This window comes from Micromonospora sp. IBSANI012, assembly GCF_052814045.1.
The window spans coordinates 6,457,101-6,512,481 of sequence record NZ_CP199933.1; the positions used below are offsets into that span (position 1 = coordinate 6,457,101).

56 protein-coding genes and 3 tRNA genes (2 of these 59 only partly in view) are annotated in these 55,381 nt (G+C 71.8%); 27 read left to right on the forward strand and 32 right to left on the reverse strand.

Annotated elements, in window-relative coordinates; all coding sequences use genetic code 11:
• The 5 genes in view from ACTWM8_RS29880 to ACTWM8_RS29900 are tightly spaced (at most 60 nt apart) and all read right to left on the reverse strand, a layout consistent with a single transcriptional unit that may run on beyond the window.
• Positions 1 to 585, reverse strand: the 5' portion of a protein-coding gene (locus tag ACTWM8_RS29880) for a prephenate dehydratase (protein WP_446211840.1). The gene continues 63 nt to the left of window position 1, outside the view; 585 of the gene's 648 nt are visible here — the first part of the coding sequence; the start codon lies at positions 583 to 585; its stop codon lies off the left edge, out of view.
• Positions 569 to 1,990 (reverse strand): phenylacetate--CoA ligase family protein, encoded by a 1,422-nt coding sequence (locus ACTWM8_RS29885; protein WP_446211841.1) that lies wholly within the window; start codon positions 1,988 to 1,990, stop codon positions 569 to 571. Before ACTWM8_RS29885 ends, ACTWM8_RS29880 begins: the two co-directional genes overlap by 17 nt.
• Positions 1,991 to 2,050: 60 nt before the next feature.
• Positions 2,051 to 2,761 (reverse strand): SDR family NAD(P)-dependent oxidoreductase, encoded by a 711-nt coding sequence (locus ACTWM8_RS29890; RefSeq protein WP_446211842.1) that lies wholly within the window; start codon positions 2,759 to 2,761, stop codon positions 2,051 to 2,053.
• 20 nt (positions 2,762 to 2,781) lie between these two features.
• The gene (locus ACTWM8_RS29895; RefSeq protein WP_446211843.1) at positions 2,782 to 3,372 is read right to left on the reverse strand and encodes an anthranilate synthase component II; all 591 of its coding nucleotides are present in this window, start codon (positions 3,370 to 3,372) and stop codon (positions 2,782 to 2,784) included.
• Positions 3,369 to 4,832 carry an anthranilate synthase component I family protein gene (locus ACTWM8_RS29900; protein ID WP_446211844.1) on the reverse strand — a complete coding sequence of 488 codons (1,464 nt, stop codon included), beginning with the start codon at positions 4,830 to 4,832 and terminating at the stop codon, positions 3,369 to 3,371. The genes ACTWM8_RS29895 and ACTWM8_RS29900 overlap by 4 nt, the downstream gene beginning before the upstream one ends.
• A gap of 422 nt (positions 4,833 to 5,254) precedes the next feature.
• On the opposite strand from ACTWM8_RS29900, the gene pdxR reads away from it, so the two are divergent.
• A complete protein-coding gene (gene pdxR, locus ACTWM8_RS29905) occupies positions 5,255 to 6,595 on the forward strand; it encodes a MocR-like pyridoxine biosynthesis transcription factor PdxR (protein WP_446214715.1) in 1,341 nt (446 codons plus the stop codon).
• Between the two features lie 337 nt (positions 6,596 to 6,932).
• Entirely contained in the window at positions 6,933 to 7,367 is a 435-nt protein-coding gene (locus ACTWM8_RS29910; RefSeq protein ID WP_446211845.1) for a protealysin inhibitor emfourin, read from the forward strand.
• Between the two features lie 57 nt (positions 7,368 to 7,424).
• Here ACTWM8_RS29910 and ACTWM8_RS29915 read toward each other — a convergent pair whose 3' ends face one another.
• Positions 7,425 to 8,270: an alpha/beta fold hydrolase gene (locus tag ACTWM8_RS29915; protein ID WP_446211846.1), complete on the reverse strand. Its 846-nt coding sequence runs from the start codon at positions 8,268 to 8,270 to the stop codon at positions 7,425 to 7,427.
• A 186-nt stretch (positions 8,271 to 8,456) separates the two neighbouring features.
• Positions 8,457 to 8,981, reverse strand: a complete 525-nt coding sequence (locus ACTWM8_RS29920; protein WP_446211847.1) for a hypothetical protein — start codon at positions 8,979 to 8,981, stop codon at positions 8,457 to 8,459.
• A gap of 223 nt (positions 8,982 to 9,204) precedes the next feature.
• On the opposite strand from ACTWM8_RS29920, the gene ACTWM8_RS29925 reads away from it, so the two are divergent.
• Both ACTWM8_RS29925 and ACTWM8_RS29930 read left to right on the forward strand, forming a co-directional pair.
• The gene (locus ACTWM8_RS29925) at positions 9,205 to 10,704 is read left to right on the forward strand and encodes a diguanylate cyclase domain-containing protein (RefSeq protein ID WP_446211848.1); all 1,500 of its coding nucleotides are present in this window, start codon (positions 9,205 to 9,207) and stop codon (positions 10,702 to 10,704) included.
• Positions 10,705 to 10,916: 212 nt separating this feature from the next.
• Positions 10,917 to 12,326 (forward strand): hypothetical protein, encoded by a 1,410-nt coding sequence (locus ACTWM8_RS29930; protein ID WP_446211849.1) that lies wholly within the window; start codon positions 10,917 to 10,919, stop codon positions 12,324 to 12,326.
• Here ACTWM8_RS29930 and ACTWM8_RS29935 read toward each other — a convergent pair.
• Positions 12,323 to 12,694, reverse strand: a complete 372-nt coding sequence (locus ACTWM8_RS29935; RefSeq protein ID WP_446211850.1) for a DUF6817 domain-containing protein — start codon at positions 12,692 to 12,694, stop codon at positions 12,323 to 12,325. The two genes, ACTWM8_RS29930 and ACTWM8_RS29935, sit on opposite strands and share 4 nt — an antisense overlap.
• A 68-nt stretch (positions 12,695 to 12,762) precedes the next feature.
• Positions 12,763 to 13,179, reverse strand: a complete 417-nt coding sequence (locus ACTWM8_RS29940; protein WP_446211851.1) for a GNAT family N-acetyltransferase — start codon at positions 13,177 to 13,179, stop codon at positions 12,763 to 12,765.
• A gap of 367 nt (positions 13,180 to 13,546) precedes the next feature.
• Here ACTWM8_RS29940 and ACTWM8_RS29945 point away from each other — a divergent pair, with 367 nt between their 5' ends.
• The 6 genes from ACTWM8_RS29945 (at position 13,547) to ACTWM8_RS29970 (ending at position 18,494) form a co-directional block, all read left to right on the forward strand.
• A complete protein-coding gene (locus tag ACTWM8_RS29945) occupies positions 13,547 to 13,990 on the forward strand; it encodes a hypothetical protein (protein WP_446211852.1) in 444 nt (147 codons plus the stop codon).
• Between the two features lie 135 nt (positions 13,991 to 14,125).
• Positions 14,126 to 14,605, forward strand: a complete 480-nt coding sequence (locus tag ACTWM8_RS29950; RefSeq protein ID WP_446211853.1) for a hypothetical protein — start codon at positions 14,126 to 14,128, stop codon at positions 14,603 to 14,605.
• Between the two features lie 413 nt (positions 14,606 to 15,018).
• Positions 15,019 to 15,555 carry an alpha/beta hydrolase gene (locus ACTWM8_RS29955; protein ID WP_446211854.1) on the forward strand — a complete coding sequence of 179 codons (537 nt, stop codon included), beginning with the start codon at positions 15,019 to 15,021 and terminating at the stop codon, positions 15,553 to 15,555.
• Positions 15,556 to 16,059: 504 nt separating this feature from the next.
• Positions 16,060 to 16,494, forward strand: coding sequence for a hypothetical protein (locus ACTWM8_RS29960; RefSeq protein ID WP_446211855.1), 435 nt, complete (start codon positions 16,060 to 16,062; stop codon positions 16,492 to 16,494).
• A gap of 66 nt (positions 16,495 to 16,560) precedes the next feature.
• Complete coding sequence (locus ACTWM8_RS29965; RefSeq protein ID WP_446211856.1) at positions 16,561 to 17,313, forward strand: phosphotransferase; 753 nt, start codon at positions 16,561 to 16,563, stop codon at positions 17,311 to 17,313.
• Positions 17,314 to 17,762: 449 nt separating this feature from the next.
• Positions 17,763 to 18,494: an alpha/beta hydrolase gene (locus ACTWM8_RS29970; RefSeq protein ID WP_446211857.1), complete on the forward strand. Its 732-nt coding sequence runs from the start codon at positions 17,763 to 17,765 to the stop codon at positions 18,492 to 18,494.
• Between the two features lie 258 nt (positions 18,495 to 18,752).
• Here the strand turns inward: ACTWM8_RS29970 and ACTWM8_RS29975 are convergent, their stop codons facing one another.
• Entirely contained in the window at positions 18,753 to 19,490 is a 738-nt protein-coding gene (locus ACTWM8_RS29975; protein ID WP_446211858.1) for a VOC family protein, read from the reverse strand.
• Between the two features lie 198 nt (positions 19,491 to 19,688).
• On the opposite strand from ACTWM8_RS29975, the gene ACTWM8_RS29980 reads away from it, so the two are divergent.
• From ACTWM8_RS29980 to ACTWM8_RS30000, 5 genes are all read left to right on the forward strand, one after another.
• Complete coding sequence (locus ACTWM8_RS29980) at positions 19,689 to 20,351, forward strand: site-specific integrase (RefSeq protein ID WP_446211859.1); 663 nt, start codon at positions 19,689 to 19,691, stop codon at positions 20,349 to 20,351.
• A gap of 449 nt (positions 20,352 to 20,800) precedes the next feature.
• The gene (locus ACTWM8_RS29985; RefSeq protein ID WP_446211860.1) at positions 20,801 to 21,445 is read left to right on the forward strand and encodes a dihydrofolate reductase family protein; all 645 of its coding nucleotides are present in this window, start codon (positions 20,801 to 20,803) and stop codon (positions 21,443 to 21,445) included.
• Positions 21,446 to 22,537: 1,092 nt separating this feature from the next.
• Complete coding sequence (locus tag ACTWM8_RS29990) at positions 22,538 to 22,954, forward strand: hypothetical protein (protein ID WP_446211861.1); 417 nt, start codon at positions 22,538 to 22,540, stop codon at positions 22,952 to 22,954.
• Between the two features lie 151 nt (positions 22,955 to 23,105).
• Positions 23,106 to 23,240, forward strand: coding sequence for a hypothetical protein (locus ACTWM8_RS29995; RefSeq protein WP_446211862.1), 135 nt, complete (start codon positions 23,106 to 23,108; stop codon positions 23,238 to 23,240).
• 312 nt (positions 23,241 to 23,552) lie between these two features.
• Entirely contained in the window at positions 23,553 to 23,909 is a 357-nt protein-coding gene (locus tag ACTWM8_RS30000; RefSeq protein ID WP_446211863.1) for a tyrosine-type recombinase/integrase, read from the forward strand.
• 71 nt (positions 23,910 to 23,980) lie between these two features.
• Here the strand turns inward: ACTWM8_RS30000 and ACTWM8_RS30005 are convergent.
• The 3 genes from ACTWM8_RS30005 to ACTWM8_RS30015 all read right to left on the reverse strand — a co-directional run bounded on the left by ACTWM8_RS30005 (position 23,981) and on the right by ACTWM8_RS30015 (position 25,393).
• Positions 23,981 to 24,053: transfer RNA gene (locus ACTWM8_RS30005), tRNA-Arg, on the reverse strand.
• 36 nt (positions 24,054 to 24,089) lie between these two features.
• Positions 24,090 to 24,180: transfer RNA gene (locus ACTWM8_RS30010), tRNA-Ser, on the reverse strand.
• 331 nt (positions 24,181 to 24,511) lie between these two features.
• Entirely contained in the window at positions 24,512 to 25,393 is an 882-nt protein-coding gene (locus tag ACTWM8_RS30015; protein WP_446211864.1) for a hypothetical protein, read from the reverse strand.
• A 22-nt stretch (positions 25,394 to 25,415) separates the two neighbouring features.
• Between ACTWM8_RS30015 and ACTWM8_RS30020 the strand changes: the two genes are divergently transcribed.
• Positions 25,416 to 26,060 (forward strand): hypothetical protein, encoded by a 645-nt coding sequence (locus ACTWM8_RS30020; protein ID WP_446211865.1) that lies wholly within the window; start codon positions 25,416 to 25,418, stop codon positions 26,058 to 26,060.
• Here ACTWM8_RS30020 and ACTWM8_RS30025 read toward each other — a convergent pair.
• Positions 26,047 to 26,820 carry a CPBP family intramembrane glutamic endopeptidase gene (locus tag ACTWM8_RS30025; RefSeq protein WP_446211866.1) on the reverse strand — a complete coding sequence of 258 codons (774 nt, stop codon included), beginning with the start codon at positions 26,818 to 26,820 and terminating at the stop codon, positions 26,047 to 26,049. The two genes, ACTWM8_RS30020 and ACTWM8_RS30025, sit on opposite strands and share 14 nt — an antisense overlap.
• 123 nt (positions 26,821 to 26,943) lie before the next feature.
• Here ACTWM8_RS30025 and ACTWM8_RS30030 point away from each other — a divergent pair, with 123 nt between their 5' ends.
• The gene (locus tag ACTWM8_RS30030) at positions 26,944 to 28,062 is read left to right on the forward strand and encodes a globin domain-containing protein (protein ID WP_446211867.1); all 1,119 of its coding nucleotides are present in this window, start codon (positions 26,944 to 26,946) and stop codon (positions 28,060 to 28,062) included.
• A 108-nt stretch (positions 28,063 to 28,170) separates the two neighbouring features.
• Here the strand turns inward: ACTWM8_RS30030 and ACTWM8_RS30035 are convergent, their stop codons facing one another.
• Entirely contained in the window at positions 28,171 to 29,676 is a 1,506-nt protein-coding gene (locus tag ACTWM8_RS30035; protein WP_446211868.1) for a peptide deformylase, read from the reverse strand.
• A gap of 287 nt (positions 29,677 to 29,963) precedes the next feature.
• Here ACTWM8_RS30035 and ACTWM8_RS30040 point away from each other — a divergent pair, with 287 nt between their 5' ends.
• Positions 29,964 to 30,743, forward strand: coding sequence for an IucA/IucC family C-terminal-domain containing protein (locus ACTWM8_RS30040; RefSeq protein ID WP_446211869.1), 780 nt, complete (start codon positions 29,964 to 29,966; stop codon positions 30,741 to 30,743).
• 6 nt (positions 30,744 to 30,749) lie between these two features.
• On the opposite strand, the gene ACTWM8_RS30045 is transcribed toward ACTWM8_RS30040, so the two are convergent.
• Positions 30,750 to 32,576, reverse strand: a complete 1,827-nt coding sequence (locus tag ACTWM8_RS30045) for a hypothetical protein (protein WP_446211870.1) — start codon at positions 32,574 to 32,576, stop codon at positions 30,750 to 30,752.
• A 209-nt stretch (positions 32,577 to 32,785) separates the two neighbouring features.
• On the opposite strand from ACTWM8_RS30045, the gene ACTWM8_RS30050 reads away from it, so the two are divergent.
• A complete protein-coding gene (locus ACTWM8_RS30050) occupies positions 32,786 to 33,496 on the forward strand; it encodes a class I SAM-dependent methyltransferase (protein WP_446211871.1) in 711 nt (236 codons plus the stop codon).
• 102 nt (positions 33,497 to 33,598) lie between these two features.
• On the opposite strand, the gene ACTWM8_RS30055 is transcribed toward ACTWM8_RS30050, so the two are convergent.
• The 3 genes from ACTWM8_RS30055 to ACTWM8_RS30065 form a co-directional block, all read right to left on the reverse strand.
• Complete coding sequence (locus ACTWM8_RS30055; protein WP_446211872.1) at positions 33,599 to 34,132, reverse strand: YbhB/YbcL family Raf kinase inhibitor-like protein; 534 nt, start codon at positions 34,130 to 34,132, stop codon at positions 33,599 to 33,601.
• Between the two features lie 81 nt (positions 34,133 to 34,213).
• Complete coding sequence (locus tag ACTWM8_RS30060) at positions 34,214 to 35,125, reverse strand: 2-hydroxyacid dehydrogenase (RefSeq protein ID WP_446214716.1); 912 nt, start codon at positions 35,123 to 35,125, stop codon at positions 34,214 to 34,216.
• Positions 35,126 to 35,208: 83 nt separating this feature from the next.
• Positions 35,209 to 35,297, reverse strand: a tRNA-Ser gene (locus tag ACTWM8_RS30065).
• 95 nt (positions 35,298 to 35,392) lie between these two features.
• On the opposite strand from ACTWM8_RS30065, the gene ACTWM8_RS30070 reads away from it, so the two are divergent.
• Positions 35,393 to 35,932, forward strand: a complete 540-nt coding sequence (locus ACTWM8_RS30070; protein WP_446211873.1) for an AAA family ATPase — start codon at positions 35,393 to 35,395, stop codon at positions 35,930 to 35,932.
• Positions 35,933 to 35,941: 9 nt separating this feature from the next.
• The gene (locus ACTWM8_RS30075) at positions 35,942 to 36,919 is read left to right on the forward strand and encodes an NAD(P)H-quinone oxidoreductase (RefSeq protein WP_446211874.1); all 978 of its coding nucleotides are present in this window, start codon (positions 35,942 to 35,944) and stop codon (positions 36,917 to 36,919) included.
• Here ACTWM8_RS30075 and soxR read toward each other — a convergent pair.
• Positions 36,906 to 37,370 (reverse strand): redox-sensitive transcriptional activator SoxR, encoded by a 465-nt coding sequence (soxR, locus tag ACTWM8_RS30080; RefSeq protein ID WP_446211875.1) that lies wholly within the window; start codon positions 37,368 to 37,370, stop codon positions 36,906 to 36,908. The genes ACTWM8_RS30075 and soxR overlap by 14 nt on opposite strands.
• Positions 37,371 to 37,415: 45 nt before the next feature.
• Here soxR and ACTWM8_RS30085 point away from each other — a divergent pair, with 45 nt between their 5' ends.
• Complete coding sequence (locus tag ACTWM8_RS30085; RefSeq protein ID WP_446211876.1) at positions 37,416 to 38,117, forward strand: transketolase; 702 nt, start codon at positions 37,416 to 37,418, stop codon at positions 38,115 to 38,117.
• A gap of 4 nt (positions 38,118 to 38,121) precedes the next feature.
• Positions 38,122 to 39,015: a transketolase family protein gene (locus tag ACTWM8_RS30090; RefSeq protein ID WP_446211877.1), complete on the forward strand. Its 894-nt coding sequence runs from the start codon at positions 38,122 to 38,124 to the stop codon at positions 39,013 to 39,015.
• Here ACTWM8_RS30090 and ACTWM8_RS30095 read toward each other — a convergent pair.
• A complete protein-coding gene (locus tag ACTWM8_RS30095) occupies positions 39,001 to 39,708 on the reverse strand; it encodes a glycosyltransferase family 2 protein (protein WP_377609422.1) in 708 nt (235 codons plus the stop codon). The two genes, ACTWM8_RS30090 and ACTWM8_RS30095, sit on opposite strands and share 15 nt — an antisense overlap.
• Before the next feature lie 123 nt (positions 39,709 to 39,831).
• Between ACTWM8_RS30095 and ACTWM8_RS30100 the strand changes: the two genes are divergently transcribed.
• The gene (locus tag ACTWM8_RS30100) at positions 39,832 to 42,189 is read left to right on the forward strand and encodes a hypothetical protein (protein ID WP_446211878.1); all 2,358 of its coding nucleotides are present in this window, start codon (positions 39,832 to 39,834) and stop codon (positions 42,187 to 42,189) included.
• 201 nt (positions 42,190 to 42,390) lie between these two features.
• Positions 42,391 to 43,989 (forward strand): ricin-type beta-trefoil lectin domain protein, encoded by a 1,599-nt coding sequence (locus ACTWM8_RS30105; RefSeq protein ID WP_446211879.1) that lies wholly within the window; start codon positions 42,391 to 42,393, stop codon positions 43,987 to 43,989.
• 54 nt (positions 43,990 to 44,043) lie between these two features.
• On the opposite strand, the gene ACTWM8_RS30110 is transcribed toward ACTWM8_RS30105, so the two are convergent.
• The 8 genes from ACTWM8_RS30110 to ACTWM8_RS30145 form a co-directional block, all read right to left on the reverse strand.
• Positions 44,044 to 44,646, reverse strand: coding sequence for a hypothetical protein (locus ACTWM8_RS30110; protein WP_446211880.1), 603 nt, complete (start codon positions 44,644 to 44,646; stop codon positions 44,044 to 44,046).
• A 56-nt stretch (positions 44,647 to 44,702) separates the two neighbouring features.
• Positions 44,703 to 46,181, reverse strand: a complete 1,479-nt coding sequence (locus ACTWM8_RS30115) for a sensor histidine kinase (protein WP_446211881.1) — start codon at positions 46,179 to 46,181, stop codon at positions 44,703 to 44,705.
• Entirely contained in the window at positions 46,174 to 46,866 is a 693-nt protein-coding gene (locus tag ACTWM8_RS30120; protein ID WP_179802334.1) for a response regulator transcription factor, read from the reverse strand. Before ACTWM8_RS30120 ends, ACTWM8_RS30115 begins: the two co-directional genes overlap by 8 nt.
• 68 nt (positions 46,867 to 46,934) lie before the next feature.
• Complete coding sequence (locus ACTWM8_RS30125; protein WP_357607838.1) at positions 46,935 to 47,447, reverse strand: hypothetical protein; 513 nt, start codon at positions 47,445 to 47,447, stop codon at positions 46,935 to 46,937.
• A 121-nt stretch (positions 47,448 to 47,568) separates the two neighbouring features.
• Positions 47,569 to 48,501 carry a DUF1906 domain-containing protein gene (locus tag ACTWM8_RS30130; RefSeq protein ID WP_446211882.1) on the reverse strand — a complete coding sequence of 311 codons (933 nt, stop codon included), beginning with the start codon at positions 48,499 to 48,501 and terminating at the stop codon, positions 47,569 to 47,571.
• Positions 48,502 to 48,539: 38 nt separating this feature from the next.
• Entirely contained in the window at positions 48,540 to 49,463 is a 924-nt protein-coding gene (locus ACTWM8_RS30135) for a DUF1906 domain-containing protein (protein WP_446211883.1), read from the reverse strand.
• A gap of 181 nt (positions 49,464 to 49,644) precedes the next feature.
• Positions 49,645 to 50,643, reverse strand: a complete 999-nt coding sequence (locus ACTWM8_RS30140; RefSeq protein WP_446211884.1) for a phosphotransferase family protein — start codon at positions 50,641 to 50,643, stop codon at positions 49,645 to 49,647.
• Positions 50,644 to 50,725: 82 nt separating this feature from the next.
• On the reverse strand, positions 50,726 to 51,898 hold the full coding sequence (locus ACTWM8_RS30145) for a thiolase family protein (RefSeq protein WP_334569863.1): 1,173 nt from the start codon (positions 51,896 to 51,898) through the stop codon (positions 50,726 to 50,728).
• Positions 51,899 to 52,000: 102 nt separating this feature from the next.
• On the opposite strand from ACTWM8_RS30145, the gene ACTWM8_RS30150 reads away from it, so the two are divergent.
• Positions 52,001 to 52,438, forward strand: a complete 438-nt coding sequence (locus ACTWM8_RS30150; RefSeq protein WP_446211885.1) for a PH domain-containing protein — start codon at positions 52,001 to 52,003, stop codon at positions 52,436 to 52,438.
• Between the two features lie 34 nt (positions 52,439 to 52,472).
• Here ACTWM8_RS30150 and ACTWM8_RS30155 read toward each other — a convergent pair whose 3' ends face one another.
• The gene (locus ACTWM8_RS30155) at positions 52,473 to 53,414 is read right to left on the reverse strand and encodes a rhomboid family intramembrane serine protease (RefSeq protein ID WP_446211886.1); all 942 of its coding nucleotides are present in this window, start codon (positions 53,412 to 53,414) and stop codon (positions 52,473 to 52,475) included.
• Positions 53,415 to 53,441: 27 nt separating this feature from the next.
• Complete coding sequence (locus tag ACTWM8_RS30160; protein ID WP_179802341.1) at positions 53,442 to 53,972, reverse strand: peptidylprolyl isomerase; 531 nt, start codon at positions 53,970 to 53,972, stop codon at positions 53,442 to 53,444.
• Between the two features lie 84 nt (positions 53,973 to 54,056).
• Here ACTWM8_RS30160 and ACTWM8_RS30165 point away from each other — a divergent pair, with 84 nt between their 5' ends.
• Positions 54,057 to 54,893, forward strand: a complete 837-nt coding sequence (locus tag ACTWM8_RS30165; RefSeq protein ID WP_446211887.1) for a hypothetical protein — start codon at positions 54,057 to 54,059, stop codon at positions 54,891 to 54,893.
• A 111-nt stretch (positions 54,894 to 55,004) separates the two neighbouring features.
• Here ACTWM8_RS30165 and corA read toward each other — a convergent pair whose 3' ends face one another.
• Positions 55,005 to 55,381 carry the final stretch of a magnesium/cobalt transporter CorA gene (corA, locus tag ACTWM8_RS30170; RefSeq protein WP_446211888.1) on the reverse strand. The gene runs 772 nt beyond the window's last position, so 377 of the gene's 1,149 nt are visible here — the last part of the coding sequence; the start codon falls outside the window, past its right edge; it ends in the stop codon at positions 55,005 to 55,007.

Here is a 55,381-nt window from a genome sequence, read left to right on the forward strand (position 1 = left end):
CGCGTGCCGGCGTACCCCGGGGGCGTTGGTCACCGCCAGGTCGGCTCCGCCGGCGGCGAGGATCTCGGCGGCGTGCTGGGTGGAGTCGGCGTCGACCCAGCGGACCCGGCGGTCCCGCAACGGCGCGGGCGCGACGTCGGCGAAGATCCGCCGGACCTCCCAGAGGGCGGCCACGCTGACCTCGCCGACGGGCCCGTCCGGCTCGCGGTCCACCCGGGCCGCGATGCCGTACTCCGGGGTGGCCTGCGCGAAGTACGCCTCCAGCCGCAGGTCCCGGTGCCAGTGGAAGCGGGTGAGCCCCTGGTACGCGCTCGGCACCAGGGCCTGGTCCACCCGCCGCTCCACCAGCGCGGCGAGCACCGCGTCGAAGGTGTCGGACAGTTCGATCCGCAGTCCGTGCCGCTCGGCGAGGAACGTGGCGGCGAGGTGGCTGGACGTACCGGGCGGGCCGAGGGTGGCCAGCACCGTGCCGGGCCGTCTCGCCCACCGGTCCGCCAGCCGCCGCCACCGCTGCCCGTACGCCTCGGTGAGCGGTCCGGGCAGCGCGGCAGGGGGTTCGGCGGCGGTGTCAGGTCGTGTAACCACGGTTGCCCGCCATCCGCTGCGCGACCCGGGTCTCGTGGTCGGCGTCGACCCGCCGGTCCACGATCCGGGCGGCCTTCCAGCTCACGAAGGCGCCGGTGCTCACGATCGGATCCAGCCCGTCGCTCAGCTCCACCTCGACCGGTATGCCGAGCGTCGCGGCGGCCCGTCCGCGGACCCCGGCGGCCACCCCGGCCGGGTCGTCGACGAGGTCCTTCAGCAGCTCCAGGCGTACGGTCAACCGGTCGCCGCCGGACGGCTCGTGGTCGATCACCACCTGGTAGCCGGCGGAACCGGTGACCCCGTCGAGCACGGCGGTCTCGACCTGCCCGGCGGTGAAGCGCCGGCCGCCCAGCTCGATCCGGTCGAGGGTCCGGCCGACGAGCTGCACCAGGTCGCCGGCCATCTCGCAGTCGCACTCGGGCGCGTCCACGATCACCGCGTCGCCGGTCCGGTAGCGGATCAGCGGCTTCACCCCGTCGATCAGCATGGTGACGGTGAGCTCGCCGCTGCCGCGCGGGCCGTGCGACTCGCCCGTCTCCGGGTCGACCACCTCGATGAGGTAGTTGGTCTGGGAGAGGTGCATCCGCTTGTTACGGCAGGCGGTGGCGATGACGAACGCCTCCTGCGAGCCGTACAGGATGTTGTAGACGTCGGCGCCCCAGACGGTCTCCAGGTTGCGGGCCAGCGCCGGGGTGCACATCTCCCCGGTGACGAGGAGCAGCTTGACGGCGAAGTCCTCGCGCAGCCGGTAGCCGTGGTGCTCGGCCGCCTTGGCCAGCATCAGCGCGACACCGGGGGTGCAGCAGATGACCTCCAGTTCGAGGTCCTTCATGAGCTGCAACGCCTTGGCGAACCCGATCACCGGGGAGTACGGCCAGATCTTCGCGTTCATCGAGCCGACGTTGCGGGCGACGTCACCGAGGGTGTCCCCGAACGAGTGCACCTCGGTCGGCCCCATCAGCCCGATCCGTGGGGCGTGGTCGCCGAAGTGGTGCCGGAAGATCGACGCCCAGGACTCGGTGACGTGGGCGTTGCTGGCCACCACCTCGCGCCCGTCCCGGGGGCACGGGGTGGCGCGACCGGTGGTGCCGGTCGTCTCGTAGAAGAAGACCGCGTCGGCCAGCGGCCGGCTCAACACGTCGAGCATCTCCTCGCGCAGATGCGTCTTCGTGGTGAACGGCAACCGGTCCAGGGTCTGCGGGGTGACCGCGGACAGGTCGACGCCGGCCAGGTGCCGGGCATAGAACGGCGAGTTCGCGGACACCTGGTCGAGCACCACCCGCAACTGCCGTTCCCGCCAGGCGTCGAGGTCGGCGGCGGCGAGGGTGCGGGCGTAGAAGGCGCGGTGCAGGGTCAGATACTCGGCGGCGAAGTCGGCCGCCGGTCCGGTGGTCGGAAGCCACATGGTCAGGGTCCTCTCCAGGGGTGGCCGCCGCGGTGCGGGCGCGGTGGGCCGTGGCGCAGGTCAGTGCAGGCCGCCGTTGACGTCCAGCACGGTGGCGGTGACGTAGCTGCTGTCCCGGCCGGCCAGCCAGGCGACGGCCGCGGCGATCTCGGCCGGCTCGCCGAACCGGCCCAGCGGGATCCGGGCCCGGTAGTCGTCGCGCCGGCCGGCCGGGATCCGGGCGGCCATCGGGGTGTCGACCAGACCGGGTGCGACCGCGTTGACCCGGATGCCGTGCCCGGACAGCGCCCGGCCGAGGCTGCGGGTGAGCGCGATGACCGCGCCCTTCGAGGCGCCGTACGCGGCGTCCGGGCTGCCGGACTGCCCGCTGATCGAGGCGACGTTGACCACGCTGCCCGGCCGCCCGGCGGCGACCAGGGCGCGGGCGTACGCCTGGGTACAGAAGAACGCGGCGCCCAGATTGACGTCGAGCACCTGCGAGTACGTGGTCGGGTCGTAGTCGAGGAAGTCCCGGGCGTGGTAGACGCCGGCGTTGTTCACCAGCACGTCGGGCAGCCCGTACCGCTCGTGGATCCGCCCGAAGAGCTCCTCCACCTGGCCGGGCACGGCCACGTCGGCGACCAGCGCGACGTGGGCCGACGGGTCGGCGGACTGTTCGACGTCGACGCTGAGCACCCGGTGCCCGGCGCCGGCGAGGGCGGCCGTGACGGCACGGCCGATCCCGCCCGCGCCGCCGGTCACCACGGCGACCGGGGCTGAGTGGTCAGGCATGGCGATCCCCTGTCTGCCGCTCAACCTGCAACGGGCAGCGCCGTCGGGGCGCCGCGCAGGAAGTTGTCGAACAGGCGCAGCCCGTCCTCTGTCATCACGCTCTCCGGGTGGAACTGGACCCCCTCCACCGCGAGGGAGCGGTGGCGCACGCCCATCACGTACCCGTCGTCGGACGCCCGGGCGGTGACCTCCAGCGCGGGCGGCACCGGGTCGTCAACGATGAGCGAGTGGTAGCGGGTGACGGTCAGCGGGGCGACCGCCCCGGAGAAGACCCCTCGGCCGTCGTGATCGACCAGGCTGGTCTTGCCGTGCATCAGGTGCCGGGCGACCGCGATCGTCCCGCCGTAGGCCAGCCCGATCGCCTGGTGGCCGAGGCAGACGCCGAGCAGCGGAACCCGGCCGGCGAAGGCGCGCACCAGCTCGACGTGCCCGGACTCGGCGGGGTGCCCCGGGCCGGGGCCGAGCACCACCGCGTCCGGCCGCAGCGCAGCGAGTTCCTCGTCCGTCCCGGACCGGGAGCGGACCACCACGGTACGGGCGCCGAGGGTGCGTAGGTACTGGTCGATGATGTGGGTGAAGCTGTCGTACGCGTCGACGAGCAGGACCTTCACGGCAGCAGCTCCTCACCGGTCAGGGCCCAGTAGGTGGCGCTCATCTTGGCCAGCGTCTCCCGCCACTCGGCGGCGGGCGTGGAGTCGGCGACCACCCCGGCGGAGGCCTGGGTGCGGTAGCGGCGGCCGTCGTGGACGGCGGTGCGGATGCAGAGCGCGAGCACCGCGAAGCCGCGCACGTCGACCAGGCCGAGCGACCCCGCGTAGACGCCCCGGGGCTCGCCCTCCAGGCCGTCGATGATCTCCATTGCCCGCAGCTTCGGGGCCCCGGTCATGGTGCCGGCCGGAAAGGCGGCGCAGATGGCCGCCCACACGTCGGCGTCGTCGGCGAGTCGACCGGAGACGGTGGAGACCAGGTGGTGCACGTACGCGAACGGTTCGACGTCGAGCATCGCGTCGACCGAGAGCGTCCCCGGCTCGCAGACCCGGCCGATGTCGTTGCGGCACAGGTCGACGAGCATGACGTGCTCGGCCCGTTCCTTCTCGCTGGCCAGCAGCTCCGCCACCCGCCGGCGGTCGGTCTCCGGATCGGCCGCCCGGGCCGCGGTGCCGGCGATCGGACGCATCGACACCCGCCCGTGGTCGATCCGGAGGAACAGCTCCGGGCTCGCCCCGATGACGGTACGGCCCGCCCACGGCACCAGGTACATGTACGGCGAGGGGTTGCGGTGGCGCAGCCGCCGGTAGACCTGGAGCGGGGTGAGGTCGGTCTCGACGTCGATCCGATGGCCGATCTGGATCTGGTAGCTGTCACCGACCTCGATGTGTCGCAGGCACTGCTTCACCCGGGCCGCGAAGGTCTCCTCGTCGAGGTTGTCCCGCACGAGGGTCGGCGGCGGGGCGACCGGCACGTCCCGGTGGTCCTCGGCGAGCCCGGCCACCAGGTCGGCCACCGCGAGCGCGGGCTCGGTCGGCAGGTGCGGGCCGCCGGCGGAGAGCTGCTGGACGGTGCCGGAGCGCAGGTCCCACCAGGCGGTGTGCCGGAAGAGTGCGAGCGTGCAGCGGGGGACGTCGTCGACCGCCCGGTCGACGGAGAGCTCGTCCATGTCCCGCGCGGCCTCGTACGCCAGGGTGGTGAGGAAGCCGAAGGCGAAGCTGTCGGCGGACACCGCGGTCTCGACGGCGAACGACCGCTGCACCGCCCGCAGCGCGGCCCAGACCTGCGCGGGCCCCGACACCGCCCAGCCGCGGGTGTCGCCCCGGCGCCGGACGGGCTCGCCCAGGACGGCCGTGACCACGACGGCGAGGGCGTCGCCGAGCGGACCGGCGGCGGTCAGTTCGAACCGGTCGGCGATGATCCGCAACTCGGCGAGCCGTCCCCAGCCCACCGCCGCGGCGTGCCGGTCCCGGGCCGGGCCGTCCAGGCTCTCGAAGAGGTAGATGTCGTCCGCGGCGCGGTTTTCGGCGAGCGCCGTGTAGAGCGACAATGGATTGATCGATGACAGTGTGACAGATGTCACGCTAATCGGAATAGTGCCCGCCAGGGGCGGGTGCCGATCCGCCAGGGAATGGGAATACCCGGGACGTGCGGCCACCTCGGTTGACAATGAGGACACTGTGGAACCCCCTCTGAACAGCCCGACTCCCGTGCCGCCATCGGCACCGGTCCCGCCGCCCGAAGCAGCAGGTCGGACCTCCCCCGTCCGAAAGGACTCGCACACCCACCCGTACGCCGACGCGACAGGGCATCCGGAGGCGTCCGCATTGGACGACCTCGGAACATGCGCCCCGATTCGCCGGCCGTCGGGTTGTTGCGCGTCCGGGAAACACTTTCGCCAAGTGCAGGTCGCGTTGTCCATACCACTTCGAGGACTGCGGAGAGGACCACTTGGTGTTGCATCTAAGTCTGTCAATAGATGGCCATTCCCGTGTGACATTGGCGGTGCAGCTCCGGGACGCGTTACGCCGGCAGATCGAGGAGGGGGCGCTGCTCCCCGGCACCCGCGTCCCGTCGAGCCGGCAGCTCGCCGTCGACCTCGGCGTGTCCCGGAGTGTGGTGGTCGAGGCGTACGAGCAGCTCGGCGCCGAGGGCTACCTGGTCTCCCAGCGGGGCTCCGGCACCTCCGTCGCGGCGACGGCCCGCACCGAGGTCGGCTCGGCGCTCACCCCGGCGGACCCGGCCCCCGCGAGGGCCCTCCGGGACCTGCGCACCGGCGGCTCCGACGTGTCCGCCTTCCCGCGCCAGGAGTGGATCCGCTGCGTCAGCTCTGTGGTCAGCGCCGCCGGCCAGCGGGAGCTGGGCTACGCGCCGCCGTCCGGGCTGCCGGTGGCCCGGCACACGCTCGCCGGCTACCTGGGTCGGGTACGCGGAGTCCGGACCCGACCCGAACACCTCATGATCACCTCGGGGTTCGCCCAGGGGCTCGCGTTGCTCTGCCGGGTGCTGCGGGACCGGGGCCACGACACGCTGGGCGTGGAGGACCCGGGGCACTCGGGCGAGTGGAAGTTCATCGCGGACGCCGGCCTACGCCCGGTGGGTATCCCAGTCGACCGACGCGGCATCCGGGTCGACGAGCTGGCCCGCAGCGGCGTCCGGGCGGTGCTCACCACCCCGACCAGCCAGTTCCCGACCGGGGTCGCACTCGACCCGGAACGCCGGGCGGAACTGGTCGACTGGGCCCGCTCGGTGGACGGGTACATCGTCGAGGACGACTTCGACGCGGCGTTCGCCGGGCCGTCGCAGCGCATGCCGGCCCTCCAGAGCCTCGCCCCCGACCGGGTGATCTACGCGGGCAGCGCCAGCAAGGTGCTCGCCCCGGCATTGCGGCTCGGCTGGCTCGCCACGCCCACCGAGCTGACCGCGCCGATCGAGCGGCTCCGGGCCGGATGGGACCTCGGCTGCTCCGGTCTCGAACAGCTCGCGTTCGCCCGGCTGGTCGACACCGGCGCCTTCGACCGGCACCTGCGCCGGCTGCGCGCCGAGTTCCAGAAGCGCCGGCAGACGGTACGCCAGCACATCAGCCGCCATCTGCCCGGCGTCACGCTGCTCGGCGGGGACAGCGGACTGCAGGCGTACCTGGTGCTGCCCCGGCGGTGCGCCGAGGAAGAGCTGGTGCAGGCCGCCCGGCGGCGGTCGGTGCTGGTCCGGGGCGGCCGGTTCTACGCCCTGCGGGACGACGACCGTCCACCGGCACTGGTCGTCGGCTACGCCGGGGTACGCGGGGCCGAGCTCGGCCGGGGCCTGGCCGGGATCGCCGCGGCGTACCGCGACGTGATCGGGTGAATTCACCAACGAAGTTTCCGGGGCCGAGGCGGCACCGCCGTTCCCGGTCCGGGCGGTCGACCTGCGAAGCGGCGCGGGCACGCCCTGAACGGGTCGAACCGACGCCGAATGGATCGTTTAAATGCCCTGAAACAATCGCAAAAAATTGCACCGACCGAACCGTCCTCCAGGGGCCTACAGCCCTGGTTCGGTTGTCCCGAACGGTGCTAGAAATGGGGTCGACAAGGAACGGGCGACAGGCTCCACGACAACAGTCGGGGGGCCGGTCCCGGCGTCGGTGACCGCCGACAGGGATCCGCCGGGTTCCACCATTCCCACGAGGAAAGGGGTTCAGCCCATGTCTGCCATGCTGCGCGCCATCTGTCAGGTCATCACGGCATTCTCGCTGCTCACCGGGGTCGGAGTCGCGACGCTCGCCTCCGCCGCACCGGCCCAGGCCGCTTGGAGCGACGCCTACCAGGTGACCCTCACCCGCACCGGTGGAATCGCCGGGGTGAACGAGCAGTCCACCGTTTCCGCCGGCACGGTCCACATCTCCACCGCTGATCTGATGGCGACGGCCGGCTCTTGCGAATTCCGTCGCCTTTCGCCGTCGTATCCGGCGGGCACGGGTGCCGACCGGTTCCGCTACACCGTCAGCGTGACCTACCGCAACGGAATCACGAAGACGGTGTCCACCGAGGATGGCGCGGAGGCGCCCGAGGTGCTGTGGCAGGTGATCGACATGACCCTGCAGATCCGCCGGGACCTCGCGCCCGCGTCGGTGAGCTGATCCCATCGGTGCTTCGGCCGGCCCGTGGCACGCGGGCCGGCCGGGCACGTCATCTGATCACCGAGCGTCTCCCAGGAACCTCTCGGCCGCCGACGCGAAGGCGGCCGGGTCGTCGACCCAGGGAAAGTGCCCCGCCCTCGGCTGCACCAGGACGTCGGCGTGGGCGAACAGGCGGGCCAGCTCCCGCACCGCCGTGACCGTCGGCCAGATGTCGTACTCCCCGGCCACCAGCAGGGTCGGCGCCGGCAGGGCGGCCAGCCGGGCGGGCAGCGCCGGGTCCGGGGTGAAGCCGGCGTAGAAGCCGGCGGTGGCGGGCGCGGAGAACTGGGCCGGCTCGGCGGACGCCTGCGCCCGGGCCGCCGCGTCCCACCGGCCGTACAGCAGGGGGGCGGCGAGCCAGCGGTAGCGCTGCTGCTCCTCTTCGGTGGTGGCGTCGGCGTGCAACGCGGCCACCGCCTCGGCGTACCAGGGTTCGTGGGACCGCTTCGCCAGGACGTCGGCGACGGCGAGGTCCGACTGGAGGTCCACCACCCGCAGTGACGGCGCCACCAGGACGAGGTGGTCCAGCCGCTGTGGGTGCCGGTCCGCGTAGAGCAGGCAGATGCCGCCGCTGGCGGAGTGCCCGAGCAGGTCCATCCGGTCGAGTGCCAGGTGCCGGCGCAGCGCCTCGACGTCGTCCACCAGCCGGTCGACGCGGTAGCTCGCCGGATCGGCGGGGACCTCCGAAGCGCCCGTCCCCCGGTTGTCGAGCAGGACCAACGTCCTGGTCGCGCTCAAGCCGCCCAGCTCGGCCAGGTATTCGACCGCCTGGCCCGGCCCGCCAGGGACGCAGACCAGCGGTGGACCGGAACCCACGCGCCGGTAGGCCAGTTCCGTGCCGTCCGAGGATCGAAAGCGCTGCATGGCGCCCCATCCTGCCACCGACGGCTCGGCGGCTTTCCCGTGATGGGCATCGGCGCTCGACCTGCCGGACGCGGGGTCAGGGCACGCGCGCGGCCGTCATCGGACCGCAGGTCAGTCCGGGCTGGTCAGGCCCCGGCCGCCGCACCGTGGCAGGTCGATTTCCCGTGGGTTGATCCCGGGCCGGGCCTAACGGCTCGGAGTCGCCTTCACGCGCGGGCTTCCCCCGTCACCCGGGCCGGTCAGGACGGCGCCCACGATCCCGACCACCGTGGCGAGCAGGATCGCCCCGACGGCGATCGCCACGGCCGCGAGCATTCCCCGTGGTCCCCGTCCGGTGGGAGCGAGCGGTTGACGGGTGCGGACGACCGGTGCCCCTCGTCGCGCACGGCCTGGTCCGGCCGGGGTCGGCCCGACCTCCGGCGCCGGCTTCCAGGTCGGCGCCGAAGCGGGCGGGTGCACGACCGGCGTCGGCCCGTCGTACGGCTCGGGAGCGGGCGACGGCGCCGGTTCCTCGGAGTACCGGTCGGGAACGTCGACGAACCGGCGGACCAGCGAGGCACCCCGGAGGTCGTGCTCGGCGGCGCAGTGCAGGCAGACGTAGTCGGTCGTCGACCGGCCACAGCGCGGACACAGGCCGGCGGGGTTCAGGGGGTCGTCCCGGTCGGGCAGCGCGTCCCACCCGGGGCGGCTGTCATCGGTGGAACCCGTCACCTCGTCCTCACCGTACGGGCCGGGAGCGGCCGGCGCATCGACGGCGATCCGCTCGCACCGTCCGTCCCGCGCACCGTATCCCGCCGGGTGCGGGGCCGCCATCCGTCAATCCCGCTGGCCGGGACGGTCGAAGCAGACGGTTCAGTGTGGCGAAGGGTGGGCTCGCGTCGGTATAGCGGAACCAGTGGTTGGCGGCCGTCGATCTCCGCCTTACCGTGTTGCCGTGAGCGTGTTCGACGGGATCGACTGGGAAGCGCGCCCGATGGGCCGGTATCGCGGCCTGCACTCGGTGCCGGGCGGTCTCGGCCTGAGCCTCGCCTACCTGACGCTCTGCCTGACCGGCATCACGATCTATCCGTACCTGTCCGCGGCGCAGCGGATGGTCGACTACCTCGTCCTGTCGTTCGCGACGGTTCCCGCTGTGGTGGTCGGGCTGAACCGGACGCCCGCCGGTAGCCGCAAGCCCTTCTGGTTCCTGCTCGCCGCGCTGGTCAGCTTCAACGCCGGCAACGTGGCCTGGTACTGGTACGTCTTCGCGATGCAGTTGCCGAGCGGCGACGGCACGATCGCCGCGATCTTCGCGGCGCTGGCCCAGGTCTTCATGTTCTCCGGAGCGATCACGATCGTCGCGCGGCGCGGTCGTGACGACGTCGGCGGGTTGATCGACAGCACCATCGTGGCGATGGCGGTCGGCGGGGTGATCTGGAGTTTCCTGCTGCTGCCGCACCTGCGGGAGGTCGCCGCCGCGCAGGTGTCGCAGATCGCGACGTGCGTGACGGTCTTCATGCTGACCGGGATCTTCGGTTGCCTGACCCGGCTGCTGCTCACGGCCAGGGAGTTCATTTCGGCGCTGTGGTTCCTGGTCGCGGCGATGGGCTTCTCGCTGGCCGGCGTGATCACCGTAGCGCTGGTGGTCGTACCGGGATCCGGTTCTCGGCCCGCGTACACCGACATGATCTACCTCGCCGGCTACGCGGCGGTGGGGTTGTGCGGGCTCGCCCGGTCGGTGGTACGCCTGCTCCAGCCCGGTCCGGCACCGAAGGACGACCTGAGCAAGGGGCGGCTGGTCTTCCTCGGGCTCGCGCTGTGCGCCATGCCCGCCGTGGGCGCGGCCAGTGAGCTGTCCGGCCGGGACGTCGACACGGCCCTGCTGGCCGTCAGTACGGCCGCGGTGACTCCACTGGTCATGCTCCGGATCTGGGGCGTGTGGTCGGAGCGGGTGCGGGTCCTCCGGTACCAGGCGAGCTTCGACCCCGTCACCAACCTGCCGAACCGTCACGAGTTCGCCAACCGGTTGGACGCCGCGCTCGCGGGCGGTCGCCCGGTGGTCGTGCTCTTCTGTGATCTGGACGGGTTCAAGGCCGTGAACGACCGGTACGGCCACGCCGGCGGTGATCAACTACTAAACCAGGTGGCCGAGCGGCTGGGCCGTTGCCTGCGCCCGGGCGACACGGTGAGCCGCTTCGGCGGCGACGAGTTCGTCGTCCTCTGTGTCGACATGGAGCGCTACGACGCGACGGAGCTGTGCCTGCGCATCGAGACGGCCTTCCGCGAGCCGTTCGCGGTCGACGGAGAACCGGTCATGATCGGAGCGAGCATCGGCATGGTCTGCAACGACCGCGCCGAAAACGGTGAGCAGTTGATCCAGCGGGCGGACGCCGCGATGTACACGGCCAAGCAGGGGCGCCAACAGATCCCCGGCGTACGGACCAGCGTGGCCTGAGACGGGCCGACTCCGGGTGGGTGAAGCCGGTTTGTCGAATGCCATCGGCACTGGGCTTTCGGCGCTGTGCGACGGCAGGAATTGGTGGTGGTCGGCGAGCTCGAGGGGCCCGGTCTCCGCTCCGCAATGACGTGGGGCATCACTTCTCGGCAGCATCCTCTATGCTCCGACGGGTCGCACCGGCGGCGGCGGGGAATTGACCCGCGCGATTCATGGCCGGTCCGACCAATCACATCACCGGAAGTCACCGCGTAAACTCGGAACGTTCGGAGGCCTCAACGTTGGCCCGCCCAAGGACGCGACGATCCGTCGCAATCATCGCGCTCGCGCTCTCACTCGCCGGCGTCGTCTCGATACCGGCCCCCGCCTCGGCCGCGTTCAGCCAACCCCTTTCCATATCACCGGCGGGGTACGACTCCTACGATCAGCAACAGACCTACGACCGGGACGGAGACGCGCTCTTCGTCTGGGTGCGTGAATCCCACACCTATCCGCACCCGCGGTACGTCGAGTTCAAATCCCGCAGCTACAACGGCAGGTGGGGCGCCACGACCGCCCTGTCACCGTCCGGCCAAGCCCCGCACAGCCCGCAGGTCGCGGTCGATGACGACGGCGACGCGATCGTGGCGTGGCGCGCGTTCAACGGCGTCGACAACAGCATCTATGCCCGGAGAATTTCCAAGAGTGGCACGCTCGGACCGCTCATCACGGTGTCGGCGGGCGGAGTTCAGGCCCACGGCACCAACGTCGCCATCGACTCGGACGGCGACGCCGTGGTGACCTGGGCCGAGGGGCACGACGACGGCAGTGTCTTCCCGATGATGCGCCGGTACAGCATGAGCGGGTCCGTGTCGTCGCCGGTGGTGCTCGCGTCGACTCCGGCGTCCGCGGAAACCCCGGCGGTGGCGTACGACCGCGACGGTGACGCCGTTCTCGCCTGGGCCAACGACAACGTCGTGCAGGCCCGCACCCTCGGCGCTGATGGGACCATCAGTGAACTCAAGACCGTGTCCGCGCCCCTCTCGCCGATCGACCGCCACTTTGCTGCCAAGGTGACGGTGGACCGGGACGGCGACGCACTCGTGACCTGGCGCCACTGGAGCGACCAGGGCCAGAGCACGTCGGTCTGGGGTCGCTGGGTGGCCCGCGACGGGACCGTCGGCAACGTCCGTCAGCTGACCCCCGCACTGCACACGGACGTGGTGAACCACTCGGTCGCCGGCGACCTCGACGGCGACATCCTGCTGATCTGGGACCTGTTCTCCACCGGGCACCTGTACGCCGTCACCATCAGCCCCACGCAGACGGTGGGCCAGCCGGTGCTGCTGTCGACCTTCGGCCGTCTGCACTCGGTCCGCCTCGACGACGACGGTGACGGCATCGTGGTCTGGCAGGGGAAGGGCCTCAACAACTCGGTCGGCAGCGTGGAGGCACGTCGCGTGACCCAGTCGGGCACCTTCGGCACCACGGAGGTGATCGTGGGGATCGGTGTCGATCCGACAGTCGCGGTGACCCATGAGGGACGGGCGGCGGTCGCCTGGGAACGGCGGTTCCAAGTCGATCTGCAGATCCAGGTGAGCGTCGACCCCTACTTCGTCACCACTCAGGGAATCCGGTCCTAGACCGTCGTATGGCTGTTGATGGAAAGGGGTCCGGCCGGATGGCCGGGCCCCTTTCGCTGTCCGTAGTCGGCGATACGTGTGAGCCGTACTCCCGCTCTCGCCCGCGACCGGGTGTTACCGGTCCAGGACCCGCTGCGCGTCGCGGGCGATCTGCGGGGAGGTGACCGGTCGAGCAGGGCGAGGTCGAAGCCGTCCGTGCCGTAGACGGCGTGAGTGAGGCCGGCCAGTTGGGTGGCCACGTCAGACCCGAGTGCGGCGAGGCGCTCCTGGACTCGGCACAGGTGTCCGTAGAGCGTGCCGCCCGGGTGGTCGATCGCCTCGGCGCCGCGTCGGCGCAGCCAGCTCCGGGCACCGGCATCAATGCTCATGTGCTGACCGTAGGCAAGCCAGCCTCGGTCGACCGCCCGGAGTTCTGCCTGGTTCGTCACACCAGCGGCTATCTCGGGGTATCGCCCATGGGCTTGGAACACAGCACGTCGGGCATGGGCAGATATCCGAGTGTCTGCCAGAACCTGAGCGCCGCCGTGCTGTCCGGTAGGACCAGTAGGTTCACCCGTGGACATCCCAACGCGGTGAACCGTTCTTCGAGCTCACCGACCAACATGGTGGCGATGCCCCGCCGGCGGTGGGCAGGGTCCACGGCCAGGCGCAGGATCCAGCCGCGGCGCCCGTCGTAGGTACCCAGGACCACGCCCGCAACGGCACCGCCCAGCTCGGCGACCAGGAACAGCTGCGGGTCCCGGGTGAGCTTGGCCGTCAGTTCCTCACGAGGCAGCACGTCCCGCCCCGCCGCGGCCCACAGCGCGGCGACATCGGCGTAGTCGCGCCAGCGGAACTCACGGATGCGGATCAAAGCACGCCTCCTTGTCACTTCGCCGCCGGCCGGTGGAGTGACCGGCATGGTGCGAATCGCGGATGAGAGCGTGGACTGCGGCGGGGTTCGCGGCAACCCGCCACCTTCCGACGACCGCCCGACCGGCAGGCGAAACCCGGGAGGTGTGCATGAATCATCTCCGGTCAATGGTGCGGTGACCCGGGTGAAGGGAGCGGTCGTCATGGTGGTGGCGTTGCCGTTGGCGGGGGTGACGCGGACCTCGGTGGCGTCGGCGGGTAGCAGGGCTGCGTCTCGGCCGGCGCTGCCCCACTTCCGGTGCCGTGGTCGGACCCGTTGCGGTGTCGACCACCATGCGACGCCCAGTCAGCCTCCTATCCTTGCAACTGTGGTCGCCGAATGGACGAGCTCGGATGCCTGGGTGTTCTCTTCGATCGAGGGAACCGGTCCCGATGACGGCTACACACTCACGCAGATCATCGCGAAGGCTGATGGCATCAACCACGCACTCCTGACCGAGGCCGAGTTCATCCAAGCCGTACCCCGCCTGATCGCCGCTGGCCTGATCGGCGCTCAACCAGAGGCCGACCGCTATTGGCACACCGAGGCCGGACGGGCGCTGTATCAGCAGCGGATGAAGGGACGCGGCCTCTTCGGCTGGATGGAGGCGATACCTCCAGCACTACACCGGCTCGGGACGCCTCAAGATACCGCTTGGTCCCTGCCTGCTGGCGTCTTCGACCGCGCGACCCAGGAATGGCACGAGCGGGCCAGGGCGCTCCTGAAACGCCATGGCGGCAGATGCCGAGAACAAGGGAAGGCGTCCAAGTAATGCATATGGACCTGCCTCCACCTTCACACTTCTGGTATCCGGCGGTCAGGTTCGTCCTTCTCTGCCAAGGGTCTACAAGATCCAGGGGGTTCACCCGAGCGAAGCTGTCGCCCTGCGCCGTCGTATTCTGCGCGCGTGAACACGGGCCGCACGATCGCCGCCGTCTCCGTCGGATTGATCGTCGCCGTCCTCGGCGGCTGCGGAGCTCTGGTCATCGCCTGCGCCGGCTTGTGGGCCGTCTTCGGTCCGGTGAACTACTTTGGCTGCGGCACCGAGCGCCCTGGTGGCATCACAGCGGCCGACGTCTCCGGCTTGTACGTGACGGGAGACGGCGGGCGGCTGGAGTTGCGCCCGGACGGCACACTCACCGCCAGCGGTCTGGACAACTCCGACGACTTTGAGTCGCTCCCGCCGCTGTCCGGTCCCGGGACGTGGTCACTTCAACCGTCGGACAACCAGTTCGGGGACATCGACGTGTCCTTCAAGTCTCCGCCTGGGTACAACGGCGGCTACGGCACCTACCTCGACATTTCCGGCAGCCGCACCGCCCCCTGGCTCTACTGGTACGTCGGTGATCCCGACAGCTGTGTCCTCTATCGATTCAACCGGGTCTGATTAATACGCAACCGGCCAACGAGGTCGGTGGACCGTATTGGTAACCGACACGCAGCTGGACGGGGAACACCTGCGATGGGAGGGCGACGACCTGGGCGCCGGGTCTCGCGGGTAATGGCGACCCTTCAGGGGAGCGCGCATCGGTCTGCTCGACTGAGTCAACGCGGACCAGAGCGCTGCCTTGCAAAGACCAAGACTGCTGTCGGCTGGCGTCGACTACTGCCACTGACCTGCTCGTCCCTGTCGGCTCGCGTCCGCCCATGACCGGGCCGTCGGCTGGCTGGGCTGTACGGATGGCCGTACAGCCACACTTCCAGGAAGTGCCGACGCTGCGCTCGGCGTCCGGCCGGGTTTCCTGGCCGGCGGGATCACACTCATCCTGCCCCCATCAGCGTCTAGGTAAGGTCGTCCGCATGGCTGACGCTGTCGTGATTCCCGGCGCCTGGTTCGGACCGGGCGCTCCCCTGCTGATGTATGCCGGCGATGTGGCGGAGCAGCGGGGCGCAACGGTGCACCGATACTCGTGGTCCCAGGAGTTTCCGAAGCCCGATCAGCCAGAAATCGAGAGCTGGGTTGGCGGTGAGATCGCTCCGCTGATCGACACCATTAGCGGTCGCCCACTGCTGATCGGCAAGTCGCTCGGCACGAACGCGGCAGCGATTGCCGCCGAAAGATCCTTGCCCGCCGTGTGGCTCACGCCCTTGCTCACCCTGCCGTGGGTGGCTGATGCGTTGGGCCGCGCGACCGCGCCGTTCCTGCTCGTGGGTGGCACTGCCGACAAGCTGTGGGACGGTGACATCGCCCGCCGGCTGTCGCCCCATGTGCTAGAGGTGGAAGGCGCGGACCACGGTATGTACGTACCCGGCCCGCTTACCGAGTCGATCGCAGTGCTCAGTCAAGTCGTGGTCGCCGTGGAGGAGTTCCTCGACGCGATCGGCTGGCCGAGCTAGGCACCTGGCCCCGCATGGCTGGAATCTAAAAGCGGATCTCCTCGTCGGGCAGTCGCCAGACCGTCCAGCCTCCCCGGATGGGGACAAGGTGGAGCGCCCTCCCGGACAAACGACCTTGGCCCCGTCCGGGGAGGTTGGTAGCCCTTGTGGTGCCCGGCGAGGTGATCCGTGGCGGCATCTCTGAGGAGGGCCGGGGTTCGGGGCGGAGCCCCGAGGTCTTCGTGGTCCTGTCGTCCCAAAGCGTGGCCGGCCGGCCCGGCCGATGCCGGCCGGAGGTCGCCAGCAGGCCGGGGGCTGGCGCGGCCCGCTTTGCGGGCCGCCTTGATTCTTAAGAGGTCAATTCGGCAACCACGTGCGTCCCACCTGTCGTGTCCCGGGAGATGCTTGACGATCGCGTCCCAACTGATGTTTGACATGACCCCCAAGCCCCGCCTTACGGTCTGCGACAGGGGCGCGCGTCGCGGCATGGACAGACGGGTCGGACGATCCACTAACCTCCGGGTCGTGGCAGCCAAAGCAGCGGGAGCATTTCGTCGGACGCCGATCGAACGATCAGACCAGCGCATCGCATGGGAACGGACGGACCAGGCCTTCTTCGCTGCCGGAGCGTGTCACATCCTGGCCTGGGTCTGCCGAGATTCCTACCCAGACCGGCCGATCGAGATAGCCGGGGTGCGCTCCGCGGGCGGCTGGCAGGTCTTCCACGCCTACGCGGTCTGGGATGGCTGGGCGTTCGACCACTCGGGCTGGAATCCCGAGCCGGAATTGCTGGCGGTCAACACAGCCTTCGAAGGCCGCCCGCTGGAGCGCGTCAAGATCACGGACGATCTCGCTGGCTTCTGCGAGACGCACCACTCCCGCATGCCGAACCAGTATTGGCAGGACCCACTCCCCCGTGCTCGCGACTACGTGAGCCGATACACCCCACCTTGGGCGTAGCGCCTCCGGCCTGGCAGCGGTGGCCTTTACAGGCGATGCAGTCTGGACGGCCGTTAGGGTCGCGAGATGGGTCACGGCGGCGAGCATGACGTGGAGCAATCCTTGGCCGGCGGCCGCTTGACGGCTGGTGTGGTCCGGGTTGGAGACACTGTGCGTCGCCCGGCCTCGCCCGCGTCGCGGTTCGTGGCGCGACTGCTGACTCATCTCGCCAAGACGGGCTTCGACGGCTGCCCTAAACACCTGGGATGGGACCAACACGGCCGTCACATCTTGTCGTTCGTGCCCGGCCATGTTCATCCACGATGGCAGCACTTCACCGACGACCAGGTCGGACAGGCAGCGACGCTGCTGCGACAACTGCATGACGCCACGCGAGAGCTGGCGTCCAGCCTCCGGGGTGAGGTGGTCTGCCATCATGACCCCGGTCCGAACAACACGGTCTTTCGTGACGGCCAACCGGTCGCGTTCATCGACTTCGACTTCGCGGCGCCTGGCCACCCGTTAGAGGACGTCGGGTACATGGCGTGGGCCTGGTGCATCTCGTCACGGCCCGACCGGGGACCCGCGACAGAACAAGCCCGCCAGGTGCGGAACCTCGCCGACGCCTACGGCTTGAGCCCGGCCGACCGTGGCCGCCTACCAGCCGCGATCCGCCAGCGCCTACGTCGCAACGAGGCGTTCTGGCGAGACATCCTCGACGACCAGGTGGCCTCCGTCCCGCACGCACGCTCTGCCGAAGTGCTCGCCTGGACCCAACGCGAACTCGCCTACACCGAGGCCAACCAGGAGACGTTCATCGCCGCACTATGTCCGGCGTGAGCGGGTCCCCGGCTCGGTGACCGGCACGATCACTGACGGTGATGCTCGGTCGAAAGATCTAGGTCAGCCGTCAAACACTCCGGCAGGCCACCGGGATGGCGGCCTGGTCTCGGCGGTCTCTCGTGGCCTCAGCTGACCCCTGTTGTCCCCGCCCAATGGCACGGTAATGGCACGCCGGGTGATCGCTGCGGCCGACGGCCGGAAGCGATCGCCGACCCTCGCCTTGCAAGGATCAAGACGACTGTCCGCCGGTGTCGTGTCCGGCCACGGAGCCTCCGCAAAACCCGTTGGCAGACCACGGCGACCACTGCTACCTTTCCGGAGGCCGTGCCAGAGACCGAGGAGGTGGTACCCGTGAACGTATCGACATGGGTGCTCCCCTCTGGGGTCACGGTCGGACGATAGGTCGTCCGGGAGCGCCGTTCAAGAGCACTCCGAAAGGCACGACCTTGCGATTCACTTCCGAACAGCGCCTCGACGACGGTGTCCTCGAGCGCGAATTCACCCTCGGCGACATCCCTGGCATTTTGTGGACGCCCGGATCCGCATCCGTACCGGCGCCGCTGATCCTGGTTGGCCACCCCGGCGGACTGCACATGATGTACCCCCGCCTGGTGGCCCGGGCCCGGCACTCCGCAGCGGAGGGCTTCGCCGCGGCCACCATCGAGCTCCCCGGGAGCGGTGACCGGCCCCGTTCCGCCGCCGCCGAGGAGGCCCGCGCCGACCTGCGCCGGGCGCTGGAGGCCGGCGAGCCGGTCGACAACGAGATCGTCGACCGGCTCGTCCTTCCGCTGGTCGAAAAGGCGGTCCCGGAATGGCGGGCCACCCTGGACGCCCTCCTTTCGCTGCCCGAGATCGGCGGCCCGGTCGGGTACGCGGGAGGCGTGATCGCCATCGGCCTCCGGCTGGCGGTGGTCGAGCCGCGCATCTCGGCCGCCCTTCTGTTCGCCGGGAGTTTCGTGCCCCGCACCATGTTCGAGGAGGCCCGGCAGGTCACCATTCCGCTGCAGGTCCTGCTGCAGTGGGACGACGAAGGAAACGACCGGCAGCTGGCCCTGGACCTGTTCGACGCCTTCGGCTCCAAGGAGAAGACGCTGCACGCCAATATGGGCGGGCACACCGGCGTCCCGCAGTTCGAGGGGGACGACGGGAACCGGTTCTTCGCCCGGCACCTGAAGTGAGGCCGGGCAGGCAGGCAGGCACGCAGGCAGCAGACGATAGGAGCTGTCGGCCAGGATGCCGCTCATCGAGGACAGGTCCCGGCCCTCCTCGATGGCGGTGGCCAGCAGATGCACAACCGCCCCGGCCTCGGCGGTAGCGGCCATCGGCGGTACCGGCCGGTCGGGGCGGCGCGTCTCCGGCTTGACGTCGGTGAAGATCGCCGCCTTGGCTTGAAGGACTGGTCCGGGTTCGGAGTGAGCGGCTGACGAGGGTTTGGGTCAGCCTGGGGCGAGGAGGCAGAACTCGTTGCCTTCCGGGTCGGCGAGGACCGTCCACGGGACATCGTTTTGGCCTAGGTCGATGGCGGTGGCGCCGAGAGTCCGCAGTCTGGCCGCCTCGGCCTCCAGGTCGTCACCTGGGTATGGGCGGACGTCGAGGTGGACGCGGTTCCACACGGTCTTCACGTCGGGTGTGCGGAGGAACTGCAGATATGGGCCGACGCCCTTGGCGGAGCGCAGTACCGCGTTGTGGTCGGTCACCTCGTGCAGGGTCCAGTCCATGGCCTTGCCCCAGAAGCGGGCCATGGCTCGCGGATCCGCGCAGTCGACCACTACCGCGGCGATCGGTCCGGTGTCTCGGTAGAGCGGTCGGGGGTCCAGCACGCAGAACTCGTTGCCCTCTGGGTCGGCCATGACCGTCCATGGGACGTCGCCCTGGCCTACGTCGGCGGGTGTTGCGCCGAGATCCTTCAGGCGCGTGACCACTTCCGCCTGATGGGCCGCCGAGGTGGTGGCGAGGTCGACGTGCACGCGGTTCTTCACCGTTTTGGGTTCCGGGGAGACGATGAGGTCGAGGCAGACGGCGACGGGGTCGGGGTAGACGAAGCCCTCGGGTTCGAGGTTGGTCACGCCGGGTCCCTCGCTGGAGACTCCCCAGCCGAGCGCCTCCGCCCAGAAACCGCCCAGCGCGGAGTCGTCCCGAGCCTTCATGTTGATTTGAACAAGCCGCGTTGCCATGCCGACGATGCTAGGGCCCGTCGAGTCGGCGGTGGTGCCCGCTGGAGTGACCGTTCGGCGTGTCGAAGATCGACATATGGCGAGGTCTCCGGTAGATCGTTCAGCGACCAAGCGAACGGCGCTGCGGAAGGCGTTGGGCCAGGCCGAGCGGGAGGCCTCGTCGCGCGGAACGTCGCTGCGCTGTCGGCGGCTCCTCGCGTGGTCGCCAAGGAGGGACGCACGCTGACTCCCGAGCAGGCACGGACTCTGTTGGCCGGAATCCGGGGTGAACGCAAGGAAGCCCTGGTGACGATCATGCTCGCCTACGGATTGCGGCGGGGTGAAGCGCTCGGGCTGCGCTGGGATCGACTGGACTGGTCGGCTGGCACGCTCCTGGTGACGCACAGCGTCAAGCGAATCAAGGAGCGCAACCCGGACGTGGCCGGCCGCCGTACGTGCCTGGTAGTCAGCGAACTCAAGACGCGGCGCTCCCGGCGAACGCTGTACCTCACGCCCCAGCTGGTGGAGCTGCTGCGTCGGCATCGGGCTCGGCAGGCGGAGGAACGGTTGGCCGCCGGTGAGGCGTGGCAGGATCACGGCCTGGTCTTCCCCAGCGAGGTGGGTACGCCCCTCGATCCGGACAACTTCTCCCACCGGTTTTCGGCGCTGTGCAAGCGGGCCGGGCTCGGACACTGGCACCCGCACGAACTTCGCCATTCTGGTGCGTCGCTCATGCTCGCCCAGGGCACCCCGTTGCATGTGGTGTCGGAAGTCCTCGGGCATACGTCGGCCGCGATCACCAAGGATGTCTACGGGCACCTAATGGAAGGCGATCGCCGTTCTGCTGCGGAGGCCATGTCCCGTGCACTGTTCGGGCAGTGAGGAAGCCGGTGGCTCCCAGCCTGGCTCCCACGTCCGCTCGAAGGCTGATTCTGGCGGACAGGAAAAAGCCCCCAACCCCTGCCGTTTCGGCTGGTCGGAGGCTTCTCCCTGCTCTGTGCGCCCGAAGGGACTCGAACCCCTAACCTTCTGATCCGTAGGAGCGTTCCGCATCCGCTGCTACCCGCCTCGCCTGCCCGCTGGCTCGTGGCCGGCGTTCATCCGGTGGCGGCTGTGGGCGTCGTGCTGGGGTCAGGCTGGGGTCCGAGACTGGCAGCTTGGGAAATCGAGCGAAGCCATCATGAAGGCATCTTCGCCGCGTGTAAGTGCCTCGACCAATGCTCGCGAGTGACCGTGGTTTACCCGCCCTAATGGCACGCTAATGGCACGAACCAAGGTGTACGGGACGAGCGGCTTGGAAGTCTTGAGCGAGGGTCAGGAGCCGGGTCCGTATGAACAGATTGCGCACCGATCAGTTTCCTCCGCTCGACTGGTCTAGTCTTCCGAGACCGACTGACGGAAGGCATGGCGCTATGCGGAAACTGATCTACGGCATGAACCTGACCCTGGACGGCTACATTTCCGCGCCCGGCGACGACCTCGGCTGGAGCGGGCCGAGCGATGAGCTGTTCCAGTGGTGGCTCGATCAGGAGCGGGTGATCAGCCTGTTTCTGTATGGGCGCCAACTGTGGGAGACCATGAGCGCCTACTGGCCGACCGGCGACCAGCAGCCGGGCGCCACCCCGGCGCAGATCGAGTTCGCGCGGAACTGGCGGGACACGCCGAAGGTGGTGTTCTCCTCAACGATCGACAAGGTCGACTGGAACACTCGCCTGGTCACCGGCGACGCGATCGCCGAGATCACCCGGCTCAAGGCCGAGGACGGCGGGCCGATGAGGGTCGGTGGCGCAACGCTCGCCGGGGCGGTCATGCGGGCCGGGCTGATCGACGAGTACGAGATCGTCACCCATCCGGTCCTCGTGGGCGGCGGCACACCGTTCTTCACCGCGCTGGAAAGCTGGGTGAACCTGAACCTGGTGGAGACGCGGACGTTCCCCGGCGGCGTGGTCTTGACCAGGTACGAGACGAGGCGCTGAGCGCGATTCCTTCGCGAGGGGCTTGTCTGAGGGAGCGGCAGTATGCCCCGGAGCAAGGTCGAGCTGTTCGCTGTGATGAGGTGTGACTCGCCATTCCTCCCCCTCACCCGATAGATGCCGAGATCAAGCTGCCCCTGCGCGATGACCTGGGCTCCCCCGGCCTGACCTGCGCGGGGGCTTCTCGTCGTCTCGCATCGTTCTCGGTCTGCGCTCGCGCTCGTGCGGACTCGATGCGGACTGGCCGCCATGCTGCCCCCGTCCCCCGGATAGATGCCAAAGTCTGCGTCGCCCGGTCGGAGTCAAGGGTGGCCGTAGGCCATCGGCGTGCCGACGCGCAGCGCCCTTGACGCCGGGCGGGCGGCGTAGAGAATTCGGCATCCGGGGGACGGGTCACGCCCTGGTCCTCGTCGTCATCGAACCGCGGACGGTGCCCACGAGAATCCGGGGGCAAGCAGCTCCGCTGCGCGGCAGCCGATCGCCCCAACCTCGACGGAGAGCAACCCGATGGCGATCGTCCCGCCTCAGCCCTCGTGCTCTTGTCCCGTCAGCGTGGCCGGCCGGCCCGGCCGATGCCGGCCGCAGGTCGCCAGCAGGCCGGGGCCGGGCCGGCGCGGCCCGCTTGCGGGCCGCCTTGATCTGATAGAGCGCAATTCGGCAGTCGTTGCCGGCATCCCAATGTCCCGTCACGGGACATGCTTGACGCTCACGTCCCACCTGATGCCCGACATGATCCTCAAAGGGCGCCGCGGAAGCCTTCACGGTCCGCGACACGGGCGCGCATCGCGGCATGGCCGAACCGCCGGCGATGGGCTGCCACGCCCCGTAGCGATCGGATCGCGGCAGAAGAGTGCGCCCGGCGCAGTCCGGGAACTGATATCACGTAGGCCCGTGAGGGCAGAGCGCCTGACTCGGCGCCTAACATGCCCGTCGTGCTCGAACTTTCGGACGACCTATTGCGGCTGGAGCCCGGTCAGATCGTCTACCTGTCACCGCTGCGGTCAGGCGCAGCTGCCAGTGATACGCGCACAGGGGTTGACAACCCTGGTTGTCGAGTGGACTCTGAAGTGTGAGGCCATTGAGGAGGGCGTGGTCATGCGGGATCTGACACCTGATGAGCGGCAGGAAATGCGGTGGCAGTTGAGGACGATCGCCATCGGTTGGGCACAGCGGCTCGAGGAGCCCGAACTGGATGCCAGGCGTAGGGCGGACCACGAGCCGAGCCAGCCAGAGCGGATGCGGACTCATCTCGCGCGCATGACAGTTGGCGAGCAGATGCGGGGCCTGCTCGCCGATCTTGTTTCGGCAAGCGCGGAGGAAGCGGTGCAGTACGGTGCCGGATATCCGGAGCTTGGCGCGGCGGTGGGTGCCAGCCGGCAGGCGGCGCGTAAGCGGTGGGCCAACCTGCCGATCGCGAAGAGGCGTGCTGCCGAGTGGCAGCAACCGCCAGGGGGTATGGGCTGGGCCGCCGAGGTAACTCTCAAGTACCCGGGCCCGGGAGGAGGAGCCTGAGGCATCTCGTCTGCTGATCTGGGCGGCAACCAGACCTCACTCGCGCTGCGCTGCCAGCCGAACCGTCGACTTCCCGATCAACCCGCGCATTGGCTGCATTGATGCGAGCATCTACCTGGGTGGAGGCCACAACCCGGTCGACATCACCCGCATGTTCGGTGCGGCCCATTCGCAGTACATCGACGTTGTACTGCACGCCGCGTTCGACTTCACCCAGGAAGGCGTCGAGATCGCGAACAGGTCAGCGGTCCTGCACGCCAACCTCCAGTTCGAGCGGCTCGACTGACCCCACCGAAGTCCGGCAGGTTAGCCGTACTCAACTCGACATGTGAGTGCGCCCAGGCGCTCAGGTGTGACCGACTGTAGCCGGGTCGACTGAGCAACCAAGGCCGGCTGTCGTGCATGTGCTGGGACGGATTCGTCAGGCGTGTGGTGGGACTAGACAGTAGCGCCAGGCACATAAGCGCCCGGCACTAACCGTCTAGGTTGCGGATCTCCTCGTAGAGATCGTCCGCTGCGCTCGACCCTCGGTAGGGCTCAGCGCGGAGCATCGCGGCGAACCTGGCAAGCCGCTTCTTGATCCAGGAGTCTGGTCGACGTGCTGCGCGGTCATCGGGCGTTGCAACGGACGGAGCGGGAGGCGGCCGGGGACCGCTGGCAAGAGCATGGATTGCTGTTCACGACGAAGATCGGCACGCCGATCGAGCCCCGCAACATCAATCGGCACTTCGACCAGTTGTGCGAGCGGGCGGGAGTCCGGGGCATTCGTGTGCATGACCTGCGCCATTCGTGCGCGACGCTGCTTTACGACCAGGGCGTGCCGCTCGAACGGATTCAGGACGTGCTCAGGCACAACTCCCCCACGGTCACCAAGTCGATCTATGTGGAGGCGACGCGACGGGTGCAGCAGGATGCAGTGGACCCGCTCGGCTTCCTCTTCGACACGTCGGCGTAGGGGTCAGCCGTGGGGGTCAAAAGGATCAAGGGCCGGTCTCCCGTGCCGGGAAATCGACCCTTGACCTGCTGTGCGCCCGAAGGGACTCGAACCCCTAACCTTCTGATCCGTAGTCAGATGCTCTATCCGTTGAGCTACGGGCGCTCGGTGCTTGGCCAGTCTACACACCCGGCTTTCGCGCGGAGACTCCGGGATTCGAACCCGGGAGGGGCTTTAAGACCCCAACCGCATTAGCAGTGCGGCGCCATAGACCAGACTAGGCGAAGTCTCCCTGGTGGCCCCTGCAGACCACCGCGCCCGAGGATACAGGTCCGCCCCCACCGGGAGCAAAGCGACTACCGCAGCGACGTGTTTTCACCGTGTGCGCCGTCACGTTCGCGACTACGCTCCATCGACATGCAGGAGCAGACGCCGAGCGATCCGCCCCGCCGCGAGCCCGCCGAGGGGGCCCGCCGGCGCTCTCCGAAGGCCACCTTCACCCCACCCCCGGCCCCACCGACGGCGGCCGGGCCGGGCCGGGATGAGGGTACGGACGCCGCGCCGGGGAAGCGCCGTCCGGCGAAGGCCGCGCCCGCGGTCCTGTTCCAGCCACCCACTCCCGATCAGCCGCTGCCCCGCCAGCCACGGCCCGCGAGGAAGGCGTCGGGTAGCGCCGGCATCCCGACCGAGCCCGGTGGGACCGGCCCGGCCGACGTACCGACAACGGGTCGAGAGGGAGCCGGTGCGAGCCCCAGCGGCGGCACGGCGGCCGGCGGCGCAGCCGGTGAGCAGGAGATCACCGGGCAGGCGACCGCCGACACACCAGCGGCGGACCGCGCCCGGAAGCGGAGCACCTCGACAGCCAGACAGGCACCCCCGGGGCGACAGACGACTGTTGCCCCGGTCACCCCGGGCGCGGCCGAGCCGACCGGTCCGGTGAGTTCCGGCGCTACGCCCACGATCCCGGCGGCAGAGCCCGACGCCGCCCAGCCGGAAACCCCTGCCTCGCCGACGAGGCGTAAGACGGCGAGGAAGGCCACCCCGCGCAAGGAAACCACCTCGCGCACGGGCACACCGGGCGAGAGCCGCACAGACACCGGAGGCGAGAGCGCCACCAGCACCCCCGGCGAGAGCCACCCGACCATGCCGGACAAGAGCCACCCGAGCGCCCCCGGCGAGAGCGACACCAGCACCCCGGGCGAGATCTCGGTGGCCGCGGAGAACGACAGCCAGACGACCGTCCCCGAACAAAGCCGCGCCACCGCACGGCCCCGGAGCCGGACGACCGCCTCGGGCGAGAGCCGCACCGCCGCGCCGAGAAAGACGGCCACGCCCAAGAAGGCGACCCCGCCGAAGAAGGCGACACCGAAGAAGGCGACGCCCGGGCCAGCCTCGACCACGATCGAGCAGATCAGAACCACCCCGGACGCCCCCGCACCGACCGCCGACACCGGCGCGCCGGGACCCAGCACGGCCCGACCGACACCTGACCTCGCGATCAGCACCGAGCAGCAGCCGGCGGCTCCGGTGCGTACCCGGGAACTGGACCTGGCGGAGATCCGGAGCCGGCTGCTGGAGCATCCCGGCTTCGCGCCCGAACTGCTCGCCCTGGCCGCCGTGGCGGGGATCGGGCCGCGCGCCCACGACTGGGCGCAGCGGCTGCGGGCGACGTACCCGGATGCCGGGCCGGACGGGCTGGCCCGGCTGGCCAGCCGGCGGTTCGTGCGGGTGGCCGGGGCCGGTGGCGCGGCGGCGGCGGCGGCCGGGCTCTTCGCGCCGGTGGCGGAGCTGGCGGCGGTGCTCTGGACTCAGGCCGGCCTGGTGCTGCACGTGGCGGCGGCGTACGGCCGGGACCCGCTGGACGGCGAGCGGGCGGTGGAGCTGCTGGTGCTGACCCAGGTGCACCCGGATGCGGCGAGCGCGCGTACCGCTCTCGCGGCGGCGCGGGCGGCGGACGGGCCGGGGGACCGGCCGTGGCCGCGCGCGGCGGAGGCCGCCTGGCGGTTGGCTGCCCCACTGGCCGCGCAGGCCGGCGGTTGGGCGGCGCTGCGGCTGGCGTCCCGGCTGCTGCCGGGGGCGGCGGTGCTCGCCGCCGCGGCGGGTGACGCGGCCGCCGCCGAGCGGCTGGCGGCGCGCGCGGTGGCCGCCTACCGGCCGGTCAGAGCCAGCTGAACCACTCCTTGGGCAGCGACGCGTAGCCGACGAAGGCGATCACGTCGAGCAGGGTGTGCGCCACGATCAGCGGCATCACCCGCCGGGTGCGCAGGTAGAAGAGGCTGAACACGACGCCCATCACCGCGTTGCCGACGAACGCGCCGAAGCCCTGGTAGAGGTGGTAGGAGCCGCGCAGCAGCGCGCTCGCCGCGATGATCGCGGCGAGCCGCCACTGGAGCTGGCGCAGCCGGGTGACCAGGTAGCCGACCACGATCACCTCCTCCAGCACGGCGTTCTGGACGGCGGCGAGGATCAGCACCGGCACCGCCCACCACAGGTCGGGCAGGCCGGCGGGGACCAGGGTGGCGTTGATCCCGAGCTGCGCGGCCGCCCAGAACAGCGCCAGGCCGGGCAGGCCGATCAGCGCGGCGAGGCCGGCGCCCCGGGCCAGGTCGGATCCGGGTCGGCGCAGGTCCATCCCGAGCGTCCGCGCCGGGTCGCCGGGGTCCCGCGCCAGCAGGTGTACGGCGAGCAGCACCGGCAGCAGCGCGAAGACGATGCCGAGGAGCTGGTACGTCAGGTCCAGCCACGGCCGGGCCGACTGCGAGGTGTTGAGCGAGGCGGTCTGCTTCGACAGCGGCCCGTCGGCGGCCAGCTTCGCGATGATCGACACCAGCGCGTAGACGGCCGACCGGCCGAGGGAGAGCCCGAGCACCAGCAGGGTCTCGGTCCCCAGAACCCGGCGGGCCACCGGGCGGGTCAGCTCGTCGACGGTCACCGCACCACTCTGCCGCACGGTCGGGGCCGGCGGGAACGGTCGCACAGCCTGTGCGACCGGTGCGCACACTCCGTGGACATTCTATGCGGGCCCGATCCGCCGTCAGGAGGAGGAGCGCGCCCCGTGGACAACTTCGCACGGCTGCTGAAGGAGAGCTGGACCCTGGTCGAGGAGGACCGGGACCGGCTGACAGGTCACTTCTACGCCCGGCTGTTCCTCCTCGACCCGGACCTGCGCAAGCTCTTCCCGGTGCAGATGGCCGCCCAGCGGGACCGGCTGGTGGAAGCCATCGTCACCGCGACCCAGGTGGTGGACGACCCGGAGAGCTTCGACGAGTACCTGCGCTCGCTGGGCCGCGACCACCGCAAGTACCACGCGACCGCCACGCACTACGAGACGATGGGCGTCGCGCTGCTGGACGCGCTGCGCAGCACCGCCGGCGACGGCTGGAACCTGGAGTACGACCAGGCCTGGCGGGACGCGTACGCGGCGATCAGCGAGAAGATGCAGGCCGGCGCGGCGGCGGACGACGATCCGCCGTTCTGGCACGGCGAGGTGCTGACCCACGAGCGGCACGGGCCGGACACGGCGGTGCTGACCGTCCGCGCCCTCCAGCATCCGCTGCGCTGGAAGGCCGGGCAGTACGTCAGCATCGAGGCGCCCCGGCATCTCCCCCGGGTGTGGCGGACGTACTCGGTGGCGAACGCCCCGAACGACGACAACGTGCTGGAGTTCCACATCCGTACGCCGGCCGGGGCGGGCTGGCTCTCCGGCGCGCTGGTCCGCCGGACCAGACCGGGCGAGCTGCTCCGGCTGGCCGCGCCGATGGGCTCGATGACGCTGGACCGCGAGTCGACCCGGGACATCCTCTGCGTGGCCGGCGGGGTCGGTCTGGCCCCGGTGAAGGCGCTGGTGGAGGAGCTGACCAGCTGGAACCGGACCCGCTGGGTGCACGTGTTCTACGGCGCCCGGCACGCTGACGATCTGTACGGCCTGGCGGGCCTGGAGGAGCTGATGGCCGCGCACCCGTGGCTGTCGGTGACGCCGGCGTGCAGTGACGACCCGGACTTCGACGGCGAGCACGGGGAGATCTCCGACGTGGTCACCCGGTACGGCCCGTGGACGACGCACGACTGCTACGTCTCCGGCCCGGCCCCGATGGTCCGGGCAACCCTGCGGGCGCTCGCCGAGGACGAGGTGCCGCCGCCGAACATCCGGTACGACACCTTCGGCAACCTGTAACGACTTTCTTCCCCCGAAAAGCCGGGTCGCGTGCCCCTGCCCCCTGGGGCACGCGACCCGGTCCCCGTCCGGCCCCTGACGGCGTCCCGCACGTGCCGCCGGACGCCGTCAGGGGCCGGTCTCCCGGTATTCCTCGACCGGCACCAGCGGCACGCCCGGCGCCATCCGGTCGGTGTAGAGCCGCCCCTGGAGGTGGTCGACCTCGTGCGCCACCAGCCGGGCCATCCCGTACGCGAACGAGGTGATGATCCGGCTGCCGTCCCAGCGGGCGTGCTCCACGTCGATGCGCAGCGGCCGGGGCACCAGACCCCGGTGGTCGGCGAAGGAGAGGCAGCCCTCGTACTGCTCGTCGGTGTCGGGGCTGGCGTCGACCACCCGGGGGTTGAGCAGCACCACCGGCGGGGCGGACCGGTCGGCGGGGCGGACCACGGCCGCCGCCGCGTCCACCCCGACCTGCGGAGCGGCCAGCCCCATGCCGGCGCTGAACGGGTGCAGCTCGTCGACCCGGGTCAGCAGCGCGGCGAGCCGGTCGACCACCTCCCGGGCGGCGGTCTCGTCGTCGGGCAGGTCGAACGGCCGGGCGGGCCGGCGCAGCAGGTCGGCGTCGTGGGGCAGCACGCCGAGGGCACGCAGCCGGTCGCCGGCCCGACCGGCCGCCGTGGCCCGTTCCGCGTCGGCCGGTTCGCCCCGGAATCGCCACTGGAGGCGGTAGCGGGAGTTGAGCGGCGGGTCGTCGGTCGCCCAGTCGAAGATCGCGCGGTCACCCCGGTCGTGCCGGCGGATCGGGGTACGCAGCGGGCCCTCGTCGGCGGAGAGGGAGGTCTCCACCCCCCAGACCCGGGGGTCGAGCGCCACCGGCAGGTCCAGCCGGACCGCCAGGTGCCGGGTGGGCAGGCGTACGGCGCGCTGGAACCAGGGGCCCCACTTCTCCCGGCCGACGTGGTACGCGTACTCGATCTCGACCCGTTCGCCCGGGTGCAGCGGGAACGGCCCGTCGCCGTTCTCGAAGAGCAGCCAGATCTCCTTGTACGCGTCCCGGTCGTGCTTGGCCCGCCAGTGCATCGGCTCGCGGCTGCCACCGTCGTCCCGGTACGCCCGCAGCCGCAGCTCGGCGAAGGTGAGCGGGTGCTCCCGGTGGTGCCGGTTGGAGCGGCCCGGGTCGTCGGGGTAGCGGTCGACGGCGACCCGGACGAGGTGGCGGGTCACCGGTTCGGTGCCGACGTTGTGCAGCTGCCGGCGCACCACGCAGTGGTAGCCCTCGTCGGTGTGGGTGAGGGTGGCGGTCTCGCGCTCGACGACCAGGCCGGTGCCCGGGGGCAGCCACTGCCCGGGCGGTGGCAGCTCTCGGTGCGCCGGGACGGGGCGGGCCTGGCGGAGCTGGTCGTACTCCCGGAAGCGTTGCCAGATCGCGCCGCTGGCGTCGAGGACGGCCTCGGCGCGGCGGGCGAAGTCCTCGGTGGGCCGGTGCCGGCGCCCCTCGACGTGGCTGACGTAGGACGGGTCGAAGCCCATGAGCGTGGCGAGTTGCTTTTTGGAGAGTCCTCGCCCCGTGCGGTGTCGGGCGAGCTCCGCGGCGAAGGATTCGGCGGCCCGCTCCAGGGGGGAGGTCGTCATCAGCTTCCTCACGGCCGGGACGACAAGTCTTCACGTTCGACCACCCCGGCCGCACCTCAACTGGCACTTTGCCGACATTTGGCTTGACACCACGCGCGTTTCCACCTTCACGCACCGGGTAGTACGCGGAGCCCGGGCCGGTCTGTCGCCAGCGCCGTCGACGGAGTGACCCGGGCCTCTCGATCCGCCTTTGGTGAGGCTTCCCTTATACGGAAGGCTGTGGTTAGGCTAGCCTTAGCTGGACGGACGGCACTTCGGACAAGGGGACGGACCAGGTGACAGCGGTGATGCCAGGGTGCGAGCTCGCCCCGCCGCTCGCCCCGGTGACCGCCGCCCTCCGGGCCATGTTCGGCACCGACGACCTGCCCGGCCTCGCGCCGGGCCTGCTGGTCGTCGACGAGGCCGGCTGGAGCCCGGCGACCGGCCTGATCGACGGCACCCGCCTCCCCGAGTTCCTCGCCGCGGCGTCCCGCCGCTGGGGTGGCACCCCGCACGCCTGCGCCGCACTGGCCTGGAAGTCCTACAGCTACTGGACGGCCCTGCCGGCGGTGCTCGGCTGGGCCTCGGCCCGCCGGGTGCCGCTGCTCGACCCGGCCGATGTGCTGATCCACTTCGAGGACCACCACCAGCTGCTCACCATGGGGCTGCGCGGCTCGACCGCGGTCGCGGTGTTACCGAACGACCCGCTGGCGCTCGCCGGCCACCCCGAGGTGCGGGTGGTCGCCGACGAGGCGGAGCTGCTCCGCGTGCTCCGCGCCTCGCTGCTCGACGCCCACCTCGCCCCGATGATCGCCGCGATCCAGACGGAGGTCCGGGTCGGCGCCCGTACGCTGCTCGGCTCGGTCGCCTCCGGCATCGCCCACGGCATCCTGCGCGCGGCGGACGCCCTCCCCGGCTCCTCGGTCCGCAGCATCTCCACCCTGCTCGACGCGCTCGACCTGGCCGACCTGGTCGAGCTGGTGCCCGGTCCGACCGGCGAGCCGACGGTGCAGCGCCGGACCTGCTGCCTGGCTTTCACCCTGCCGAAGCCCAAGATCTGCCAGGGCTGCTGCGTCCGCCCGTCCTGACCGCGCCTACCCCGTCAGCGGCCGGACGTCCCAGAGCCACACCCCACCGGTGAAGGTGGGGGTGATCCCGGTCAGCGAGGTCATCGCCCAGCGCAGCGCGTCGGCGTTGCGGTGCGGGCCGAGGACCACCGCCCCGGCCCGCCAGTAGCGCAGGTCCTCCACCGCCGCGGCCCGGTCCTGCCGGGTGATCGGCGGGATCAGCCCGGTCCGGGCGATGCCACCGAAGAAGTTGCTCGTCCGGCGGAACGGCGCGGTGAAGAGGGCGACGTCCGGCTCGGGCGCCGCCGGTCGGGTGTCCGGCGCGAGGAAGTAGCCGCGGGCGATCGGCATCTCCAGTCGGGTCCGGGACGACCAGCGCAGCGGGTCCGCGTAGGTGTTGTCGGGCAGCGGCAGGGTGACGATGCTGCGTCCGCCGGCGACGTACGGGCGCCACGCGCCGGAGGTGACGAACGCCGGGGTCGGGTCGAGGCGGGTGACGGGCAGCGGAGTGGGCAGGTTCGGCAGCAGGGCCATCGCCAGGACGGTGACCGTGGCGAACCGGATCTGCCTCCGCGTGCCCGGATGCCGCCGGGACAGTTGGCGGGCGTGTTCGGCGCCGAGCGCGAGCAGCACCCCGACGACCGGCGTGACCGCCAACGACCAGCGGGTGGGCACCACGGAGTGCAGCAGCGGCAGGTCCTCCAGCAGCGCCCAGGGGGCGGGCACGCCGGTGTCCCGGCCGTTGAGCTGGATCTCCCGGCCGAGCGAGAGCACCGCGAAGAGCACGGCGAGGACCGCCAGGCCGAGCACCAGTGCGCTGCGCCGCAGCCACCAGACCAGCGCGACGGTGAGGATCACCAGCGGCCAGCCGAAGAAGGCGTTCTCCTCGGTCGCGTTCTTGGCCAGCGGTGCGGCGGAGCGGGCGTCACCGGCCAGCGACTCGCGCGAGTACGCCACGAAGGCGGCCAGGTCGGTGCGGTAGCCCCGGATCAGCCGGGACAGCCCGTGGTACGAGCCGGGGCCGAAGAGCTGCACGTAGAGCGGGTACGCCAGCAGCACGGCGCAGAGGACGGCGGCGACCCCGAGCCCGGCCAGGAAGGTGCGCGTGCGGCGGCGCAGCTCGGGCCGGCCGATGGCGAGCGCGGCCACCACCACGCCCAGCGCGATCGCGGTCATCAACAGGATCTCGAGGTTGAGGAAGGCCTGCCAGACGATCAGCAGGCCGAGCAGGAGGCCGTTGCGCAGCCACCGGCCGGGCTCGGCGAGTCGCAGGGTCCGCCAGGCGATCAGCGGGACGACGAACTGCGACACGATGTTCGGGTGGGCGTTGGCGTGCGACACCATCGCCGGGGCGAACGCGCAGAACGCGGCGCCCAGCCACGCCGGTCCCCGGGACCGGGTCACCACCCGGGAGAGGAAGAAGTACCAGGCGGTCCCGGTCGCGGCCATGCCCAGGGTGAGAAAGAGCAGGAATGACCATTGCGGCCCGAGGAGGACGGTGACCGGCGTCATTGGTACTGAAATGGACAATACGGAAGTATTGGCCATCAGGTTGACGCCGTCGGGCACGTTCATCCGGTCCGAGGCGAACGGATAGGCGAATTCGGTCACGACTCGGGCGCCGTGGGCCATCATCCACTCGAACTGCGACTGATCGGACCGGTTGTCCCGCAGCCCACCGCCGGGGCGCGACCAGAGTCGCAGGGTCACCCAGAGTGCCAGCAGCACGAAGCTGAACACCGCGGCGACGTCCTGCCGCCAGCACTCCCGCCACCGTACGCCGTGGTCGTCGCCGACCTCGGCGTCCCCGACGCCGGGTCGCTCGACCTCGGGGCCCGATTCGGGAGTAGTCATGACAATTCGGAGCGTAGTTGGCTTATGGCGGTGACGTGACATGTTTCGGAGGACTGCGTACTATGTGCCGGGTTCGCCGACCCCCGATCACGTGCCCAAACCCGACCGCATTTCGGCCACCACGGTGCCCCGTTTCCTCCGCGGCTGACGCGGATGATTCACTCTGTCGGTCCAGGCGCGGGTCGAGTCATATCGTGAGGAATCGACGCATGGCAGAAATCACTGGGGATCAGCGCGTCCAGTCCGAGGTCCTGGAGGGCCTCGCGACGGCGGTCAACCACCGGAGCTGGTTCGTCGAGCTGGCCGTGCCCCACCTCGGCGACAACCCCATCGAGATCGGCAGCGGCCTCGGCGACTACGCGCTCGAGTGGTCGCAGCACGTCCCCCGCTTCACCGCCACGGAGGCCGACCCGGACCGGCTGGTGCAGCTCAAGGAGCGGCTGGCCGACGAGCCCGCCATCGAGGTACGGCAGATGCTGCTACCGCACCCCGAGCGCGGCAACTACAGCGCGGCCGTCTCGTACAACGTGCTGGAGCACATCGAGGACCACGTCGGCGCGCTGCGCAGCATGCGCGACCTGGTCCGGCCCGGCGGCGCGGTGATCATCATCGTGCCGGCCTTCCAGTTCGCGATGAGCCCGGCCGACATCGCCACCGGGCACGTGCGCCGCTACACGAAGAAGACCCTGGCGGCGGCGATGACCGAGGCGGGGCTGACGGTCGAGACCATGCACTACGCCAACGCGCTCGGCCTGATCGGGTACTTCATGGCCACCAAGGTCTTCCGGCTGATGCCGAAGGAGGGCCCGATGGTCAAGGTCTACGACACCCTGGTGCTGCCGGCGACCAAGGCCGCCGAGCAGCGGATCCGCCCCCCGTTCGGCCAGTCCGTCTTCGCCGTCGCCCGCGTCCCCGCCTGACCCCGCCCGCCGGCCCGACCTGGTCGGGGGCCGGAACCTGCAATCCGTGGGTGGCCTCCCCCCAGTCGGGGGAGGCCACCCACGGCATCGTGAGGGCCCGGGTCACTCCTTGATCTGGTACGTCGGGCGGATGACCGCCCGGGCCAGGGTGTGGAACGCCAGGTTGAAGCCGACGTAGGCGGGGCTGGCCGCAGGGGCGACGTCGAGGCGCTCGACGTCCAGCGCGTGCACCGCGAAGACGTACCGGTGCGGGCGGTCCCCGGGCGGCGGGGCGGCGCCGCCGTAGCCGGTGTCGCCGTAGTCGTTGCGGACGCTGAACGCGCCGCCGAGGTCGGCCTCCTTCGCCCCGGTGGGCAGCTCGGTCACCGACGCGGGCAGGTTCACCAGCACCCAGTGCCAGAAGCCGCTGCCGGTCGGGGCGTCCGGGTCGAAGCAGGTCACCACGAAGCTCTTCGTCTCGGCCGGGAAGTCCGACCAGGCCAGGTGCGGGGAGATGTTCTCGCCGCCGGCGCTGCCGTGCGCGTACCGCGCGTCCATCGGCTCGCCGTTGTGCACGTCGTCACTGGTCAGGTTGAACGACGAAACGGTCGGCAGCAGCTCGTACGGGTCCGGGGCGATCGGTCGTTCCAGGGTCATCGGGGGTCCTTCCGGTGCGCGTGATGTCCTCCGCCCTTCTTACCCCGCCGCCGCGCCCGAACGAACTGAAAGCGCCGCCAGCTACGGCCCGATAACGACGTTGGCGAGCGGCTTGCCCGCCGCGTACCGCCGGACCTGGTCGACCAGCAGCCGGCGGGCCCGGGGCGCCAACGCGGCGGTCAGGCCGCCGACGTGCGGGCTGATCAGGACGTTCGGTGCGGACCACAGCGGGTGGTCGGCGGGCAGCGGCTCGGGTTCGGTGACGTCCAGGGCGGCGTGCAGCCGGCCCGCGCTGAGCTCGGCGAGCAGCGCCTCGGTGTCCACCACCCGCCCCCGTGACACGTTCACCAGCAGGGCGCCGTCGGCCATTCTGGCGAGGAAGTCCTTGTTGACCAGGCCCTCGGTCTCCGGGGTCAGCGGCGTGGCCAGGATGACGACATCCGCTCGTCGCAACAGCTCCGGAATGTCGGAAACTGGCCGTACGCCGGGGCGGGCGCTCCGTGCCACCCGGCTGATTTCCACCTCGAACCCAGCGAGCCGGCGCTCGATCGCGGCGCCGATCGAGCCGTACCCGACGATCAGCACCCGGGCGTCAGCCAGCCCGGTCGACCAACCCGAGGCCCAGCGGCCCTCGCCTCCCGCCCGGACGAAGTCCGGCAGCCGGCGCCGGGCGGCAAGGGTGAGCGCCACGGCCAGCTCGGCGGTGGCCGCGTCGTGCACGCCCCGGCCGTTGGCCAGCGTCAGGCCGGGCCGCAGGTACGGCAGGACATGGTCGTAGCCGGCGGTCACGGTCTGCACCACTTTGAGCCGGGGCATCCGGGCGATGGGCTCGCAGAAGCGCGGGTCAATGATCCCGTACGGAACCGCATAAAACTCGACGTCGTCGAGATTCTCGGGCACGGGTTGAGTGCCGTCGTACAGCGCGACGTCCAGATCGCCAAGGTCGGCCAATGCGTCGGGGTGAGAGATCAAGTAGCGCACGGCGACAATCATGCTGGATCGGGCCGAGCCGGCCATGCCCGCACGCGCGCGCACGCCCCCTGACCGTCGTTTGCGCTGGTCATGGGGCCGAGCGGCGGAGGGTGTGGGATTCGAACCCACGAAGGACATCGCTGCCCTTACCGGTTTTCAAGACCAGCGCCATCGGCCACTAGGCGAACCCTCCCGGACCGTCACCCTCGGGCGTACGGCCGGTGCCTAGTCTGCCACGGACGCCGCACGCCGGAACCGGCCTCCCACCCCTATTGGGAGGATGCCCTGATGTGGGACACACCGACGATCGTGCTGATCACCGGGATCATGGCAGCCGGCAAGTCCACAGTGGCCGAGGAGCTGGCCATACGGCTGCCCCGCTCGGTGCACGTGCGTGGTGACCTCTTCCGGCGGATGGTGGTCAACGGTCGGGCGGAGATGACCGCCGAGCTCTCCGAGGAGGCGTGGCGTCAGCTCCGCCTCCGCTACGACCTCGCCGCGCAGACCGCCGACGGGTACGTCGAAGCCGGCTTCACCGTCGTACTCCAGGACGTCGTCGTCGGGCCGGAGCTGCCGGCGATGGTCGAACGGATCCGGCACCGGCCGCTGCTGGTGGTCGTGCTCGCGCCGCGACCCGAGGTGGTCGCCGCCCGCGAGCAGGCGCGACCCAAGACGGGGTACGGCGACTGGCCGGTCGCCGACTTCGACGCCGGGTTCCGGGCCGACACGCCGCGGATCGGGCTCTGGCTGGACACCTCGGAGCAGACCCCGGCGCAGACGGTGGACGAGATCCTGGGCCGGGCGTGGACCGAGGGTCGGATCGGGTAAGACTGGGCCATGCACGCGATCACGATTCCGGAACCCGGCGGACCCGAGGCACTCGTCTGGGCGGAGGTACCCGACCCGGAGCCCGGCCAGGGTGAGGTGGTCGTCGACGTGCGGGCCAGCGCGGTGAACCGGGCCGACCTGCTGCAACGGCAGGGGCACTACCCGCCGCCGCCGGGCGCGCCCGCGTACCCGGGGCTGGAGTGCTCGGGGGTGGTCGGCGCGGTCGGTCCGGGCGTGACCGGGTGGGAGGTCGGCCAGGAGGTCTGCGCGCTGCTGGCCGGCGGCGGGTACGCGGAGCGGGTGGTCGTGCCGGCCGGGCAGCTGCTGCCGGTGCCGGCCGGCGTGGACCTGGTCGACGCGGCGGCGCTGCCGGAGGTGGCCTGCACGGTCTGGTCGAACGTGGTGCGGCTGGCCCGGCTCGGCAAGGGCGAGACGCTGCTGGTGCACGGCGGTGGCAGCGGGATCGGCACCTTCGCCGTCCAGCTCGGGGTGGCGCTCGGCGCGACCGTGGCGGTGACCGCCCGCGCGGCCAAGCACGACCGGCTGCGGGAGCTGGGCGCCGCGCACACGATCGACTACCGGGAGCAGGACTTCGTCGAGGAGGTCCGCCGGGCCACCGACGGTCGCGGCGCGGACGTCATCCTCGACATCATGGGCGCCTCCTACCTGGGCCGGAACGTGGCGGCGCTGGCCGACGGCGGCCGGCTGGTGGTGATCGGCATGCAGGGCGGCCGCAAGGCCGAGCTGGACCTGGGTGCGCTGCTGGCCAAGCGGGCCTCGGTGGCCGCGACCGCGCTGCGCTCCCGCCCGCTGGACGACAAGGCGGAGATCGTGCGGGGCGTCCGGGAGCAGGTCTGGCCGCTGGTGGAGGCCGGCAGGATCCGGCCGATCGTGGACCGGCGGCTGCCGATGACCGAGGCGGCGCAGGCGCACCGGCTGGTCGAGTCGAACGAGCACGTGGGCAAGGTGCTGCTCACGACGCCGTGACGGCACCGTTTCCCGGTCGGGGCAGCACCAGCCGGGCGCCGGGCCCCTCGCCGGCGAGCGAGTCGCCCGGGTTGTAGAGGGTGCAGCGCTGCAACGACAGGCAGCCGCAGCCGATGCAGCCGTCCAGGTCGTCGCGGAGCTTGCCGAGCAGCCGGATCTTCTCGTCCAGCCGCTCCCGCCAGACCCTGGACAGGGCGGCCCAGTCGTCGGGGGTGGGGGTACGGGAGGCGGGCAGCGAGTCGAGGGCCTCGCGGATCTCCTCCAGCGAGATGCCGACCTGCTGCGAGATCCGGACGAACGCCACCCGGCGCAGCTCGGTGCGCGGGTACCGGCGCTGGTTGCCGCCGGTGCGTTCGGCGCGGATCAGGCCGAGCCGTTCGTAGTAGCGCAGCGCGGACGGGGCCACGCCGCTGCGGGTGGAGAGCTGCCCGATGGTGAGTGATTCGTGCATCAGTCGCCTTGAGTTGAAGTTGACTTCAACTTGCAGGCTAGCCGCATGACCACCACGACCGCCACCGCCCCACCCGTACCGGGTCCGGTCGCCGCACCGCTGGAGCGGCTGCGCGCCGGCCGCGAGTTCGGCCCCAACGTCTACTCGACCGTCGACGTGCTCTGGGTGCTGTACGACCGGATCCTGCGGATCACCCCGCAGACCGTGGACGACCCGGAACGGGACCGCTTCCTGCTCTCCAAGGGGCACGCCGTCGCCGGCTACTACGCGGTGCTCGCCGCGAAGGGCTTCGTCCCGGCCGACTGGCTCGACGACCAGGGCGGCCCGGACAGCCGCCTCGGCGACCATCCGGACCGGCTGCTGGTGCCCGGCGTGGAGATCGGCTCCGGCTCGCTCGGCCACGGCCTCGGGCTGGGCGTGGGCACCGCGCTGGGACTGCGCGCCCAGGGTCGCCCCGACCCCCGGGTGTACGTCCTGCTCGGCGACGCCGAACTGGACGAGGGCTCCAACCACGAGGCGATCGCGTACGCCGGGGCGACCGGGCTGGCCAACCTGACCGCGATCGTGCTGGACAACCGCTCCGCCAGCCACGGCTGGCCGGGCGGGGTGGCCACCCGGTTCACCGTCAACGGGTGGACCGCCGCCACCGTCGACGGACGCAACCACGACGCCCTGCACGCCGCCCTCACCGGGCACGAGAAGCACCGGCCGCACGTCGTCGTCGCGGTCGTCGAGAACGGGGAATGAGGGCATGCGGGAAACCTTCGTCGCCAGCGCGACCGAACTGCTGGCGGATCCGCGTACCACCATCGTGCTGGCGGACATCTCGGCCGCCGCGTTCGCCCCGGCCGCCCGCCGGTACCCCGACCGGGTGCTCAACGTCGGGATCCGGGAGCAGTTGATGATGGGGGTGGCCGGCGGCCTGGCGCTGACCGGGCAACGCCCGATCGTGCACAGCTACGCCCCGTTCCTCGTCGAGCGGGCGTACGAGCAGATCAAGCTGGACCTCGACCACCAGGGGGTGGGCGCGGTGCTGGTCAGCGTCGGGGCGTCGTACGACCGGGCGGCGGCGGGCCGGACGCACCTCAGCCCGGCGGACGTCAGCCTGCTCGACACGCTGAACGGCTGGACCGTGCACGTGCCCGGCCACCCGGACGAGGTGCCGGGGCTGCTGCGCGACGTGGTGTGCGGGCGGGACTCGGCGTACCTGCGGCTGTCGACCCAGCAGAACAGCCGCCCGTACGGCGGGGACGGTGCGCTGCGGGTGCTGCGGGACGCCGGGCCGGGCGCGGCGCTGCTGGTGGCCGTCGGGCCGGTGCTGGACGCGGCGCTCGCGGCCGTGGCCGACCTGCCGGTGACGGTGGCCTACACCCACCGGCCGCGGCCGTTCGACACCGCCGGCCTGCGGGAGCTGGCCGGCTCGGAGGTGATCCTGGTCGAGCCCTACCTGGCCGGCACCTCGGCCCGGGTGGTGTCGGAGGCGCTTGCCGACCGCCCGCACCGGCTGCTCAGCCTCGGCGTGGGCCGGTCGGACCTGCGGCGCTACGGCACGGCGGAGGACCACACCCGCTGGCACGGGCTGGACGCCGACGGCCTGCGCCGGTCGGTCGACGGTTTCCTGCGGACGGCGTCAGCGCGGGGCTGAGCCGGCGGGACGGCGGCGGGTGCGCTCCCGGCCGAGGATCCAGAGCGCCTCGACGCCGTCCTTCCAGGTGATCTTCTTGCCCTCCTCGCGACCGCGCGCCCGGTAGCTGATCGGCACCTCGTACGGGCGGATGCGGCGACGCAGCAGCTTGCCGGTCACCTCCGCCTCCATGCCGAAGCCGCGGGAGCGGACGTCGAGGGAGCGGTAGAGCGCGACCGGCATCAGCTTGAAGCAGGTCTCCAGGTCGCCGATGTAGGAGTTGAACAGCACGTTGGCGGCCATCGTGACGCCCTTGTTGCCCATCACGTACCAGAAGCTGTAGGCGCTGTGGCTGCCGAAGGTGCGATTGCCGTAGACCACCGTGGCGCGGCCGTCGAGCACCGGGTCGAGCAGGCGCGGGATGTCCTGCGGGTCGTACTCCAGGTCGGCGTCGAGGATGACCATGTACTCACCCTCGGCGCTGTCCACGGCCGTCTTGATGGCCGCGCCCTTGCCCGCGTTGCGCTGGTGGGTGATGACCCGCAGCCGGGCGTCGTCGGCCCGGCCGAGGATCTCACCGGTGCCGTCCCGGCTGCCGTCGTCGACCACGACCAGCTCGATCTCGCACGGGTAATCGACCGCCAATGCCTGCTTGAGGGCATCCGCGATGCGTTCTTCCTCGTTGTAGACCGGCATGAGGATCGAGAGCTTCACGGGGATCTCCACGGTGGCGACAGTAAGTCGGCCCTAGCCTAGCGTGGCTGCTCAGCGCCAGGGAGGCCGCCACCACGGCCAGGGGGCACCCACCCTTCAGGAACATGGTGTTAACTTCCGCCCATGTCGGCAGCCGGCTGGATGGTCGTAGTGGCGCCCGTCGCCGCGTTCGTGGTGCTCACCTCGGTGCTGTGGACCCGCCGCCCGGACGCGGTCGCCCCGCTGCGCCTGGCCGTGGTCCACGCCGCGCTGCTGACCGGCGTCTTCGCCGTACTCACCGTGGAACTGCTGGGCGCGCTGCGCGCGCTCACCCTGCCGGCCGTCGCCGTGGCCTGGCTGCTCTTCCTCGCCGCCACCGTGGCGGCGGCCCGCCCGTGGCGGCGCCGCGGGGCGGTGGCGTCCGCCGCGGTGGCGCCCGCCGCCCGGGCCGGGACGCTCGTCGGGGCGGCGACCGGCGCCCCGGCGTCCGGCGCCGGCCCGGCCGCCACGCCCGTCTCCCCCGCCGGCCCGTCCGGCACTGCCCGGCCCCCGGCGTCCGCGCCGGGCGGCCTCGCGTCGGCCCTGGCCGGCGTCCGGGCCCGGCTGGCCCACTTCCGGGGTACGGCGAGCCGGGGCGAGCGGCTGCTGGCCGGCACGGTCGGCGGGCTGGTGCTGGTGGAGCTGCTCGTCGCGCTGCTCGCCGAGCCCAACAACTTCGACTCGCAGACCTACCACCTGCCGAAGGTGGAGCACTGGGTCGCCCAGGGCAGCCTCGACTTCTGGCCCACCGCGATCCACCGCCAGGTGACCATCCCGCCCGGCGCGGAGTACCTGCTGCTGCACCTGCGCCTGCTGACCGGCGGCGACGCGCTGCACAACCTGGTGCAGTGGGCCGCCGCGCTGGGCTGCCTGGTGGTGGCGACCCGGGTCGTCGCGCAGCTCGGCGGCGGGCGGCGGGCCCAGTTGCTCACCGCGTTCCTGCTGGCCACCACGCCGATGGTGGCGCTCCAGGCGACCAGCACCCAGACCGACCTGGTGGCCGCCGCCTGGGCCGGCTGCGCCGGGACGCTGGCGCTGGGCGGGCTGCGCCGGCGCGCGGACGTCGGGAGCCTGCTCGCGCTCGGCGCGGCCACCGGCCTGACCGCACTGACCAAGACCAGCGGCCTGCTCGCGGTCGGACCGCTGCTGGTGCTCTGGGGAGTCGCTCAGCTCCGCCTGGCGATCCGCCCGGCGTTGACGGACGTGGGTCCAGGTTCGGCGACGGGCGGCACGGGCTCGGCGTCAGCCAGCCCGGTGCCGGCGGGCTCGGGCTTGGCGGGCTCGGGCTTGGCGGGCTCGGGCTTGGCGGGCTCGGGCTCGGGCTTGGCGGGCTCGACGCCGACAGGTGTGACGCCGACGGGCTCGGCGTCGGCCGGTGCGGGTCGTGGCGCTGCCGGGGTGGCGCGGACGGTTGCCGGATCGCTGCTGGTGCTGCTGGTGGCGGCGGCGGTGGTGGGCCCGTTCCTGGCCCGGGTGACCGTAGAGTTCGGCCACCCGCTCGGCCCGCCCCGACTCCGCGAGTCCATCCCGATGGAACGGCACGACCCGGCGTCGATCCTGGTCAACGCGCTGCGGATCGGCCACACCGCGTTCGACACCCCGCTCGCGCCGCTGCGCACCGGCACGGCCGGGGCGATCACGGACGGCTCGCGGGCGATCGGCGTCGACCCGCAGGACCGCGCGATCACCTTCGGCCGGGAGGTTTTCCCGGTGCCGGCCTGGTACCCGGACGAGGACCGGGTGGCGTTCCCGCTGGCCGGCACGCTGGCGCTGCTGGGGGCGGTGTTCGCGCTGACCCGACCGGCCCGGATCAGCCCGACCGCGCCGGCGGCGCTGCGGGCGTACGCGGTCGCGGTGGTGGTGGCCGCCGGGCTGCACACGGCGACGATCAAGTGGCAGCCCTGGGGGAACCGCCTGCTGCTCTACGCGCTGGTGGCCGCCGTGCCGCTGGCCGGACTCTGGCTGGACGCGCTGCTGCGGCGCCGGCTCGGGCCCGGGCGGCGTTCGGTCGCGGCCGGGCTGGTGGTGAGCATGCTCGCCGCCTCCGCGCTGGCCGGCGTGCTGGCCCTGTCGTACGGCTTCCCGCGCCGGTTGGTCGGCGCCGGCTCGGTCTTCACCACCTCCGAGTGGGACACCCGCTTCCTGCGCCGCCGGCAGTGGGCCGAGGAGTTCCGCTGGGCCGCGGCGGCGGTACGGGCGAGTGACGCCCGCCGGATCGGCCTGGTGCAACAGAACGACAACTGGGAGTACCCCTGGTGGCTGCTGCTGCGCGACGAGGAGGGCCGCTCGCCGGAGCTGGTGGCGTTGCAGTCGGTGCTGCCCGACCGGCCCCCGGCCGACCCGGCCTCGGTGGACGCGATCGTCTGCACCGGCAGCCGTACGGCGTGCGCCAAGCTGGTGCCGGCGGGCTGGACGCTGGAGTTCCGCGACTACGTCGGCTACGCCCTGCCGCCCGGCCGCTGACCGCCCCACCCCGCCCGGCGGCCCGGGACACCGCGACACGCCGCAAGTCGGCGGGGGCTGAGGCGACGCCCGGGGACAAGACGGCACCCGCCGCGCAGATGGCGGAAACCTTTCCGAGACATATTCACATCCGTGCATCGCCCGCGTTACCTTCCGGTAACTCGATCGACGTCCTGCGATCGAGCGGAAAGGAGTGCGTCGATGCTTGGCTCCCCCACCAGGCGCGCACCGGCGATCCGACGGCGGGCACTCACCGTCGTCTCCGCCGCCGCCCTCGTCCTGCCCATGCTCCTCGGGCCGGCGTCCTCGGCCGCCGCCGACGACCGTCCGGCCGTCCAGCCACTCCCGACGAACCTCGAAGCGGTCCGCGCCGCCGAGGCCACCGCGCTCTACAGCTCACCGGAGATCCGGCCGCTGGAGCAGCGCCGCACCGCCCTGGTCACCATGGGCGACAGCGAGATCTCCGGCGAGGGTGTGGGCAACTACGTGCCCGGCACCCACCAGAACGGCAACTGGTGCGACCGCTCGTACGACCAGGCGGTGTTCCGCACCGGCATTCCGTCCGACGCCCGGTACAACCTCGCCTGCTCCGGCGCCACCCCGTGGAATCTGGTCGCCGGTGGCCCCACCCAGCACAACGAGCTCAACCAGGGCGACTACCTGGCGATCAAGGCGCGCAACACGCACGTCAAGCTGATCTGGGTGGTCGTCGGCGCCAACGGCGACGGCACGATCCAGTTCGGACCGGTCGCCACCGACTGCGCCGTACGCCGGGTCTTCTTCCAGGGCCCCTGCTACCCGACCTACACCGATCAGTGGACCATCCGCACCGACGGCAGCCGGCGCGCGGTGGAGGAGGCGCTCACCTCCATCCGGCAGACCATGACCAACGCCGGCTACCTGCGGTCGGACTACGAGCTGGTGCTGATGTCGTACCCCAGCCCGGGCAGCCCGGACGTGGAGGACAACCCGAACTTCCCCGGCTGGTACGGGGGCGGCTGCCTGCTCTACCTCGCCGACGCCGCGTTCGCGCGGAACAAGGCGGTGCCGCTGTTCGAGTCGGCGCTGCGGGCGGCGGCCACCAACACCGGCACCCGCTACCTCGACGCCAGCCGGCTCTTCCACGGCCACGAGGTCTGCACCGACAACACCTCGGTCCGCGGCCTCTACATCGAGGTGGGGATCTGGGACGAGAACGCCGCCCGGCAGTCGTTCCACCCCAACATCCGCGGGCACGGCATGTTCGCCCAGTGCATCACCCAGTTCTGGAACGCAGGCCTCCAGCGGGCCACCTGCGTCGACCCGGCCAGCACCGGCACCGGCGTGCTCCAGCCCGGGCTGTTGGAGTTCAAGCAGCTGCGCAACGCCGCCACCGGCACCTGCGTGGACGGCAGGGGGTACGACTCGCGCAACGGCACCGTCCAGCAGTCGTACGCCTGCCACGGCGGCCGTAACCAGGGCTTCTGGTACGACCCGGCCCGCCAGTCGCTGCACTCGGAGCTGTCGCACGACCGCTGCCTGGACGTGGCGGGCGGCTCGCTGACCGCCGGCACGGCGATCAACATTTACGACTGCCACGGCGGTGCCGACCAGAAGTTCGTCTTCGCCGGCAACCAGCTCAAGCCGGCCGGCGCGACCAACCTCTGCGTGGCGTTCGACAACCCGTGGCTGGGCACCCCGCGGCTGCGGCTGGCCGGCTGCTCCACCAGCAGCCGGCAGCAGTGGTCCTTCGAGTCCCGGTCGTTCGCCAACCCCGTCGGGTACGGGCACGACGACTTCATCGGGTCCCGGGTCTACTGACCGCGCGGAGCCGGCGCGGTGGTCCGCGCCGGCTCCGTCCCGGGTCTGCCCGAACTACTGCTGCTTGAACGGCACCACGATCAACCGGGCGACGGTGGCGTCGCCGTCCTTGGCGCCGGCGACACCGATCTTCGTGCCGACCTTGACGTCGCTCGACTGGATCGTCGTCCGCCGCTCGATCACCTGGAGCTTGTCGCCGAACGTCCAGGTCAGGGTGAAGCCGTCGGTGGACTTCACGGTCACCGAGTCACCGTCGACCGCGGTGACCTCACCGCGCTGCACCACGACCGTCTTCGTGCCGCCGTCTTTGGTCTGCACGACGGCCTCGCCGTGCAGGGTGTTCTTCCGCAGCAGCACCCGGGCCTGGCGACGCTTGCGCCACTCCTCGGCCCGCTCACCGCGCTTGCCCTTCGGGCCAGCCTCCGGCTCGGCCGATCCGGAGGCCGACGGCGCGGGAGCGGCCACCAGCTCCAGCTCGGTCGGGTCGAAGCCCATGGCGGCGAGCGCCTGACCCTCCACGCCCATCGCCGCGGCGACGTCGACCGCGGCCTGCTGCGTCGTACCGTCGGCGACCTGGGCCGGGCCGCAGCCGGTGAGGCCCAGCGCGACCGCCGCGAGCAGCGACGTGGTGGCGACGGCGAATCCCTGACGTGCCATGACACTCCCTCTCGTCCGTGGTGCTTTCAGCGTCGCGCGGCGCGATGGGCGCCGCGTCAGGCCGATGTTCGGGTCAGGTAAGGATGGGCGGGCAGCCGGACGGTGAACGCGGCCCCGCCCTCGGCGGCGTGCCCGGCGGCGATCTCGCCGCCCAGCCGGCGGACCAGGCCGGCGGCGAGCGCCAGCCCGAGTCCGCTGCCCACCTTGCGGACCCCCCGGTAGCGCTGGTGCAGCGCCCCGCGCTCGAAGGCCACCGCCAGGTCGTCGTCGGTGAAGCCGGGCCCGCCGTCGCGGACCTCCACCACCCCGCCGGCCGCCGGGTCCGCGCCCGCCGGCCGGACCGCGAGCACCACCGGCGCCCCCGGGGGTACGACCCGCAGCGCGTTCTCCAGCAGTCCGTCCACCACCTGCCGGATCCGCCCCGGATCGGTGTACGCGGGCACCGGCCTGTCCGGCGCCTCCAGCCGGAACGGCACCCCGACCGCCGCGCACCGGTCCGACCAGGTGCGCTCGGCGTCGGCGGCCAGCCGGGTGAGGTCGACCGGGACCGGTTCCAGCGGGAAGTCGGCCGCCTCCAGCCGGGCCAGCGCCAGCAGGTCGCTGACCAGCCGGTCCAGGTGCTCCGCCTCGGCGAGCATGGTCCGCCCGGTGCCCGGCGCCTCGTCCGCGCCGATCACCCCGTCGGCCAGCGCCTCGGCCCAGCCCCGGATCGCGGTCAACGGGGTGCGCAGCTCGTGCGAGACGGAGAGCAGGAACTCCCGTTGCCGTCCCTCGCTGGTGGCCAGCGCGGCGGCCAGCCCGTTCAGCGCGTACGCCAGGTCGGCAACCTCGTCCGGCGGTTCCACCGGTACGCGTACCGCCCGGTCGCCGGCGCGCAGCCGGGCCGCGGCGTCGGCGGCGTGCCGGATCGGCCGGGCCAGCCGGCGGGCGAGGAGCAGTCCGGCGGCGAGCCCGGCGGCGAGCCCGGCGAGCAGCGGCAGCCAGAGACTGCGCAGCACTTCGCGCCAGGGACCGCTGGTCGTGGCGCGGGTGAGCACCACGCCGTCCCCGTCGGGCAGGGCCCGCCCCTCCACCAGGGCACGCCGGCCGTCGACCAGCCGTCGGCCAGAGACGTCCTTGCCGGTGGAGATCCGGTTCACCACCTGCCTGGGCAGCCCGGGGCGGTCGACCGTGCCGGCGCGCACGACGTACACCTCGATCTCCTGCTGGCGGAGCTGGCGGATCAGCCGGTCACCGGCGGCGTCCCGCTGCCGCACGGGTCGTACCCGCAGCACGTCGGCGGCGAGGCGGGCCTGCGCGGCGAGCGCCGCCTGGTCGCGGCGCTCCGCGCCGCGCACCGCCAGGGGGACCGCGACCAGGGCGGTGACCAGCACGGAGACCAGGGCCACCGCGCAGGTGACCAGGACCGCGCGGGCGGTGAGGGTGTCGGTGATCCGGCGACGCCGGGGCGCGGGTGCGGGCCGGGGCCCGAGCACCGGCAGCGCGACGGTGGGCTCGTGCGGCCGGTCGGGGCGCGGTCGACCGGGGTCAGCCATCGGCCGCGTACCCGACGCCGCGGTGGGTGCGGATCACACTGGCCGCGCCGAGTTTGGCCCGGACCTGCGCCACGTGCACGTCGACGGTGCGGGTGCCGGCGTGCGCCGCGTACCCCCAGACCCCGGCCAGCAGCTCCTCCCGGGTGAAGACCCGGCCCGGTCGGGCCATCAGATGGGCGAGCAGGTCGAACTCGGTGGAGGTGAGCTGGACCGGGGCGCCGCCGGCGGTGACCGTGCGGCGGGCCGGGTCGAGGGTGACCGCGCCGACCGTCCGGGCGCGCTCCACCCCCTCGGGCGCGCCGGCCGTGCGGCGCAGCACCGCGCGGACCCGGGCGACGAGTTCGCGGGGACTGAACGGCTTGGTGACGTAGTCGTCCGCGCCGAGCTCCAGCCCCACGATCCGGTCGACCTCGTCGTCGCGGGCGGTGAGGAAGATGACCGGCGTCCAGTCGCCGGCCTCGCGCAGCCGGCGGCAGATCTCCGTGCCGGCCAGGCCGGGCAGCGTGATGTCGAGTACGCAGGCCACCGGGCGCAGCCGTCGGGCGGCGGCCAGGCCGGCCGTGCCGTCCCGTTCCAGGTGTACGCCGAAGCCGTCCCGGCTCAGGTAGAGCCGGACCAGGTCGGCGATGGCCGGCTCGTCCTCCACCACGAGGACGAGTCCGCGCTGCGGGGCGTCGACGGTCACCGGCCCATGATGACCGACCGGCGGTCACCGGCGACGTTCGGCTGTGTTCGGGTCAGGTAAGGATGCGGTCAGCGGGCCGGTACGGGTCGCAGCACCGGGCCACCGGCGGTGGCGGGCACCTCGCCGATGGTGGCGACGACCCGCTCCTTCGGGGTGCGCAGCCGGGTACGGAACGCGTGGTTCAGCAGCGTGTCGAGCTGCCAGACCTGCTTCGGGTGCTGGGTGTGGATGACGAACCGCTCGCGGACGCCGTCGATCGCGGTGGCGGCCAGGTCGACCGACTGCGAGCGCGGGTCCGGGCTCCAGGTGACGTTGCTCAGCTCGCGCAGCTCGGTGTTGAGGTGCAGGCGGAGCCGGTGCAGCACCCGGGTCTGCTGGGTGACCACCATCCGGCGGTGGGTGAGCAGGAGGAGGTATTCGCCGGCCACCGGCCGGTCGGGGCGACCGCACCGGGCGACCAGGATGGTGGCGTCGCCGGAGCCCACGCACTGCCGGAAGATCGGCATGTGCCGGCTCACGGTCTGGACCGCCAGGCCGGTCTCGGCGGCGGCCGGGAGGAACGTTCGGGAGAAGACGTCCATGACCTGCCCAACGAACCGTGACCTGGGGTGATGTGGGTCACTACCGACTTTTGGAAGTTCCACGACCCCCTGTCGCACCGCCTGTCCGTCATCGGAGGGACGGACGCGAGAACGGCTCGGGTCAGCGGGTCGAGCCGGCCGTCCGGAACGGACCGAACCCAGCGGCGCGGGAACTGGGCCGGGTCGGCGTCACCGTCGCCGACCGGTACCGGGTCATCGGCACCTCGAGGTCGAGGTAGTTGCTGTCGATGTTGAGCCTGACGCCGCCCCAGGTCTCGTAGTGGTCGCCCTGGTACTGCTTCATCCGCCGCTTCGGCACCCAGTGGTTCGCCGGGATGGTCGGGTCCGACGTCGTCTGCACGCCGTCCCAGTTGGCGAAGTCCAGCACGTCCGGTCGGATGCGACCGGGCTGGGCGTAGGCGCCGACGTGGTCCGGGAGACCGGCGGAGCGGGTGTTCGTGTAGAGGCCGGACAGGTAGCCGTGGTCGTGCAGGCGGGCGGTCCACGCGCTGGTGAACTGCAGGACCGCGGTCGAGCAGGCGGCGTTGCCCGCGGGGTAGCGCTCCATGTCCAGGATGATCGTGCTCTGCTGCGCGAGGCCCAGGCCCCGCGCCTTGGTCGCGGCGTCGTCGGCCGCCGCCCGCCCCTGCGCCGCCGCCTGCGTCGGGTCGATCTTCCGTTGGTACGTCGTGCACGGCGCCTGGAGGCCGACGTAGAGCGGGAAGAACCGCCAGCCCTTGGCCTGCTGGTTGGCCACCCACTCCTTGGTGAGGTTCGCCTGCGCGCAGCCCCGGTTGACCCCGCCGATGTAGATCCCGATCGCCCGGTACGGCGACTGGAGCCAGGCCGTCATCTGGGCGCCGGAGGGCGCGGCACAGGTGTCGAAGCCCAGCCCGGTGAAGGTGCCCGGGTGCGGCCCGGTGTAGCCGGCGGCCCGAGCCGGGCGGTCGATGACGGCGACCCCGGCGGTGGCGAGGAGCATCCCGGCCACGGCGGCGGTCAACAGCCGGCGGCCGGCCCGCCGCAGACCCGACGGAGCGGAGGTGGTCGTCACGGGTTCCTCGTTCTGGTGAAGGTCGTCCGGCGGCGGGGTCAGCGGGGGGAGCGCAGCGATCCCGGCCGCACCGTCCGAGTGGCGGGCCGGGACGGCGTGATCACTCCGGTCTGGTACCGGATCGACGGCAGCTCCAGGTCGAGGTAGTTGCTGTCGATGTCGAGCCGGACGCCGCCCCAGGTCTCGTAGTGGTCGCCCTGGTACTGCTTCATCCGCCGCTTCGGCGCCCAGTAGGTCGCCGGGATGGCGGGGTCGGCGACCGTCTGCACGCCGTCCCAGTTGGCGAAGTCCAGGATGTCCGGACGGACGTACCCCGACTGCCAGTACGCGGCCACCTGGTCCTGCAGCCCACCGGAGGCGGTGTTGGTGTACAGGCCGGACAGGTAACCGTGCTGGTGCAGCCGGGCGGTCCACGCGCCGACGAACGAGACGACCGCCGTCGAGCAGGCGGCGTCGCCCGGGTCGTAGTGCTCGATGTCCAGGATGAGGGTGCTCTTCAGGGCGAGACCGAGGCTGCGGGCGTTCGTCGCGGCGTCGTCGGCCGCCGCCAGCCCCTGCGCCGCCGCCTGCGCCGGGTCGATCCGCCGCAGGTACGTCGTGCACGGCGCCTGGAGACCGACGTAGAGCGGGAAGAACCGCCAGCCCTTGGCCTGCTGGCTCGCCACCCACTCCGGGGTGAGGTTGTCCTGCGCGCAGCCCCGGTTCACCCCGCCGATGTAGATGCCGACCGCCCGGTACGGCGACTGGAGCCAGGCCGTCATCTCGGCGTCGGACGGCGCGGCACAGGTGTCAAAGCCCAGCCCGGTGAAGGTGCCCGGATGCGGCCCGGTGTAGCCGGCGGCCTGGGCGGGTGCGCTCGTGGCGGTCACCGCCGCGGTCGCGAGGAGCATCCCGGCCACGGCGGCGGTCAGCAGCCGGCGGGCGGCCCGCCGCAGACCCGACGGAGCGGAGGTGGTCGTCACGGGTTCCCCGTTCTGGCGAAGGTCGTCAGGCGGCGGAGCGGGCGTGCACACGCGCTCAACACCGACCGGGGGAATCCTGCCTGGCCGCCGCCGGGCTGTCCACCCCGGGCAGGGTCCACTGCGGAGCTTCCGGCCTCGGATCCGCGCGCCGGCAGCCATCGGCCGCCGCCACAGCGGACGGTCAGACGGGCAGGGGCGCGAACAGCTCCCCGAGCCAGCCGGGCACCGCCTCGGCGTACTCGGCGCGGGCCGGGTCGGGGGTGACCAGGGCACGCTGCCAGGACAGCGCCCGGCTGACCGTGGTCACCCGCATCGCCAGCTCGGCGGCCTCGCGCAGCGCCGCCCGGTCGTACCGGTCGGTCCACGCCTCCAGGTACGCGTCGCGCAGCCGCAGCAGCGCCGGGTCGTCGGCGGACAGCTCGCCGGCGTACGCCACGGAGCGCAGCGTCACCAGCAGCGTGCCGAAGGGGTGGGCGACGGAGGCGTCCCCCCAGTCGAAGAAGCGGTACCCGTCGGCGGCGACGAAGACGTTGCCGTCGTGCAGGTCGTCGTGCTGGATGCTCGCCGGCATCCCGAAGTCCGCCAGCCGCCGGCAGAGCGCCTCAAACTCCCCCCGGTACGCCCGCAGCCGCTGGTGCAGGTCCGGGTCCAGCCCGTTCTCCGCGCCGAGCAGCAGCGCCTCCTCGTCGTCCAGCAGCACCTCGAACCGTTCCGGCAGCCCCGCCGGCCGATGGTCGGGCACCCCGAGGGCGAGCAGCCGCTGCGCGTGCGGCGCGACGGTGAGCTGGAGGGCCGCGTACCCGGGCAGCAGCCGCTCCCAGCGGGACAGGTCCGGCTCGGCGGCGAGCGTGTCCCGCAGGCTCGGGCCGCCGTCGGGCAGCAGGGACCAGCCGCGCCCGGTGTCCACGGCGATCGGGTGGAGCACCCGGTCCGGGGTGAGCCGGGCCAGCTCGGCCAGGAGGCCCGCCTCGTGCCGGGTGCCCGGGTTGTTGGCCTTGAACCAGACGTCGCCGCTGTCGGTGGGCACCCGCCAGACCAGCGACCAGGGCCGCACCCGGGGTTCGACGGGGCCGGTCACCCGACGACCGCTCCGGCCGAGCCGGTCGGCCACCCACTCCAGGGCGGTCGCCTGCCAGTGCGGGTCGGCCCAGTCGGTCCGCGGCGTCGAGGTCTCGGTCACGCCGGGAAATCTAGGCCGTCGCCGGTGGCGGAGTCACGCGTATTCCGCCCGCCCCGGCGACGACCCGTCGTGGTCGTGGCCGTCAGAGCAGCTCGACGATGGTGGCGTTGGCCATGCCGCCGCCCTCGCACATGGTCTGCAGGCCGTACCGGATGCCGTTGTCGCGCATGTGCTGGAGCATGGTGGTCATGATCCGGGCGCCGCTGGCGCCGAGCGGGTGGCCGAGGGCGATCGCGCCACCGCGCGGGTTGAGCCGGTCCGGGTCCGCCTCGGTCTCGGCCAGCCAGGCCAGCGGCACCGGGGCGAACGCCTCGTTCACCTCGTACACCCCGATCTCCTCGATGCCCAGCCCCGCGCGGCGCAGCGCCTTCGCGGTGGCCGGGATCGGCGCGGTGAGCATGGTGACCGGGTCGTCGGCGGCGACCACGGCGGTGTGGATGCGGGCCAGCGGTCGCAGGCCATGCCGGCTGGCCCACTCGCTGGTGGTGACGGCGAGCGCGGCCGCGCCGTCGGAGATCTGCGACGCGGACCCGGCGGTGACCACGCCATCGGCGCGGAACGGGGTCTTCAGCTCGCCGAGCTTCTCCAGCGAGGTGTCCCGGCGGATGCCCTCGTCGGCGGCGAACTTGCCGCCGTCGGCGAGCGCCACCGGGGCCAGCTCGGGGTCGAACGCCCCGGCGTCCTGGGCGGCGGCCGCCTTCTCGTGGCTGGCCAGCGCGAACTCGTCGAGCTGGGTACGGGAGAAGCGCCAGCGCGCGGCGATCAGCTCGGCGCCCACGCCCTGGTTGAACGGCAGCGGCTCGTCCCCGGCGAAGCCCTCGACGCCCCGGTAGCGGTCGCGGAGCTGGTCGCTGAACGGCATCCCGCCGGCCACGCTGGAGCCCATCGGCACCCGGGTCATCGACTCGACGCCACCGGCGACCACCAGATCGGCCTGGCCGGAGGCGACCGCCGCGGCGGCGAAGTGCAGCGCCTGCTGGCTGGACCCGCACTGCCGGTCGACGGTGGTGCCGGGGACCGACTCGGGCCAGCCGGCGGCGAGCACGCCGTTGCGGGCGATGTTCCAGGACTGCTCGCCGACCTGGGACACACAGCCCCAGACCACGTCGTCGACCTGGCCGGGCTCGATGCCGGTGCGCTCGGCGAGCGCGCGCAGCACGTGCGCCGACAGGTCGACCGGGTGCACGGCGGACAGGCTGCCCTTACGCCGCCCCACCGGGGTGCGTACGGCGCCGACGATGACTGCGTCACTCATATCTACTCCCCGGTAACCTGGCTGCCGTCGATACTACGTCCTCCGGGAGCCGGTGTCGTCCGCCCCCGACAGTGGGCCGCGTCCGGCTGGCATGCTGGACCCGTGCAGCCTCCATCGTCCCCGTCCCACCAGTGGCGGGTGCCGCCGGCCCTGCCGGTGGTGAAGCTGGTCGGCGCGGTGCTGCTGGTCGCGCTCGGCCTGCTGCTCTCCGACGGTGACCGGGTCCAGGCCGTGCTGACCATCGCGGTCGCCGCCGGCCTGGTCGGCTGGGCGCTGCGCGACCTGCTCGCCCCGGTCCGCCTCGCCGCCGATCCGGCGGGGGTCACCGTCATCCACGGGTACGCCGGCCGACGGCACCTGCCCTGGGCGGCCGTCGAGGCGATCACGGTGGACCGGCGGTCCCGGCTCGGGCTGTCCACCGAGACCCTGGAGATCGACGCCGGGGAGTCGCTGCACCTCTTCGGCCGGTACGACCTGGGCGCCCCGCCCGACGAGGTGGCCGGGACGCTCCGGTCGGTCCGGGCCGCCGCTCGCCGCTGAGCAGCGGCTCAGCCGGTCAGCATCGGGCAGCGGCTCAGCCGGTCAGCATCGCGGTGCGGACGATCACCAGGCCGAGCAGCGCCACCAGGATGACCGCCGTACCGGCGGACTGGAAGACCGACCGGCGCATGCGCGGCGCGTACGCCAGCACCCAACCCATCGCCGCGCCGGTGACCAGGCCACCGACGTGGCCCGGGATGGAGATGCCCGGCACGGTGAAGGTGAAGATCAGGTTGATCACCAGGATCGGCACGATCGCCGAGGTGTCCCGGCCCAGCCGGCGCATGATCACGAAGACCGCGGCGAAGAGCCCGAAGATCGCGGTGGACGCGCCGGCCGACGCCTCGTTCGGGCCGCTGAACAGGTAGGCCGCGACGTTGCCGCCGAGGCCGGCGACCAGGTAGAGCCCGAGGAAGCGCAGCGGCCCGAGCAGGGCCTCCAGGTCCCGGCCGAGCACCCAGAGCGCCCACATGTTCAGCAGCAGGTGCACCAGGCCGTAGTGCAGGAACATCGCGGTGACCAGGCGGTACCACTCGCCGGTGGCCACGCCCTCGACCGGGAACTGCGGCGGCCACTGGGCCAGCACCGCGCCCCAGTGGGTCAGCGGGGTGCCCCCGCCGAGCAGCCCGCCGAGGGCCGAGCCGCCGACCATCGAGTCGCCGCCCCGGTCGCTGAGGATCGACAGCACCATGGCCAGCACGTTCAACGCGATCAGGGTGCGGGTGACGAGGCCGCGGCGGCCGGCGGCACCGCCACCGAAGGCGGTGCGCGCCGGCCGCACGCTGCGGCGTCCCTCGTTCACGCACTCCGGGCACTGGTGGCCGACGGAGGCCTCCCGCATGCACTCCGGACAGATCGGCCGGTCGCAGCGGGTGCAGCGGACGTACGTCTCCCGGTCGGGGTGGCGGTAGCAGACCGGAGAGGTCGGCACCGGCCCGCCGGTGGCGTCGCCGGCCGGCCCGGGGCGTTCAGTCATGCGTGCAAAGGTACCTCGCCAGGGCGATCAGGCCGGGGTGCGCTCGATCTCGACCCGCTCGATCACGACGTCCTGCAGCGGCCGGTCGCTCGGGCCGGTCGGGGTGTTCGCGATCGCGTCCACGACCTTCGCCGACTGCTCGTCGGCGACCTGGCCGAAGATGGTGTGCCGGTTGTTGAGGTGCGGGGTCGGCGACACCGTGATGAAAAACTGCGAGCCGTTGGTGCCCGGCCCGGCGTTCGCCATCGCCAGCAGGTACGGCCGGTCGAAGCGCAGCTCCGGGTGGAACTCGTCGCCGAACTTGTAACCCGGGCCACCACGGCCGGTGCCGGTCGGGTCGCCCATCTGGACCATGAAGCCGCTGATCACCCGGTGCGAGATGGTGCCGTCGTAGTACGGCCCGCTGCCCGGCTGACCCGTGCGCGGGTCGGTGTATTCCTTGTTGCCCTCCGCCAGGTCGACGAAGTTGCGGACCGTCTTCGGAGCGTGGTTGGGGAAGAGCTCCAGCCGGATCGGGCCAGCGTTGGTGTGCAAGGTGGCGTAGACAGCCTCGGCCACGGGTACTCCTCACTCGTTGGTCAGTTCCATGCGGATCCTCCCATGTGCCCGATCTGGCAGTGCGGAGGCATCCGAAGGTGGAGGATGACGAAGGAACAACTCCCAGGAGGTGGGACCGTGTTTGGAATCGGGCGGCGCAAGACCCAGGGGCAGCTCGCGAAGGCGGAGCTCAACCAGGGCATCGGTCACCTGAGGCAGGCCGCCACGTACGCGGCGAAGGGTGCCGGCGCCACGGTGGGGCCGCGGGTCCAGGCAGCCCGTGGTGCCGTCACGCCGACCGCCGTCATCGTGCGGGACCGGGCGTCCAGCGGTTTCGCGTCGACGGTCGCGGCGCTCGCGCCGCTGGCCCTGGCGGCCCGCAACGCCCAGGCGCAGACGGCGGGCAAGGCCCTCACCGGCCGGAAGGCCGCCGCCGCCAAGCAGACGGCGATGAGCAAGAAGGCCAAGGCCAAAAACCTGAAGGCCGCGAAGAAGAAGCAGAAGAAGAGCGGGTCGATGATGACCGGTCTGCTGGCCGCCGGCGCGGTCGCCGGCGTGGCCGGCGCGATGGCCATGCGCCGCCGCCGCGAGCAGCAGGAGTGGGCGGAGTACGACCCGACGCAGAGCGTCGAGACCGTCCGCGACGAGGTGGACACCCTGGTCGTGGAGACCCCGTCGGCGAACGGAGGCAAGGTGACCGATTCGTCCACGATGTCCAGCGGCGCCGGCGCGGCCGGTGGCCCCACCGGCGCGGGCAGCAGCTCGACGGTGGCCGGTGGCGACAGCGCCTCGACCACCACCCCCGGCACCCAGCCGGTGATCAACCCCAACGACAAGGTCCCCTCGGTCGCCGAGGGCGCCACGGACGTCTCCGGCCGGCCGGCGGACGACCTGAGCAAGGCGCTCGGCAAGAACGGCGCCAAGTCCAGCAGCCGTCGCTGACCTGGCGGATCGCCGGCGGCGCGGGAGGCGACTCCCGCGCCGCCGGCGTGTCCGGGGTCGGTCGCGCGCCCGCCAGCCCGACCCCCTCGGCGTGAATCGCCGGGGTACGGGTCAGAGCCAGCCGTTGCGGCGGAACCAGCGGTACAGCGCCAGCGAGATGGCGAGCATCAGGGCCAGCACGCCCGGGTAGCCGTACGTCCACTTCAGCTCGGGCATGTTCTCGAAGTTCATCCCGTAGACCCCGGCGAACGCGGTCCAGACCGCGGCGATGGCGGCCCAGGCGGCGATCTTGCGCATGTCGTTGTTCTGGTCGACGGTGACCTGCGCCAGCCGCGCCTGGAGGATGGAGTTGAGCAGGTCGTCGTAGGAGTTGACCTGCTCGACGGTGCGGCTGAGGTGGTCCTGCACGTCCCGGAAGTAGCGCCGCACCTCCTGCGGCACCTCCCGGTTGACCTGGGCGGTGAGGGTCATCAGCGGCCGCTGCAACG

Bases quoted from the DNA above. Each gene is read 5' to 3' on its own strand.
- ACTWM8_RS30045 (WP_446211870.1), bottom strand. From the start codon at position 32,576: ATGACTACTCCCGAATCGGGCCCCGAGGTCGAGCGACCCGGCGTCGGG.
- ACTWM8_RS30165 (WP_446211887.1), top strand. From the start codon at position 54,057: ATGACGAAGGAACAACTCCCAGGAGGTGGGACCGTGTTTGGAATCGGG.
- ACTWM8_RS30105 (WP_446211879.1), top strand. From the start codon at position 42,391: ATGCTTGGCTCCCCCACCAGGCGCGCACCGGCGATCCGACGGCGGGCA.
- ACTWM8_RS30145 (WP_334569863.1), bottom strand. From the start codon at position 51,898: ATGAGTGACGCAGTCATCGTCGGCGCCGTACGCACCCCGGTGGGGCGG.
- ACTWM8_RS30085 (WP_446211876.1), top strand. From the start codon at position 37,416: ATGACCACCACGACCGCCACCGCCCCACCCGTACCGGGTCCGGTCGCC.
- ACTWM8_RS29910 (WP_446211845.1), top strand. From the start codon at position 6,933: ATGTCTGCCATGCTGCGCGCCATCTGTCAGGTCATCACGGCATTCTCG.
- ACTWM8_RS29930 (WP_446211849.1), top strand. From the start codon at position 10,917: ATGGCCGGTCCGACCAATCACATCACCGGAAGTCACCGCGTAAACTCG.
- ACTWM8_RS29990 (WP_446211861.1), top strand. From the start codon at position 22,538: ATGCGGGATCTGACACCTGATGAGCGGCAGGAAATGCGGTGGCAGTTG.
- ACTWM8_RS30050 (WP_446211871.1), top strand. From the start codon at position 32,786: ATGGCAGAAATCACTGGGGATCAGCGCGTCCAGTCCGAGGTCCTGGAG.
- ACTWM8_RS30055 (WP_446211872.1), bottom strand. From the start codon at position 34,132: ATGACCCTGGAACGACCGATCGCCCCGGACCCGTACGAGCTGCTGCCG.
- ACTWM8_RS30090 (WP_446211877.1), top strand. From the start codon at position 38,122: ATGCGGGAAACCTTCGTCGCCAGCGCGACCGAACTGCTGGCGGATCCG.
- ACTWM8_RS29995 (WP_446211862.1), top strand. From the start codon at position 23,106: ATGTTCGGTGCGGCCCATTCGCAGTACATCGACGTTGTACTGCACGCC.
- ACTWM8_RS30115 (WP_446211881.1), bottom strand. From the start codon at position 46,181: ATGGCTGACCCCGGTCGACCGCGCCCCGACCGGCCGCACGAGCCCACC.
- ACTWM8_RS29975 (WP_446211858.1), bottom strand. From the start codon at position 19,490: ATGGCAACGCGGCTTGTTCAAATCAACATGAAGGCTCGGGACGACTCC.
- ACTWM8_RS29885 (WP_446211841.1), bottom strand. From the start codon at position 1,990: ATGTGGCTTCCGACCACCGGACCGGCGGCCGACTTCGCCGCCGAGTAT.
- ACTWM8_RS29935 (WP_446211850.1), bottom strand. From the start codon at position 12,694: ATGAGCATTGATGCCGGTGCCCGGAGCTGGCTGCGCCGACGCGGCGCC.
- ACTWM8_RS29965 (WP_446211856.1), top strand. From the start codon at position 16,561: ATGGGTCACGGCGGCGAGCATGACGTGGAGCAATCCTTGGCCGGCGGC.
- ACTWM8_RS30075 (WP_446211874.1), top strand. From the start codon at position 35,942: ATGCACGCGATCACGATTCCGGAACCCGGCGGACCCGAGGCACTCGTC.
- ACTWM8_RS30110 (WP_446211880.1), bottom strand. From the start codon at position 44,646: ATGGCACGTCAGGGATTCGCCGTCGCCACCACGTCGCTGCTCGCGGCG.
- ACTWM8_RS30100 (WP_446211878.1), top strand. From the start codon at position 39,832: ATGTCGGCAGCCGGCTGGATGGTCGTAGTGGCGCCCGTCGCCGCGTTC.
- ACTWM8_RS30125 (WP_357607838.1), bottom strand. From the start codon at position 47,447: ATGGACGTCTTCTCCCGAACGTTCCTCCCGGCCGCCGCCGAGACCGGC.
- ACTWM8_RS30040 (WP_446211869.1), top strand. From the start codon at position 29,964: ATGCCAGGGTGCGAGCTCGCCCCGCCGCTCGCCCCGGTGACCGCCGCC.
- ACTWM8_RS29890 (WP_446211842.1), bottom strand. From the start codon at position 2,761: ATGCCTGACCACTCAGCCCCGGTCGCCGTGGTGACCGGCGGCGCGGGC.
- ACTWM8_RS29915 (WP_446211846.1), bottom strand. From the start codon at position 8,270: ATGCAGCGCTTTCGATCCTCGGACGGCACGGAACTGGCCTACCGGCGC.
- ACTWM8_RS29955 (WP_446211854.1), top strand. From the start codon at position 15,019: ATGGCTGACGCTGTCGTGATTCCCGGCGCCTGGTTCGGACCGGGCGCT.
- ACTWM8_RS30035 (WP_446211868.1), bottom strand. From the start codon at position 29,676: ATGACGACCTCCCCCCTGGAGCGGGCCGCCGAATCCTTCGCCGCGGAG.
- ACTWM8_RS30060 (WP_446214716.1), bottom strand. From the start codon at position 35,125: ATGATTGTCGCCGTGCGCTACTTGATCTCTCACCCCGACGCATTGGCC.
- ACTWM8_RS30070 (WP_446211873.1), top strand. From the start codon at position 35,393: ATGTGGGACACACCGACGATCGTGCTGATCACCGGGATCATGGCAGCC.
- soxR (WP_446211875.1), bottom strand. From the start codon at position 37,370: ATGCACGAATCACTCACCATCGGGCAGCTCTCCACCCGCAGCGGCGTG.
- ACTWM8_RS30155 (WP_446211886.1), bottom strand. From the start codon at position 53,414: ATGACTGAACGCCCCGGGCCGGCCGGCGACGCCACCGGCGGGCCGGTG.
- ACTWM8_RS29985 (WP_446211860.1), top strand. From the start codon at position 20,801: ATGAACAGATTGCGCACCGATCAGTTTCCTCCGCTCGACTGGTCTAGT.